The organism is Pseudomonas sp. GM55 (assembly GCF_000282395.1).
In the GTDB taxonomy this organism is placed as follows: domain Bacteria; phylum Pseudomonadota; class Gammaproteobacteria; order Pseudomonadales; family Pseudomonadaceae; genus Aquipseudomonas; species Aquipseudomonas fluorescens_CC.
Genome location: NZ_AKJJ01000051.1, coordinates 56,953 through 114,623, shown reverse-complemented (window position 1 = coordinate 114,623; position 57,671 = coordinate 56,953). Strand labels below are relative to the sequence as shown.

The following is a 57,671-nucleotide window of genomic DNA, read 5'->3' as shown; positions in this document are numbered from 1 at the left end:
TCGACCTTGGTGCGGCCCCCGGTGGGTGGTCCCAGGTGACCAGTCGTCTGATTGGTGGGCAGGGGACGCTGATCGCTTCTGACATTCTGGAAATGGACAGCATCCCGGACGTGACCTTCATTCAGGGCGACTTTACCGAGGATGCCGTGCTGGCTCAGATCCTCGAGGCCGTCGGAAATAAGGAAGTAGACCTTGTGATTTCCGACATGGCCCCCAATATGAGTGGATTACCAGCCGTAGACATGCCGCGAGCAATGTTCCTGTGCGAGTTGGCACTGGATCTCTCGACTCGGGTGCTCAAGCCCGGTGGTGATTTTTTGATCAAGATCTTCCAGGGCGAAGGCTTCGACGAGTTCCACAAGAGCGTTCGCCAGCAGTTCGAGAAGGTGCAGATGCGCAAGCCGACCTCGTCGCGCGACCGTTCTCGCGAGCAGTACCTGCTGGGCCGTGGTTTCCGCGGACGCAGTGAGGGTTGAGTGAGTTTTCGATCGGGGTGATAGGATTTTTGTATTACGCCTTGTCAGAATTAGCGAATATTGTGTAGGAAGTGTTTCACAAAGGGTTACAGACGGCGCCTGCCAAGTCGTAGGTAATGTAGTAAGTTAGGCCGGTGAATATCATGCGAAGCGCGCGCCAGTAGCGGAGCTTGCTTCAGAGGGTAGTTAATTGAACGATATGGCAAAGAATTTGATCCTGTGGTTGATCATCGCGGCTGTCCTGGTGACGGTGATGAACAACTTCTCCAGCCCTAACGAGCCGCAGACCCTCAACTATTCCGACTTCATCCAGCAGGTCAAGGATGGCAAGGTCGAGCGCGTGGCGGTTGATGGCTACGTGATTACCGGCAAACGCAACGATGGCGACAGCTTCAAGACCATTCGTCCTGCGATCCAGGACAACGGCCTGATCGGCGACCTGGTGGATAACCACGTCGTGGTTGAAGGCAAGCAGCCTGAACAGCAAAGCATCTGGACTCAGCTTCTGGTTGCCAGCTTCCCGATCCTCGTGATTATCGCCGTGTTCATGTTCTTCATGCGGCAGATGCAGGGCGGTGCGGGTGGCAAGGGCGGGCCGATGAGCTTCGGTAAAAGCAAGGCGCGCCTGCTCTCCGAAGATCAGGTGAAAACGACCCTGGCTGACGTTGCCGGTTGCGACGAAGCCAAGGAAGAAGTTGGTGAGCTGGTCGAGTTCCTGCGCGATCCGGGCAAATTCCAGCGCCTGGGCGGCCGCATTCCTCGCGGCGTGCTGATGGTTGGTCCTCCGGGTACCGGTAAAACCTTGCTGGCCAAGGCCATCGCTGGCGAAGCCAAAGTACCGTTCTTCACCATTTCCGGCTCCGACTTCGTCGAAATGTTCGTCGGTGTGGGTGCCAGCCGTGTTCGCGACATGTTCGAACAGGCCAAGAAACACGCTCCGTGCATCATCTTCATCGACGAAATCGATGCGGTCGGTCGCCATCGTGGTGCTGGCATGGGTGGTGGTCACGACGAGCGCGAACAGACTCTCAACCAATTGCTGGTCGAGATGGATGGCTTCGAAATGAATGACGGCATCATCGTGATTGCTGCAACCAACCGTCCCGATGTACTGGACCCTGCGTTGCTGCGTCCAGGCCGTTTCGACCGTCAGGTTGTGGTTGGTTTGCCAGACATTCGTGGTCGCGAACAGATTCTCAAGGTTCACATGCGCAAAGTGCCAATGGGCGACGACGTTGCTCCGGCCGTGATCGCTCGTGGTACTCCAGGCTTCTCCGGTGCTGACCTGGCCAACCTGGTCAACGAGGCGTCGTTGTTCGCTGCCCGTGCCGGCAAGCGCATCGTCGAGATGAAGGAATTCGAACTGGCGAAAGACAAGATCATGATGGGCGCCGAGCGCAAATCCATGGTCATGTCCGAGAAGGAAAAACAGAACACGGCTTATCACGAAGCGGGCCACGCCATTGTGGGTCGTGTCGTGCCTGAGCATGATCCGGTGTACAAGGTGTCGATCATCCCGCGCGGTCGTGCGCTGGGTGTAACCATGTTCCTGCCGGAAGAGGATCGTTACAGCCTGTCCAAGCGTGCATTGATCAGCCAGATCTGCTCGCTGTACGGCGGTCGTATCGCGGAAGAAATGACCCTGGGCTTCGATGGCGTGACCACTGGTGCTTCCAACGACATCATGCGTGCCAGCCAGATTGCGCGGAACATGGTGACCAAGTGGGGCCTTTCGGAAAAACTCGGTCCGTTGATGTACGCCGAAGAAGAGGGTGAAGTGTTCCTCGGTCGCGGTGGTGGCGGTCAGAATGCAAGCTTCTCTGGTGAGACAGCCAAGCTGATCGACTCCGAAGTGCGCAGCATCATCGATCAGTGCTATGGCACGGCGAAGCAGATTCTCACGGACAACCGTGACAAGCTCGATGCGATGGCCGATGCCTTGATGAAGTACGAAACGATCGATGCCGAGCAGATCGACGACATCATGGCGGGCCGTACACCTCGCGAGCCGCGCGACTGGTCGGGTGGCACGGGTACTTCCGGTACGCCTCCGGTGGTGCAGGATGAGCGTCCGGAAACACCGATCGGTGGTCCTGCTGCTGACGTATAAGGTTTGAAATGACTTCTGTTCAGTCCTCGACCCGGTTGCCTTGCGGCAACCGGGTTCTTGATTTGGCCCAGACGCACGTCATGGGTATTCTCAATGTCACTCCTGATTCTTTCTCCGATGGTGGCCAATACAGCCAGCTCGACGCGGCGATGCGCCATGCCGAAGCCATGGTGGCGGCTGGCGCGACGCTGATCGATGTCGGCGGCGAATCCACCCGCCCTGGTGCCAGGGCGGTGTCGCCGCTGGAGGAGCTGGAGCGCGTAGCGCCCATTGTCGAGCGCATCGGTCGCGAGCTTGACGTCATCATCTCGGTCGACACCTCCACGCCAGCCGTCATGCGTGAAACTGCGCGTCTGGGTGCCGGGTTGATCAATGATGTGCGTTCGTTGCGTCGCGACGGTGCACTGGATGCTGCAGCGGCCACTGGGCTCCCTGTTTGCCTGATGCATATGCTGGGAGAGCCCGGCGATATGCAGGACAATCCACAGTATCAGGACGTTACAAGGGAAGTCGGTGAGTTTCTCGCCGAGCGCATGGTCCAATGCTCATTGGCGGGTATTGCAGCTGAGCGGATCATTCTTGATCCCGGCTTTGGCTTCGCCAAAACCTTGCAGCACAATCTGAGTTTGTTCAAGCATATGGATGCCTTGCATGCCTTGGGGCGGCCCTTGTTGGTCGGGGTCTCGCGAAAGAGCATGATTGGTCAGGCGTTGAATCGACAGGTGGGAGACCGGCTGTATGGTGGTTTGGCACTCGCGGCACTGGCTTCGGCGAAAGGTGCGCGTATATTGCGCGTCCATGATGTAGCCGAGACAGTGGATGTGGTGCGGATGATCGCCGCAGTGGAATCAGCCGAATAAGAATGATGGAGCACCTATGAGCAAAAAATATTTTGGCACCGATGGTATTCGTGGGCGTGTCGGGGAATACCCGATTACTCCTGATTTCATGCTCAAGCTCGGCTGGGCTGCAGGTATGGCGTTCCGCAAGATGGGCGCCTGCAAGGTCCTGGTAGGCAAGGACACCCGGATCTCCGGCTACATGTTCGAGTCTGCGCTGGAGGCGGGGCTTACCTCCGCAGGTGCCGATGTAATGCTCCTTGGTCCGATGCCGACCCCGGCGATTGCCTATCTGACCCGCACCTTCCATGCCGAGGCTGGCATCGTGATCAGTGCGTCGCACAATCCGCATGATGACAACGGCATCAAGTTCTTCTCCGGCAAAGGCACCAAGCTTCCGGATGAAGTCGAGCTGATGATCGAAGAATTGCTCGATACGCCAATGACCGTGGTGGAATCGAGCAAGATCGGCAAGGTGTCGCGAATCAACGACGCGTCAGGGCGCTATATCGAATTCTGCAAGAGCAGCGTGCCGACCGGCACCAGCTTCACCGGCTTGAAAATCGTGCTCGATTGCGCTCACGGTGCGACTTACAAAGTCGCACCGAGTGTGTTCCGCGAGTTGGGTGCCGAAGTCGTTGTGCTGTCTGCGCAACCGAATGGATTGAACATCAACGACAATTGCGGTTCGACCCATATGGGGCCGCTGCAGGCTGCCGTCGTGGCTGAGCAGGCCGACCTGGGTATTGCCTTCGATGGTGATGGTGACCGCGTTCAGATGGTCGATCACACGGGAGCAGTGGTGGATGGCGACGAATTGCTGTTCATCATTGCCCGTGATCTGCATGAGCGCGGCAAGCTGCAGGGCGGCGTGGTCGGAACCCTGATGAGTAACCTGGGGCTGGAACTGGCCCTGGCCGATCTGGGCATTCCACTTGTGCGTGCCAATGTCGGTGACCGCTATGTCATTGCCGAGCTGTTGGAGCGCAACTGGATCGTGGGTGGTGAAAACTCCGGGCACATCGTGTGCTTCAGCCACACCACCACGGGTGATGCAATCATTGCCGCGCTGCAGGTGTTGATCGCGTTGCGCACGCGTGAGGAAAGCCTGGCGCAGACCCGGCAGGCGCTGCGCAAGTGCCCGCAAGTGCTGATCAATGTGCGTTTCGGTGGCGGCGCAAGCCCTCTCGAACATCCGTCGGTCAAGGAAGCCAGCGAGCGTGTGACCAAGGCCATGGCGGGTCGGGGGCGTGTGCTGTTGCGCAAGTCCGGGACCGAGCCGCTGGTGCGCGTGATGGTCGAGGGCGAAGACGAAGCACAGGTTCGTGGCTATGCCGAAGAGCTGGCAAAACTGGTTACTGAAGTTTCTGCCTGAATTCGGCTTGCCAGCCATGATTGTGTTGGGTAACATCTGCGCCCACTTTGACCGACGAGGTACAGCATGCGTCGCCCTATGGTAGCTGGTAACTGGAAGATGCACGGTACCCGCGCCAGCGTCGCTGAGCTGATCAACGGCCTTCGTGACCTGGCCTTGCCGGGCAGTGTTGATGTCGCGGTATTCCCGCCTTGCCTGCATATCAATCAAGTGATTGATGGCCTGGAAGGAAAGTCGATTTCGGTCGGCGCGCAGAATTCTGCGGTGGAATCCGGGCAAGGTGCGTTGACCGGTGAAGTTGCACCGAGTCAGTTGGTGGATGCAGGTTGTTCCCTGGTGCTTGTCGGGCACTCCGAACGCCGCCAGATCATGGGCGAGCAGGACGGAATGCTGATCCGCAAGTTCGCAGCGGCACAGGCATGTGGCTTGATTCCGGTGTTGTGCATAGGGGAAACCCTTGAGCAGCGTGAAGCCGGAAAGACTCTTGAGGTTGTCTCGCGTCAGCTGGGCAGTATCATTGAGGAGCTGGGTGTCGGTGCCTTTGCCAAGGCAGTGATCGCTTACGAGCCGGTCTGGGCCATTGGCACCGGGCTGACTGCAACGCCACAACAGGCGCAGGATGTGCATGCAGCCATTCGCGCCCAGTTGGCGGCAGAGAATTCTGAAGTCGCGCAAGGTGTGCGGCTTCTATACGGCGGCAGCGTGAAGGCGGCCAATGCGGTCGAACTGTTCGGCATGCCGGATATCGATGGGGGCCTCATTGGTGGGGCTTCCCTGAATGCAGATGAGTTCGGTGCGATTTGTCGCGCCGCGGGAAACTGAAAAAATGCTGGAAACAGTCGTAGTCGTTTTTCATCTGCTGGGTGCATTGGGCGTAGTAGCTCTGGTTTTGCTGCAGCAGGGTAAAGGTGCGGACGCTGGCGCGTCTTTCGGAGCAGGTGCATCAAATACTGTGTTCGGAAGCCAAGGTTCCTCTACCTTTCTTAGTAAGTTTACTGCTATACTTGCCGCAGGTTTTTTCATGACCAGCTTGGGGTTAGGTTACTTTGCTAAAGAGAAGGCTCACCAGCTGACTCAAGCAGGTCTGCCAAATCCAGCGGTACTGGAAGTTCCAAAGCAACAACCGGCTTCTGATGATGCCCCGGTGCTTCAAGAGCAAAAGTCGGCTACTCCAGCGACTGACGTGCCTCCAGCTCAAGAGCAGAAGTAAGAAGGGTTTCAAACGTAGTATTGCCGAGGTGGTGGAATTGGTAGACACGCAACCTTGAGGTGGTTGTGCCCATAGGGTGTAGGGGTTCGAGTCCCCTTCTCGGTACCAATTAGTCAGGAGAGCCCGCTGTTGCGGGCTTTCTTGCAGGTGGAAGGTTACATTGACCCTGTAGGGGATCGGTCGTATACTTCCGCCCCAGCTTTGTCGCGGGGTGGAGCAGTCTGGTAGCTCGTCGGGCTCATAACCCGAAGGTCGTCGGTTCAAATCCGGCCCCCGCAACCAGTTTAAGGAGCCCCTTTTAAGGGGCTTTTTGTTAGCTGGACACTTTCAACGCCGCTGTTCAACGGCGTTTCAAGGATGGGCGTTTAGCCCATTTTTTTATTTTGCATAGCATGCACATACATGCACTAGGGGGTTCAGGTGTCGAGCAAGCTAGAAGAGTTGCAGGCCTTGCTGGCCCCGGTGGTCGTGGCCCTAGGCTATGAATGCTGGGGTATTGAGTTTTCGGCCCAGGGTCGTCACTCGATGTTGCGCGTTTATATCGATAAAGAGGGCGGCGTGCTGGTGGACGATTGCGCCATCGTCAGCCGTCAGATCAGCGGTGTTCTGGATGTTGAAGATCCAATCTCCGTTGAATACACCCTTGAAGTTTCCTCGCCTGGCATGGAACGCCCGCTGTTCACTCTTGAGCAGTTTGCAAAATTTGCCGGTGAACAAGTGAAGATCAAGTTGCGCTCGCCTTTTGAAGGACGACGCAACTTTCAGGGCCTTCTGCGCGGCGTAGAAGAGCAGGATGTCGTGGTGCAGGTAGAAGACCATGAGTTCCTGTTGCCGATCGATATGATCGACAAGGCCAACATTATTCCCAGTTTTGACTGAGGCGTGCCAGATACTGCGGATCCCGCGGATCCAATGGCTTGCGAAAGGCGAGGCGTACGATGAGCAAAGAAGTACTGCTGGTTGTTGAGTCGGTATCCAACGAAAAAGGTGTACCGGCAAACGTTATTTTTGAAGCGCTGGAGCTGGCCTTGGCCACTGCAACCAAAAAGCGTTTCGAAGACGAAGTTGATCTGCGTGTGGAAATCAATCGCCACACGGGTGCATACGAGACATTCCGTCGCTGGACGGTCGTCGAAGAAGCAGACCTGGACGATCCGGCCATCGAAACCTGGCCGAGCAAGGTTGCTGAAACGCACCCTGGCGCCAAGGTCGGTGACGTCGTCGAAGAGAAAATCGAGTCCATCGAGTTCGGCCGCATTGCTGCACAGACTGCCAAGCAAGTCATCGTGCAGAAAGTTCGCGAAGCCGAGCGCGCTCAGGTTGTTGACGCTTACCGTGAGCGCCTGGGTGAAATCATCTCCGGCACCGTGAAAAAAGTCACCCGCGACAACGTGATCGTTGATCTGGGCAACAACGCTGAGGCGTTGCTGGCCCGTGAAGACATCATTTCTCGCGAAACTTTCCGGGTTGGCGTGCGCCTGCGTGCGCTGCTCAAGGAAATCCGCACCGAGAACCGCGGCCCGCAGCTGATCCTGTCGCGTACCGCGCCGGAAATGCTGATCGAGTTGTTCCGCATCGAAGTGCCGGAAATTGCCGAAGGCCTGATCGAAGTGATGGCTGCGTCCCGTGATCCGGGTTCGCGCGCCAAGATCGCCGTTCGCTCCAAGGACAAACGCATCGACCCGCAAGGCGCTTGCATCGGTATGCGCGGTTCGCGCGTCCAGGCAGTGTCGGGTGAGTTGGGTGGTGAGCGTGTTGACATCGTTCTGTGGGACGACAACCCGGCTCAGTTCGTGATCAACGCCATGTCCCCGGCCGAGGTTGCGGCAATTATCGTTGACGAAGATGCCCACGCAATGGACATCGCCGTTGGCGCAGACAATCTGGCTCAGGCCATCGGTCGCGGTGGTCAGAACGTGCGTCTGGCCAGCCAGTTGACTGGCTGGACCCTGAACGTGATGACCGAATCGGACATCCAGGCTAAGCAGCAAGCAGAAACCGGCGACATCCTGCGCAACTTCATCGACGAGCTGGAAGTCGACGAAGAACTGGCTCAGGTGCTGGTTGATGAAGGCTTCACCAGCCTGGAAGAGATTGCCTACGTACCGTTGGAAGAAATGCTCAACATCGACGGCTTTGACGAGGAAATCGTCAACGAGCTTCGCGCTCGTGCCAAGGATCGCTTGTTGACCAAAGCCATCGCTACTGAGGAAAAGCTGGCAGACGCCCATCCGGCCGAAGACCTGCTCTCGCTTGAGGGTATGGACAAGGATTTGGCGATGGAACTGGCGGTGCGCGGCGTAATTACCCGCGAAGACCTGGCCGAGCAGTCTATTGACGACCTGCTCGACATCGACGGCATTGACGATGATCGTGCCGGCAAGTTGATCATGGCCGCCCGAGCCCACTGGTTCGAGTAATTAGGCGCGGCCTGAGGAGAGAAGTGCATGACGCAAGTCACGGTGAAACAACTGGCCGATGAGGTCAAAACACCGGTAGAGCGCCTGTTGCAGCAGATGCGTGAGGCAGGTCTGCCGCACACCGCCGCCGAAGAAAGTGTGACTGACAGTGAGAAGCAATCGTTGCTGACTCACTTGAAAAGCAGTCACAAGGCGAAAGTGGAAGAACCACGCAAGATTACGCTGCAGCGTAAAACCACCAGCACCCTGCGTGTTGCTGGCAGCAAAAGCATCAGCGTTGAAGTACGCAAGAAGAAAGTCTTCGTACAGCGCAGCCCGGAAGAAATCGAAGCCGAGCGCAAGCGTGAACTGGATGAACGTCGCGCAGTAGAAAATGCTGCACGTCAGAAGGCTGAAGAAGAAGCCAAGCGCCGCGCCGAAGAAGAAGCGCGTCGCCAGCCTGCTGCTGCGTCGACCGCTCCTGTTGAAGCTGTTGCAGCGCCTGTTGCGGTTGCCGAGCCTGTGCGCGAAAGCGCTCCGGTTGTTGCGGCTGCCCCGGCTCCTGCAGCGGACACTCGCAAGCGCGACGAACAGCGTCGTCCGGACAAGCCACGTGCCGACGACAACAATCGTCGCGGTGGCGGCGATGGCGAGCGCAAAAACGCTCCGCATCGTGCTTCGGTCAAGGAAAAGGCGCCTGCGCCACGCGTTGCCCCACGTACTACCGACGAAGAAAGCGATGGCTTCCGTCGTGGTGGTCGCGGCAAGGCCAAGCTGAAGAAGCGCAACGCCCACGGTTTCCAGAGCCCAACCGGCCCTGTCGTGCGCGAAGTGAAGATCGGCGAGACCATCACTGTTGGCGATCTCGCTCAGCAGATGTCGGTCAAGGCTGCTGAAATCATCAAGTTCATGTTCAAGCTGGGTACCCCTGCGACCATCAACCAGGTACTGGATCAGGAAACTGCCCAGCTGGTTGCCGAAGAGCTGGGCCACAAAGTGACCCTGGTCAGCGACACCGCCCTGGAAGATTCCCTGGCCGAGTCCCTGAAGTTTGAAGGTGAAGCGGTTTCCCGTGCGCCGGTCGTGACCGTAATGGGCCACGTTGACCACGGTAAGACTTCCCTGCTCGACTACATCCGTCGTGCCAAGGTTGCTGCTGGCGAAGCCGGTGGTATCACCCAGCACATCGGTGCGTACCACGTTGAAACCGACCGTGGCATGGTGACGTTCCTCGACACCCCTGGTCACGCCGCGTTTACCGCGATGCGTGCCCGTGGTGCCAAGGCGACCGACATCGTGATCCTGGTGGTTGCAGCGGACGACGGCGTGATGCCGCAAACCATCGAAGCTGTTCAGCACGCTCAGGCTGCTGGCGTTCCGCTGGTTGTCGCTGTGAACAAGATCGACAAGCCAGGTGCTGACCTCGATCGCATCCGTAGCGAACTGTCGGTACACGGCGTGACGTCGGAAGAGTGGGGTGGTGACACGCCATTCGTACCGGTCTCGGCAAAAATGGGTACTGGCGTCGACGAGCTGCTCGAAGCGGTACTGCTGCAAGCCGAGGTCCTGGAACTGACTGCAACTCCGTCGGCTCCTGGCCGTGGTGTGGTAGTTGAATCCCGTCTCGACAAGGGCCGCGGCCCGGTGGCCACCGTTCTGGTTCAGGACGGTACCCTGCGTCAGGGCGACATGGTCCTGGTCGGTTCGAACTATGGCCGCGTTCGCGCCATGCTCGACGAGAACGGCAAGCCAATCAAGGAAGCCGGTCCGGCCATCCCTGTCGAGATCCTCGGCCTGGACGGTACCCCGGACGCTGGCGACGAGATGAGCGTGGTTGCCGACGAGAAGAAAGCCCGTGAAGTGGCTCTGTTCCGTCAAGGCAAGTTCCGCGAAGTCAAACTGGCTCGCGCTCACGCCGGCAAGCTGGAAAACATCTTCGAAAGCATGGGCCAGGAAGAGAAGAAGACGCTCAACATCGTCCTCAAATCCGACGTCCGTGGTTCGCTGGAAGCGTTGAACGGTGCCTTGAATGGCCTGGGTAACGACGAAGTGCAAGTGCGTGTGGTCGGTGGCGGCGTCGGTGGTATCACCGAGTCCGATGCCAACCTGGCACTGGCCTCCAACGCTGTACTGTTCGGCTTCAACGTGCGTGCCGATGCCGGCGCGCGCAAGATCGTCGAGCAGGAAGGCCTGGACATGCGTTACTACAACGTGATCTACGACATCATCGAAGACGTCAAGAAAGCCCTGACCGGTATGCTCGGCAGCGATGTTCGCGAGAACATTCTGGGTATCGCCGAAGTGCGTGACGTGTTCCGTTCGCCGAAGTTTGGCGCGATCGCAGGTTGCATGGTGATCGAGGGTGTCGTTCACCGTAACCGTCCAATCCGTGTACTGCGTGAAGACATCGTTATCTTCGAAGGCGAGCTGGAATCCCTGCGTCGCTTCAAGGATGACGCTTCCGAAGTACGTGCCGGCATGGAATGCGGTATCGGCGTGAAGAGCTACAACGACGTCAAGGTCGGTGACAAGATCGAAGTCTTCGAGAAGGTGCAGGTTGCTCGCAGCCTCTGACTCGCGCACTTCAAGAGCCGTGACGGGTAGCCGCATGCAAGTGCGCAGCTCGTCATCAGGACTCTAAACGCAACGCCCGGTCTGGCTTTTGTCAGGCCGGGCGTTTGCCGCTTTCAGACCTCACGGGTTTCACCGTGGGGCAGTAACAGGTAACAATACATGGCAAAAGAATACAGCCGTACCCAGCGTATCGGCGATCAGATGCAGCGTGAGCTGGCACAACTGATCCGTCGTGAAGTCAAAGACCCGCGCGTCGGCCTGGTCACCATTACCGCAGTGGAAGTCAGCCGTGACGTCGGTCACGCCAAGATCTTCATCACCGTGATGGGGCAGGACAGCGCCGAAGAAATCGCACAAAGCATCAAGGTGCTGAACTCTGCCGCCGGTTTCCTGCGCATGCAGCTGGCTCGCGAGATGAAGCTGCGCAGCGTTCCACAGCTGCACTTCCACTACGACGAAAGCGTCGTGCGTGGTGCGCATCTGTCGGCACTGATCGAGCGCGCAGTGGCTGAAGACAATCAGCATCCGGTTGCGGCAGAAGCCGAAGACACCAAGGAGTAATCGGTGGCTCAGGTCAAACGTATCCGTCGTAACGTCAGCGGCATTATCCTGCTCGACAAGCCGCTGGGGTTTACCTCCAACGCGGCCTTGCAGAAGGTTCGCTGGTTGCTGAACGCCGAAAAGGCAGGTCATACCGGCAGTCTCGATCCCCTGGCCTCCGGCGTTTTGCCGTTGTGCTTCGGCGAGGCGACCAAGTTCTCGCAGTACCTGCTCGATTCCGACAAGGGTTATGAAACCCTGGCGCAGCTGGGCAAGACGACCACCACGGCAGATGCCGAAGGTGAAGTTTTGCAGGAGCGCCCGGTGACCGTTGGTCGCGCCGACATCGAGGCTGTTCTGCCGAAATTTCGTGGGCAAATCAGTCAGATACCGCCGATGTACTCGGCACTCAAGCGTGATGGCCAGCCGCTGTACAAGCTGGCTCGTGCAGGCGAAGTAGTGGAGCGCGAACCGCGTTCTGTTACTATTACGCGCTTGGAATTGCTGGCCTTCGAAGGTGATACTGCGCGGCTGGCGGTGGATTGCAGCAAAGGCACCTATATCCGTACCCTGGTGGAGGATATCGGTGAGCAACTCGGTTGTGGCGCTTACGTTGCTGAACTACGACGTACCCAGGCCGGGCCATTCACCCTGGCGCAGACGGTTACCCTGGAAGAGCTGGAAGCGGTACATGCCGAAGGCGGCAACGAAGCGGTCGATCGCTTCCTGATGCCATCGGACAGCGGCCTGCTGGATTGGCCACTGTTGCAGTTCTCGGAAGCGAGCGCGTTCTACTGGCTCAACGGCCAGCCGGTACGTGCCCCGGATGCTCCGAAGTTCGGCATGGTGCGGGTACAGGATCACAATGGTCGCTTCATCGGTATCGGTGAAGTGAGCGAAGACGGGCGTATCGCGCCACGTCGACTGATTCGGTCAGAATGACCGGAAACCGGTCTGTGTAACAGCAGGCCGGCGAGTGTGGCTGTCAACAGGCACGGTCACTACTCATTTATAGATACAGGGATTTGTCCCTGGCCTGTTGAAACTGTTTTTCTGAAACAGTTTCCTGATAAAAGGATTGCCTCATGGCTCTCGACGTTCAAGAAAAAGCTCAAATCGTTGCTGACTACCAGCAAGCCGTTGGTGACACTGGTTCGCCAGAAGTGCAAGTTGCACTGCTGACCGCCAACATCAACAAACTGCAAGGTCACTTCAAGGCCAACGGTAAAGACCACCACTCCCGTCGTGGTCTGATCCGCATGGTTAACCAGCGTCGTAAGCTGCTGGACTACCTGAAAGGCAAGGACGTGAGCCGTTACAGCGCTCTGATCGCTCGCCTGGGTCTGCGTCGCTAATAAGCGATTGCGCTAGAGGTTGGTTGTCTGTCGTGCGTCAGCGGGTTTCCCGCCAGCGCATGGCAGGCTTCCAGCCTCAAGTTTTATCTGGATACCTGCTTTACCTGTGTGAGTGTACTCCGGACAACCGGTCGGGTCGATTCCCGGCGTTGCCCAAGAATTTCGCAAGAAACCAGTTCCCCCAAGAGCCACAAAGAAGGTAGGACACCGTGAACCCGGTAATCAAAAAATTCCAGTTCGGTCAGTCGACCGTTACCCTCGAGACTGGCCGTATCGCCCGTCAGGCCTCCGGCGCAGTATTGGTCACCGTTGACGACGACGTCAGCGTATTGGTGACCGTAGTCGGTGCCAAGCAAGCCGATCCAGGCAAGGGCTTCTTCCCTCTGTCTGTTCACTACCAGGAAAAGACTTACGCTGCCGGTAAGATCCCTGGCGGTTTCTTCAAGCGCGAAGGCCGTCCTTCCGAGAAAGAAACCCTGACTTCCCGACTGATCGACCGTCCGATCCGTCCGCTGTTCCCTGAAGGCTTCATGAACGAAGTGCAGGTTGTCTGCACCGTCGTTTCCACCAGCAAGAAGACCGATCCGGACATCGCTGCGATGATCGGTACCTCGGCTGCCCTGGCCATCTCCGGCATTCCTTTCGATGGCCCGATCGGCGCTGCCCGCGTTGCGTTCCACGAAAGCACCGGCTACCTGCTGAACCCGACTTACGAGCAACTGGCTGCTTCGAGCCTGGACATGGTCGTCGCTGGTACTTCGGAAGCCGTTCTGATGGTTGAATCGGAAGCCAAAGAGCTGACCGAAGACCAGATGCTGGGCGCCGTACTGTTCGCCCACGACGAGTTCCAGGCCGTGATCCAGGCCGTCAAGGAGCTGGCTGCAGAAGCTGCCAAGCCAACCTGGACCTGGGCTCCACAAGCCGAAGCCACCGAACTGCTGGGCGCCATCCGTGCCGAGTTCGGCGAAGCGATCTCCCAGGCTTACACCATCACCGTCAAGGCCGACCGTTACGCTCGCCTGGGTGAGCTGAAAGATCAGGTCGTTGCCAAGCTGTCCGGTGAAGAAGGCCAGCCTTCCGCTGCTGACGTCAAAGCGGCTTTCGGCGAAATCGAATACCGCACCGTTCGCGAAAACATCGTAAACGGCAAGCCACGTATCGACGGTCGCGACACTCGCACCGTGCGTCCGCTGAACATCGAAGTCGGCGTTCTGCCAAAAACCCACGGTTCGGCCCTGTTCACCCGTGGCGAAACCCAGGCTCTGGTAGTCGCGACGCTGGGCACTGCCCGTGACGCACAGCTGCTGGACACCCTGGAAGGCGAGAAAAAAGACCCGTTCATGCTGCACTACAACTTCCCTCCGTTCTCGGTGGGCGAGTGTGGTCGCATGGGTGGCGCTGGTCGTCGCGAAATCGGTCACGGCCGTCTGGCCCGTCGTTCGGTTCAGGCCATGCTGCCTGCCGCTGACGTGTTCCCGTACACCATCCGTGTTGTGTCGGAAATCACCGAATCCAACGGCTCGAGCTCGATGGCTTCCGTTTGCGGTGCTTCCCTGGCACTGATGGACGCTGGTGTGCCGATGAAGGCGCCGGTTGCCGGTATCGCCATGGGTCTGGTTAAAGAAGGCGAGAAATTCGCCGTCCTGACCGACATCCTGGGTGACGAAGACCACCTGGGCGACATGGACTTCAAGGTAGCCGGTACCGCCAAAGGCGTCACCGCGCTGCAGATGGACATCAAGATCAAGGGCATCACCGAAGAGATCATGGAAATCGCTCTGGGCCAAGCCCTGGAAGCGCGCCTGAACATCCTCGGCCAGATGAACCAGATCATTGGCCAGTCGCGTACCGAACTGTCGGCCAACGCTCCGACCATGATCGCGATGAAAATCGACACCGACAAAATCCGTGATGTCATCGGTAAAGGTGGCGCGACCATCCGTGCGATCTGCGAAGAAACCAAGGCTTCGATCGATATCGAAGACGACGGTTCGATCAAGATCTTCGGCGAAACCAAGGAAGCGGCTGAAGCAGCACGTCAGCGCGTTCTGGGTATCACCGCTGAAGCCGAAATCGGCAAGATCTACGTGGGCAAGGTTGAGCGCATCGTCGACTTCGGCGCATTCGTCAACATCCTGCCGGGCAAGGACGGTCTGGTTCACATCTCCATGCTGAGCGATGCTCGCGTTGAGAAAGTGACCGATATCCTCAAAGAAGGCCAGGAAGTGGAAGTGCTGGTACTGGACGTGGACAACCGCGGCCGTATCAAACTGTCCATCAAAGACGTAGCAGCGGCCAAGGCTTCGGGCGTTTAATCACGCCCCACGCCTGACTGCTTCAACGTTGTAAAAAAAGCCCTGCCGTGAAAACGGTGGGGTTTTTTTTGGGGTTCTTCACGCAATCCCGGGAAACTGTAGGAACGGCCGGTCGACGCTCGATTGCTGGCGATGCCCTCAAGCGCGCCGCGTTTATTCAGTCCGTACGCGTTATCGTTAACGACAATCGCTGGCAAGCCAGCTCCTACACGAGACCGCGTCCGAGTCGAAAATGAAGTGACCTCCAAACCATTGCGTAATAAAAAAGGGTCCCGGTAGAGGGACCTTTTTTGTGCCACTGTTAATTGCGGCAACTCATAAGCGATGCTAGGTTTAGCCCACAGCCCGTGTAGCTCAGCCGGTAGAGCAGCGCACTCGTAACGCGAAGGTCGCAGGTTCGATTCCTGTCTCGGGCACCAGATCCCCTCGGTTATTTCACCTTTCTGCTCAACTCCTCGACAGTACGCTTGAGGTTATCGAGTTCGCGGTCCTGATCGCTGACTTCCCGCTTCAGGCTGGAAATCTCGCTGCTGTTTGAACTGGAGCTGGAGCCGCTATTGCGTTTGAGTTCTTCAACCTGCTTGCCGAGGTTGTTGATGTCGCGCTCCTGTTCGGCCACCGTGCGCTTGAGTTCGTCGATTTCCTTGCTGCTGGAGCTTGAGCTGGAACCACTGCTGCGCTTGAGCTCTTCGATCTGCCGGGTCTGATTGTTGATCGTCTCCTGCATTTCTTTCAGATCGTCGACGCTGTATTCGCTTCTGATGAGTACCTCTTTGCCGTATTCATTGTGAATGACCGTGAACTTGTCGCCAGAGGACGTATAGCCGCTACTCAATTCAACACTGGCCAGTGCGGTTACCGGCAGCGCCAGGGCCCCCAGCAAGGTTGTCATCACCGTTGCGGACAGAACAGACGAAAACTTCGAAAAGCTGCGCATCACTGAGGTTCCTTGTGAAGTGCCGGTATGGCACATCGCTATGACTGGGGATTTGAATTTATGTTCCCGTCACCATCAGCACATCGTGTGCACAACTTTTTGTAGGTAGATGTAAAGAGTCGTGTAAATCGTCCGACAAACATCCTATATTCGGAGCCTGCATGAGCTTCGCCCAGCAGTTTTCAGATGATCCCGAATGGTTCTGAAGGCCAGACAGACCGGACTACAAGCGGTTCTTCTGCGTCAGAGAGATCCTTGATGATCCAGATCCATCTTCCATTCCCCAGATCAGCGAGAACAACATGACCGTTAAAGAGATGACCCAGGAAGCCCGACACGAAGAAGCACTGAAGAAGTACGTGCTGGATGCTCCCGAGCTGATGGACGAGATCAAGGACTTGAGTCCCGATGATCAGAAAGACCAGATCCAGTGGGCGTTCGAGGATGAGGCGGAAGCCCAGGGCCTACAGCCGTGGGAGTTGACGCTCAAGTACACCTCCACCCCGGAAGAGTACGAGGTTGAGCGCCTGAAGCTGCATAAAGAAGCGGCCGAAGTGCTGGGCGTCGAGTGGGAAGAGTACTGCGAGATGAACAATCTGGTGGTTTGAGCAACATACCTGCCAAGCCGCTTTTGTAGGAGCCCGGCTTGCCGGCGATGGCGATTTCAAGGACGCTTTCGCCGGCAAGCCGGGCTCCTACAGGATAGCTTTGCTTCTCAGATACTCAGGCGCATCGACAGATCGACCGCCTTCACATCCTTGGTCATTGCACCGATCGAAATGTAATCCACCCCGGTCTGTGCAATCGGCAGCAACGTACTTTCGTTGATCCCGCCGCTGGCTTCCAGTTTGGCTTTGCCGGCATTCAGGCGCACGGCTTCGCGCATGTCGTCCAGGCTCAGTTCGTCGAGCATGATGATGTCGGCACCGGCTGCCAGTGCTTCTTTCAGTTCATCCAGGCTTTCCACTTCAATCTCGACCGGTTTGCCCGGGGCGATCTTGTGCGCGGCGGCAATCGCCTGCGCGATGCCGCCGCTGGCGGCGATGTGGTTTTCCTTGATCAGGAAGGCGTCATACAGGCCAATGCGGTGGTTGTGGCAACCGCCGCAGGTCACTGCGTACTTTTGCGCCAGGCGCAGCCCCGGCAGCGTTTTGCGGGTGTCGAGCAGCTTGACCTGAGTCTCGGCCACGAAGTCTGCCAAGTATTGCGCACGGGTTGCCACGCCGGAGAGCAATTGCAGGAAGTTCAGGGCGCTGCGTTCGCCGGTCAGCAGTGAGCGCGCAGGGCCTTCGAGGTGGAACAGCACCTGATTGGGCGTCACCCGTTCACCGTCGGCAACTTGCCAGTGCACCGCCACCCGTGGGTCCAGCTGCCGAAACACGGCATCTACCCAGGCGGTGCCGCTGATGACGGCTGCGTCGCGGGTAATGATGGTGGCTTTGGCCAGGCGTTCGGCCGGGATCAACTGCGCGGTGATGTCGCCGCTGCCGATGTCTTCACGCAACGCACGGCGCACGTTGGCTTCGATTTCAGCGGTCAGATCGGCGAGACGTAGATTCGGCATAACGGACTCCACAAACAAAGTGGCTCGATTATAGGGCCATGTCAGCGACCAACCCAAGGCATCAGCACGTTACGTTGGCGCTGGTGCCTGCATTTGGTCGAATCCCTGACGTTGTCGGCGTTGGCCGTAGATTCCGAACAAACGCCTGTTTCAGATCGGCAACCTCAAGCGCCTTAAACGCGGCAAGTGATCGCGCCCTGATGGATTATCGCGGCATACTGTGCCAACACAGTCGACGTTGAAGGAGTCGGTATGAAGTTGGACCCCGCGAGTGGTTGGTGTCAGGGTGTGCGTTTATGCCCTTCACCCAACTTCAATGCGCGCCCGGAGGGCGAGATCTCCCTGCTGGTGATCCACAACATCAGTCTGCCGCCCGCGCAATTTCAGACCGGCAAGGTGCAGGAGTTTTTCCAGAATCGTCTGGATGTCACGGAACATCCCTACTTTGCAGGGATCGCCGACCTGCGGGTTTCAGCGCACTTTCTGGTTGAACGTGACGGCACCGTCACTCAGTTTGTCTCTTGTCTTGAGCGCGCCTGGCACGCCGGCGTCTCGTGTTTCGAGGGGCGGGAAACCTGTAACGATTTTTCCGTGGGCATCGAACTGGAAGGCACGGATGATCTACCGTTCACCGATGCCCAATATGAGACGTTGACGGCCCTGACCCGGCAGTTGCAAAGCGCCTTCACGGGCATCACCGCACAACGCATCTGCGGGCATAGCGACATTGCCCCCGGGCGCAAGACCGATCCGGGGCCTGCGTTCGACTGGGCACGTTATCGGGCCGCACTGGCACAAGAGGAAGGGCAATGAGTTTTCTGGTGTTGCTGTTGGCGGTATGGATCGAGAAGTTTTCGGCCTTGCGCCATCGCGTTCAGCGCGACAGTGGATGGACCCACAAGCTGAACAGGCTTGAGGCCAGCCCGCGACTTTCGGACCGGCCATGGCTGGTGTTGTCGGTGATGGTCTTGTTGCCGGTGGCGTTGCTGGGTTTGCTGCTGGTTGTCATCGAGCCGGTGGCCTACGGGTTGCTGGCGTTGCCGATCCATTTGCTGGTCGTGATCTACAGCCTGGGGCGCGGTGATCTGCTGGGCGATCTCGGGCCGTTCCGCGATGCCTGGCGTCGGGAGGACCTGCAAGCAGCGGCCCATGTCGCCAAGCGCGATCTGGATATTTGCGCAGACAGTGGCGAGCAACTGCTGGAACAGGTCGAAGGGCATTTGCTGTGGGAGGCGTACCACAGCTTTTTCGCGGTGATTTTCTGGTACTTCCTGCTGGGGCCCGTCGCGGCGCTGAGCTATCGGCTGCTGGCGCTGGCCGAAGAGCACGGGAAAACCCCTGCGGTGGTCGAACGCGCCGGGCAACTGCGTCATGCCTTCGACTGGGTGCCGGTGCGTCTGCTGGCGGCGAGCCTGGCGTTGGTCGGCAATTTTGTCGCGGTCAGTCGGGTCATGTTGCATGAGCTGCTGAACTGGAACATCAGCGCCGCGCAATTGATCGAGAAAGTCGGGCTGGTGGCCGGTGAAATTCCGGCACCGGTGGCCGGCGCAGAAGGTATCAACAACCTGGACCGTATCTGGGACCTGCTGCTGCGTGCCGCGGTGCTCTGGTATGCCGGGTTTGCGCTGTGGACGGTCCTGTCATAGGGCTGTAGTCAGAGCAGTTTCCCTCGCCACAGGGTGATCACTTGTCCGAAGTGCGTCGCCCTGTCGTTAACCTTAAGTTACAAAACCTCCTGCCGATTTAAGTTATACAGAGATAGCGCCGAATAGTGGCTATCTGCTCTCGGTCTGCGCCTGCCAATAAAAAAAATAAAAATTGAAGGGAGACATCCAGTGAAGAGCTTGCTCTATCCCGCTGTCGCACTGATGAACCGCCTGAGCTTCGGCATGAAGTTCAGCCTGATCAGCGTTCTGTTCCTGGTGCCGATGCTGGTGACCAACTTCTATCTGGTGCGTGACTCCTACCGCGAATTTCAGGGCACGCGCATCGAACTGCAAAGTCTCGACCTGTTGGGCAGCAGCCTGACGTTACGGCGCGATCTGGAAACCCTGAACAACCTGGTGCAGATCAATGTCAGCCTCGGCCAATCCGGCAAGGCCGGCAATGTCGAATCGAAAATCAGCGCCCTCGAGCAGGGTATTCTGACTCGCTTGCAAGGGCTGACGGCGATGACCAGCGATCCGGAGCAGGTCGCGGTGTTTGATGGCAAACGCGATGAAATGGTTGCCGCGTTCAAGGCCCAGCAATCGGAAACCTCCCTGCAAAGCAAAAGCGCCTTGATCGGCAAGCTGGTGGGTAGCGCGCAGATTTTCAGCCAGCTCATCACCAGCCAGGCGGGCCTGAGTCGTGACAACCAGAGCGACATGCGCCAGTTGAGCGAGCTCATCACCCTCGTCACGCCGCGTGTCACCCAGATCCTGGGCGAGGGGCGGGCAATGGGTTCTTACTCGTTGGGGCAGGGGTTCATCAACTCGGCTTCGAGTACCCGTTTCGATGAATTGCTGGCGCAGATTGAAAAGCTCCAGGCCGAATATGGCCTGAAGTTGCAGGATGCCTTGGGTTCCAGCAAAGCCGCGCGCGATACCTTGGCCGCTCAGGCCGATAGCAGCCGGGCATCCTTGAAGAAGGCCAGCGAGCTGTTCGAAGAACAAGTGGTCATGGCTGACACCCTCGATGCGCCGTGGCAAGGGTTTTACGATCAAGTCAGCGCCCTGATGGACCAGACTTACCAACTCAACGAAGCAACCCTGAAGTATCTGGGCCCGCAGTTGCAGCAACGCCTGGAACAGAACCGCACGCACATGGTCTTGCAGGCGGTGGCGTTATCGGTCGTGTTTGTGTTGATCTTTTATCTCTACGGCGCTTTCTATGCCTCGACCCGCACCACGCTCAAGCGCCTGGGGGCGGTGATGGACAAGGTGGCGGCGGGGGACATGACCGTGACCTTCAGCGCCCACAGCCGCGATGAGCTGGGCGAGTTGGGCGAGGTGTTCAACGGCACGGTGAAAAAAATCCATGACCTGATCGAGCGGGTGGGGCAGACCGTCAGCGAAGTCGAGCGTCAGGCCGGGCAAGTGGAAAACATTTCCGCGCAAAGCAACCAGGCCGTCGCCGGGCAGCGCACACAGATCGAACAGGTGGCCACGGCCATGAATCAGATGTCGGCCACCTCCCAGGAAGTGGCGCGCAGTGCTGCGGCGGCAGTGAGCAGTGCCCACAGTGTCAACGATGAGACCATCAGTGGTCGCGGTCTGGTGGAGTCGCAGCAAGGCAGCATTGCCGCGCTGGCCAGCGAGATCGATCAATCGGTGCTGGTGATCAATCAACTGGCCAGCGACAGTCAGTCCATCAGCCGCGTGCTCGAAGTGATCAAGAGCATCGCCGAGCAGACCAACCTGCTGGCGCTCAATGCCGCCATCGAGGCAGCAAGGGCCGGTGAGCAGGGGCGTGGTTTCGCCGTGGTGGCCGATGAAGTCCGGACCCTGGCCAAACGAACCCAGCAATCGACCGAAGAAATCGAGCAGATGATCGCCAAGCTCCATGGCGGTGTCGGCGCGGCGGTCAAGGCCATGGGCACCAGCCATGAAATGGCCAGCGGCACAGTGGGGCAGTCGGAGAAGGTCCAGCGGGCGCTGGAAAACATTCTGGGAGCGGTCGGCATGATCGTCGACCAGAACCAGCAGATTGCCGCCGCGGTGGAGCAGCAAACTGCCGTGGCCCACGACATCGACCAGAACATCGTCGAGATCAATCGCGCCGGTGAACGCACCGCTGAAGGTGCGCATCAGACCGAAGATGCCAGCCGGGCGTTGTCGGCCCAGGTCGTGGAGTTGAAACAGTTGATCAGTGCCTTCCGGGTCTGAAGGACTGCCCGGAAACCCTGTAGGGCCAAGCCCGCTCCCACAGGTTTTGTGTGCTGTCAGAATGTTTTGTAATACTTTTTCCCTTGCCGAGTGGGAGTCCTCCTGATTCTCTCCATGCGCTAGCTTCTGGATTTCAATCAAGGAAGATTTACGGGGCTTACCGCAAGGAGGAAAACCGGTTATGTCTGTTGCGACAACAGGAGTCCAGGGGCGCTGTGCGCATTGTCAGCGCACGTTGCGGCTTCAACCCTGGCAACTCAATGCCATTGCGATCAATGAAACGTTTGCCTGTGCCCACTGCCAGAAACACCTTCAGTTACGTTGCCCTGACCAGATCAGGCGCTTCAAGTCGCTCGACTCGTTTTCGCTGTTGCGCGCCAGCCTTCGGGTGATGATCTGCACCGCCTTGCTGGTGGCGTTGGTGATGGAGTGGGTAGGAATGCTCAGCGTCATCGAGCAGCTGAATGCGTCGCTGATTGCCATATTCGTGTATTTCGCGGCGGTCCGTTACTTCCGCCGACGTCAGCACCTGACGCTGATCCTGGAAGCCGCCAGGGCTCACGCCGACTGATTACCAGCCGAACACTTCGCAGCTGTTGGCGGTGCTGGCAGCCGCCAGTTGTTCCGGGCTGATTGCCATCCATTGCGCCAGTGCCGCACAGATCGCCGGCAAGTGTGCCGGGCTGTTGCGCTGGCCGGGGAACATGGCAGGCGCCATGTCCGGTGAGTCGGTTTCAAGCACTACTGAATCCAGTGGCAACTGCGCCAGCACACGGTGCATGCGCAGTGCCTGGGGCCAGGTCGGGGCGCCGCCAAGGCCGAGCTTGAAACCGAGCTTGATGTATTCGCGGGCCTCTTCCTGGCTGCCGGCGAAGGCGTGGATGATGCCGGCCCGTTTCAGTCGAAAACGTTTGAGCGTGGCAATCACTGCCGCATGGCTACGCCGCACATGGATCAATGCCGGCAGATCGAAATCCGCCGCCAGTTGCAATTGCGCCTCGAACAACGCCTGTTGACGGTCTCGATTCAGTGTTTCGATGAAGTAGTCCAGGCCGATCTCGCCCACCGCACACAGTTGCCGATGGCCGGACAGGCGTGTCAGCCAGTCACCGAGCTCGCTCAGGTGTTGCGGTCGATGATCGTCCAGGTACACCGGATGCAAACCGAACGCGGCGTGCAGGTCGGGGGCACTCTGCACCAGTGCCCAGACCCGCTGCCAATTGGCCTGATAAACCCCCAGCACCACGATCCGCCGCACCCCGAGGGCGCGGCTGTCGGCCAGCAGCGCCTGGCGGTCGGCGTCGAAGTCCGGAAAATCCAGATGGGTGTGGGTGTCGATCAGCTCCACGGTTCAATCCTGGCGAATACGCTGCTTGAACGTCCGCGCGATGGCTTGCACGCCGGGCCGGTAATCCGACTGCTCGATGGCCGCCAGGGCCAGCGCCAGGGCCTTGTCGGCGATCAGCTGATGTTGCTGGGCCATGGCATTGACCGGTAACGGCAGGAAGTCCAGCAACTGGGTGTCGCCGAACGTGCCGAGGCGCAGCGGACGGTTTTTCAGCGGGAAGTCGTGCAGCGCATCGAACACGCCCTGAAGCAGCACATAGGATGTGGTCACCAGGGCTTCGGGCAAATGACCAAGACGTTGCAGCAACTCTTCCATCAATTGTTTACCGCACTCGCGGCTGAAGGACTCACCTTCTTCGATCAGCACCTCACCGTTGAACCCGACGAGAGCCTCTTTGAAGCCTGCGGCGCGTTCCCGGCTGATGCTCAGCTCCGGGCGGGCGCCGATCAATGCGATCTGCCTGGGCAGCGGCTCCAGCAGGCTGCGGGTCAGTTGCAGGCTGGCCTCGCGGTCGTCGCTGATCACCGAACAGAAATGCTCGGGCTCCATGACCCGGTCGATGGCGATGATCGGGATGCCCTTGGCCTGCAATTGGCGATAGCTGTCGTCGCCGGCTGGCAGGCAGCTGGCAACGATCAGCGCGTCGCAACGCCGGGCGCGGAACAGTTGCAGCAATTGCCGTTCGCTGTCCGGTGCATCGTCGGAACTGGCGATCAGCAACTGATAACCCCGGGCTCGCGCACCTTGCTCCAGCAATTTGGCGATGCGCGCGTAACTGGGGTTTTCCAGATCCGGCAGAATGAACCCCAATGTGCGTGTGTGTCGGCTGCGCAAACCGGCGGCCTGTGGGTTAGGCGTGAAGCCATGTTGTTCAACGACCGCGCGCACGCGTTCAACGGTGGCGCTGCTGATGCGCTGTTGTTCGGCCTTGCCATTGATGACGTAGCTGGCGGTGGTGACGGACACACCGGCCAACTGGGCGATATCACTGAGTTTCAACCCGCTGTTTCCTTGTTTTTTCGAGATTGCCTCGACATTTTCGTCAATCCTAACCGATTAAGGCAGGTGACCATTGTCGCAACGCATCCGACAAGTTGAGCTTCAAGGATGGGACATTATCGAGTAACGTGCCATTCATTCTAGATTAAACGTTTCAGCAAGCGTATTTTCTACGTTATAGGTGCCTTTGGTCGGTTCTGCCGTGAAACCGTCAAAAGTGACGACCAGGCACCTGGGCTGGCTCAATCAAAACAATACCTGGCGCCCCAAGTCGCCAAAAAGGAGAAAGCATGCTCGAGCTCACTGTAGAGCAGATTTCCATGGGCCAGTCGGCCGTGGATAAATCCGCAGCGCTGCAATTGCTGGCCCGGCATCTGGTTGCCGACGGCCTGGTTGCCGAGGGGTATCTCGCCGGTTTGCAGGCGCGGGAAGCCCAGGGCTCGACCTTTCTCGGTCAAGGTATTGCCATCCCCCACGGTACGCCCGAAACCCGCGAACTGGTGTTCACCACCGGAGTGCGCCTGATGCAGTTCCCTGACGGAGTGGACTGGGGTGACGGTCATATCGTTTACCTGGCGATCGGTATCGCCGCCAAATCCGATGAGCATCTGCGCCTGTTGCAATTGCTGACCCGCGCGCTCGGCGAGACTGATCTGGGCCAGGCCCTGCGTCGCGCAGGTTCCGCCGAGGCATTGCTGAAGTTGCTGCAAGGCGCGCCGCAGGAGTTGGCGCTGGATGCGCAGATGATCGGCCTCGGTGTAGCGGCCGAAGATTTCGAAGAGCTGGTCTGGCGCGGCGCACGTTTGTTGCGCCAGGCCGACTGCGTGAGTAATGGTTTCTCCGCTGTGCTGCAACAGGTTGAAGCGCTGCCGTTGGGCGATGGCCTGTGGTGGCTGCACAGTGAGCAAACGGTGAAGCGCCCCGGCCTGGCCTTCGTCACCCCGGACAAACCGCTGCGCTATCTCGGTCAGCCGCTCAATGGCCTGTTTTGCCTGGCCAGCCTCGGTGAGGCCCATCAAGCCCTGCTTGAGCGCCTGTGCGCATTGCTGATCGAAGGGCGTGGCCATGAATTGGGGCGCGCCACCAGCAGTCGCAAAGTCCTCGAAGTACTCGGTGGTGAAGTGCCCGCCGACTGGCCCAGCGCGCGAATTGCGTTGGCCAACGCCCACGGTTTGCATGCGCGGCCGGCGAAAATCCTCGCGCAATTGGCAAAGAGTTTTGAAGGAGACATCCGCGTGCGGATCGTCGATGGCCACGACAGCGCGGTGTCGGTAAAGAGCTTGAGCAAGTTGCTCAGCCTCGGCGCCCGTCGAGGGCAGGTCCTGGAATTCATCGCCGAGCCAGGCATTGCCGCTGATGCGTTGCCGGCCTTGTTGGCTGCCATTGAAGAAGGCCTCGGTGAGGAAGTCGAACCGCTGCCGCCGGTAAGCCAGGTGCGCGAACTCGTTGCCGAGATGGACGAAGTGGTCCTCGCCCCGGTGTCGGGCAGCGTGGTTCAGGCGATTGCCGCCGCGCCGGGGATCGCCATCGGGCCGGCCCATATACATGTGCTGCAAACCATTGACTACCCGTTGCGCGGAGAGTCTGCCGCCATCGAGCGCGAACGTCTCCAGCACGCCTTGGCGCAGGTACGCCGTGACATCCAGGGTTTGATCGAGCGCAGCAAAAGCAAAGCCATTCGCGAAATCTTCATCACCCACCAAGAGATGCTCGACGACCCGGAACTGACCGATGAGGTCGATACGCGCCTCAAGCAGGGTGAAAGCGCCGAGGCGGCGTGGATGGCTGTGATTGAAGCGGCGGCCCGACAGCAGGAAGCGTTGCAGGATGCCTTGCTCGCCGAGCGCGCAGCCGACTTGCGCGACATCGGGCGTCGGGTGTTGATGCAGCTCAGCGGCATCGACACCCCGAGCGAACCGGATCAACCTTACATTCTGGTGATGGACGAGGTTGGCCCGTCCGATGTCGCGCGTCTCGATCCGGCTCGCGTGGCGGGGATTCTCACCGCCCGAGGGGGCGCTACGGCGCACAGTGCGATTGTTGCCCGGGCGCTGGGCATCCCGGCACTGGTCGGCGCCGGCCCCGGCGTGCTGCTACTGGCACCGGGTACGCCGTTGCTGCTCGATGGTCAGCGTGGTCGTCTGCATGTGGACGCTGACGCGGCGACCTTGCAGCGTGCCATGGCCGAACGCGATACCCGTGAGCAGCGCTTGAAGGCGGCTGCCGAGCAGCGTCACCAACCGGCATTGACCACCGATGGCCACGCCGTCGAAGTGTTCGCCAATCTCGGTGAAAGCGCCGGCGTGGCTGGCGCGGTGGAACAGGGCGCCGAAGGCGTTGGCCTGTTGCGCACCGAACTGATTTTCATGGCCCACCCGCAAGCGCCCGACGAGGCAACCCAGGAAGCCGAGTACCGCCGCGTCCTCGACGGTCTGGCCGGGCGGCCGCTGGTGGTGCGCACCCTTGATGTCGGCGGCGACAAACCGCTGCCGTACTGGCCGATCGCGAAAGAAGAAAACCCGTTTCTCGGCGTGCGCGGTATCCGTCTGACCTTGCAGCGCCCGCAAATCATGGAAGCGCAATTGCGCGCCTTGTTGCGGGCGGCCGACAACCGGCCGCTGCGGATCATGTTCCCGATGGTGGGCAGCGTTGACGAGTGGCGCCAGGCCCGTGACATGACCGAACGCCTGCGCCAGGAAATTCCGGTCGCCGACCTGCAACTGGGGATCATGATCGAAGTGCCGTCGGCGGCATTGCTGGCGCCGGTGCTGGCCAGGGAGGTCGACTTTTTCAGTGTCGGTACCAACGACCTGACGCAATACACCCTGGCCATCGACCGTGGCCATCCGACGCTTTCGGCCCAGGCCGACGGCTTGCATCCGGCGGTGCTGCAACTGATCGACATCACCGTGCGCGCGGCCCATGCTCACGGCAAATGGGTCGGTGTGTGCGGCGAGCTGGCGGCCGACCCGCTGGCGGTGCCGGTACTGGTCGGCCTTGGCGTGGACGAACTCAGCGTCGGGGCGCGCAGCATTGCCGAGGTCAAGGCGCGAATTCGCGAACTGGGCTTCACTCAGACTATAACCCTTGCCCGACAGGCCCTGGCCGTGGGCAGTGCCAATGAAGTGCGCGCATTAGTGGAGGCTCTGTAATGGCCCGGATTCTTACCTTGACCCTCAACCCGGCGCTGGACCTGACCGTCCAGTTGCCGCGCCTTGAAGCCGGCCAGGTCAACCGCAGCGATGTGATGCACACCCACGCCGCCGGCAAAGGCGTCAACGTGGCGCAAGTGTTGGCGGACCTCGGGCATCAGTTGACCGTCAGTGGCTTTCTCGGCGAGGACAATCTGCAAGCGTTTGAAACGCTGTTCGCCCGGCGCGGTTTTGTCGATGCCTTCATTCGTGTCCCGGGCGAGACCCGCAGCAACATCAAACTGGCGGAAAGCGACGGCCGCATCACCGACATCAATGGGCCGGGGCCGCAGGTCAGCGAGGCGGCGCAGCAAGCCTTGCTGGATCGACTGGAGCAGATCGCGCCAGGGCACGATGCGGTGGTGGTCGCCGGCAGTTTGCCGTTGGGCGTCAGCGCACAGTGGTTGCAGGCGTTGATTGTGCGCTTGAAGAACCTGGGGCTGAACGTCGCCCTCGATACCAGCGGCGAGGCGTTGCGTGCAGCACTGAAAGCGGGACCCTGGCTCATCAAACCCAACACTGAAGAGCTGGCCGAGGTGCTGGGCTGCGAGGTCGTGTCGGTCAGCGCTCAGGCCATAGCGGCAGAGCGTTTGCACGCCCAGGGCATCGAGCATGTAGTGATCTCCCACGGTGCCGAGGGCGTGAACTGGTTCAGCGTCGGCTCGGCATTGCATGCCACGCCACCCAAGGTCAGCGTCGCCAGCACGGTGGGCGCGGGTGATTCGTTACTGGCGGGGATGCTCCACGGCTTGCTCAGCGCCGATACGCCGGAGCAGACCTTGCGCACCGCCACGGCGATTGCCGCGATGGCAGTGACCCAGATCGGTTTCGGCATTGGCGATGCAGCGCAACTGGCGCAGCTTGAACAGGGTGTGCGCGTGCGTCCCCTGACAGAACAATAAGAGGGTTTGTCATGAAGTTAGCCATCGTTACGGCCTGCCCGAATGGCATGGTCACCAGTGTGCTGTGTGCCCGGCTGCTCGACGCCGCGGCCCAGCGTCAGGGCTGGAGCACCAGTGTCGAAATCACCGATGCCGCGCATCCTGAAAAGCAACTGTCGGCAGCCACCCTCGAAGCGGCCGAGTGGGTGCTGCTGGTAACCAGCGCACCCGTGGATATGTCGCGGTTTGTCGGCAAGCGGCTGTTCCAGAGCACCCCGGCCCAGGCCCTGCAAGACGTGGATAGCGTGCTGCGGCGTGGTGCGCAGGACGCTCAGGTTTACGCGGCTGAACAAACCGTCGTCGAACCTGTGGCGGTTGCCCAGGACACGCCACGACTGGTGGCTGTCACCGCGTGCCCGACGGGCGTAGCTCACACGTTCATGGCCGCCGAGGCCTTGCAGCAAGCGGCCGGGCGCCTGGGCTATGACCTGCAGGTAGAAACCCAGGGCTCGGTCGGCGCGCGCAATCCATTGAGCGCACAAGCGATAGCCGAGGCCGATGTGGTGCTGCTGGCGGCCGATATCGAAGTCGCCACCGAGCGTTTCGCCGGCAAGAAAATCTATCGTTGTGGCACCGGTATTGCCCTCAAGCAAGCGGAAGCGACCTTGAAAAAGGCCTTGGCCGAAGGCCAGCAGGAAAGCGCTGCGAGCAGTGCCAAGGGGCCGGCCAAATCAGAGAAAGCAGGCGTCTATAAACACCTGCTGACTGGTGTGTCGTTCATGTTGCCGATGGTGGTGGCCGGCGGCCTGATGATCGCCTTGTCGTTCGTGTTCGGCATCACCGCCTTCAAAGAGGAAGGCACACTGGCGGCGGCGTTGATGCAGATCGGTGGCGACAGCGCATTCAAGCTGATGGTGCCGCTGCTGGCAGGCTATATCGCCTATTCCATCGCCGACCGTCCGGGCCTCGCGCCGGGGATGATCGGCGGTCTGCTGGCGAGCACCCTGGGCGCCGGTTTCATCGGCGGAATCATTGCCGGTTTCCTCGCCGGTTATGCGGCCAAGGCGATCAACCATTATGCGCGTTTGCCGCAAAGTCTCGAGGCGCTGAAACCGATCCTGATCATCCCGCTGCTGGCGAGCCTGTTCACCGGTCTGGTGATGATCTACGTGGTCGGCAAACCGGTGGCCGGCTTGCTCGCCGGGCTCACGCATTTCCTCGACAGCATGGGCACCACCAACGCGATTCTGTTGGGTGTGTTGCTGGGTGGGATGATGTGCGTCGACCTCGGCGGGCCGATCAACAAGGCGGCCTATGCGTTCTCGGTCGGGCTGCTGGCGTCGCAGAGTTACGCGCCGATGGCGGCGACCATGGCCGCGGGCATGGTGCCGCCGATTGGCCTGGGTATCGCCACGTTCATTGCGCGGCGCAAGTTTGCGCAGACTGAGCGCGAAGCCGGCAAGGCAGCGCTGGTGCTGGGGCTGTGCTTCATCTCCGAAGGGGCGATTCCGTTTGCCGCGAAAGATCCGTTGCGGGTGATTCCGGCGAGCATCGCCGGCGGTGCGCTGACCGGTGCGCTGTCGATGTATTTCGGCTGCAAATTGATGGCGCCCCACGGAGGGTTGTTTGTGCTGGCGATCCCGAATGCGATCAACCATGCACTGCTTTATTTGCTGGCGATTGTGGCGGGGAGTCTGTTGACGGCGGTGGCGTATGCGCTGGTCAAGCGGCCGGAGACTGTCGAGTTGGCAGTCGAACCCGTCACCGCCTGACACCGATTCCTGTAGGAGCGAGCTCGCTCGCGATGGTCGCGAACGATAACGCGTCAAACCAGATGCCCAGCGGCGCCTATGGGTTTTTCGCGAGCGGGCTCGCTCCTGCAAGGTGGGGATGTCATGCCGGCTTCATCCGGCCATGCTTTAGTTTTTCCTTTTTCAGGGAGAACACCATGAGCGATATCAACCTCGGGCGCCGTCGTGTCATGCAAGCGGTCGGCGCCGGATTGCTGTTGCCAGGCCTGGCGCCGGCGGTGATCGCTTCGGTCAAGGACCGGCCGCAACTCACCGACGGCGTGCAGTCCGGTGACCTGCTGGGCGACCGGGCGATCATCTGGAGCCGCTGCGATCGTCCCGCACGGATGGTGGTGGAGTGGGACACCCGCAGCCTGTTTCCCAACCCTCGGCGATTCGTCTCGCCCCTGGCCGATGCACGCACCGATTTCACTGCCCGGATCGAGCTCACAGGGCTGCCCGCCGACCAGGCGATTTTCTATCGAGTGCAGTTTGAAGACGCCCAGAGTGGCGTTGCCAGCGAACCCTGGTTCGGTCACTTGCGCAGCGTGCCGCAGACCCGGCGCAACCTGCGTTTTGTCTGGAGTGGCGACACCGTTGGCCAGGGCTTCGGCATCAACCCGGACATTGGCGGCATGCGCATCTACGAGGCGATGCGTCGACGTCTGCCGGATTTCTTTATCCACAGCGGCGACACCATTTACGCCGACAGCCCGATCCCGGCGCAGCTCACCACGGAAGGTGGCCGGGTGTGGCGCAACATCACCACCGAAGCCAAGAGCAAAGTCGCCGAAACCCTCGATGAGTACCGCGGCAATTACCGCTACAACCTGATGGATGAAAACATCCGCCGTTTCAACGCCGAAGTACCGCAGATCTGGCAGTGGGACGATCACGAAGTGGTGAACAACTGGTCGCCCGGCAAGCAGCTGGATGCGCGCTACCAGAGCAAGGATATCCACAGCCTGGTGGATCGCGCACGCCAGGCCTGGCTCGAATACGCGCCGATGCGCTTGCAGAGCGCCGATGGCGGCGGGCGGATCTATCGCAAGCTCGGTTACGGGCTGCTGCTCGATGTGTTCGTGCTGGACATGCGCAGCTATCGCGGGGCCAATGACGATAATCTGGGCGAGGCCAAGCCGTTCCTCGGTCGTGAGCAACTGGACTGGCTCAAGCGCGAAATGCAGGCCTCGAACGCGCAATGGAAAGTGATCGCCGCCGACATGCCCATCGGCCTCGGTGTACCCGACGGTGAAGTCAGCCCCGGTGTCACGCGGTGGGAAGCGGTGGCCAACGGTGACCCCGGCCCGGCCCAGGGGCGCGAACTGGAAGTCGCCGAATTGCTCGGTTTTCTGCGGGCGCAGAAGGTGCGCAATTTCCTGTTCCTGACCGCGGATGTGCATTACTGCGCAGCCCATCATTACCACCCGGATCGAGCGGCGTTTCAGGATTTCGAACCGTTCTGGGAGTTCGTCGCCGGGCCTTTGAATGCCGGTAGCTTCGGGCCCAATCCGCTGGATAAAACCTTTGGTCCTGAGGTGGTGTTCGAGAAGGCACCGCCCGCGCAGAACATCTCGCCGTTTGCCGGGTTTCAGTTTTTTGGCGAGGTGAATATCGAGGGGCAAACGGGGGAGTTGAGCGTGGTGTTGCGTGATCTGGATGGGGTGTCTGTGTATGAGCAGAAGTTACAACCCGTTTGATTGCGTTGGGGTCCCTGTAGGAGCGAGCTTGCTCGCGATTGCGGTCCAACAGACAACAAATGTGTTGAATGTAAGTTCGCCATCGCGAGCAAGCTCGCTCCTACCGGGCAACAGGGGATATCAGTAAACGTCTCGGCGGTAGCGGCCCTGTTCGATCAGGCGCTCCACTTCAGCAGCGCCCAACACCTCGTTGAGCACCTGGTCCACGCCCGAAGCCATGCCTTGAAGGCTTCCGCAGATATAGATCACCGCACCATCGGCCAGCCACTGCTTGAGCTCGGCTGCAGATTCACGCAGGCGATCCTGTACGTAAATTTTTTCGGCCTGGTCACGGGAAAACGCCAGGTCGAGGCGCTCCAGATCACCATTGATCAGCCACTCCTCCAGCTCCTCTCTGCACAGGTAGTCGTGCTCGCGATTGCGCTCGCCAAACAGCAGCCAGTGACGTTGCTGACCCTCGGCAATCCGTGCCTTGAGCAGGCTGCGCAAGCCAGCCAGCCCCGTGCCATTACCCAGCAGGATCATCGGCACCGGTTGGGCCGGCAGGTGGAAACCACTGTTGCGTCGCACGCGCAGGCTGATGGAACTGCCCACCGACGCGTGTTCGGTCAACCAGCCGGAACCGACGCCGAGGTTGCCGTCGGCATGCACTTCCTGGCGCACGATCAGTTCGAGCATGCCATCGGCGGGGATCGACGCAATGGAGTACTCGCGCATGGCCAGCGGCACGAGGGCCTCTGCCAGCGCCTGCGCGTGCAGGCCGACCAGATGGGCGCGGTTTTCCGGGAGTTGGCGGCTGGCCAAGGCCTGTTCGAGGGTTTCCTCCAGGCCGTTGACCTGCACCTTGGTCGCACCGTGAATCCCCAGGCCATCGAGGAAATGCTCGATGACCCACGGGCAATTGCGCGGCAACACCTCCACCAGATCACCGGCCAGCCAACTGCTGGTGGTTGGCGCACTGAGGCCCAGCAAGTACACAGGAGATCCGCTGCTGTCCGGGTTCAGCAATTCACGACGGGCCAGGGTCCAGTTGTCGTAGCTGGGTGCTTGCCAGGTGTCGACGGGCGCGTGGCCGGTCAGCAGGCCCAGTTGCTGTTGCCAGTGGCGCAAGGCGTATGGATCACCGCTGTCGACTTCCACCGGTGCGAACAAGGTCTTGCCGCCGTGTTCGCCGAGCCAGGTGTGCAGGCGCTTGGCGAATCCGCAGAAGTGTTGATACTGCCGGTCGCCGAGGCCGAGGACCGCGTAGTTCAGGCACTCCAGGCTCGGCGTACGGCCCAGTACCTTGCGTTCGAAGCCCCTGGCGCTGTCCGGCGCTTCGCCGTCACCGAAAGTGCTGACAACGAACAGTGTGTTGTTCGAGCCCTGCAAGTCCTGCTCGCTGACGTCCGCCAGCGGTTGCACCTTCACGGGTAAGCCTGCGGCCTGCAATTGCCCGGCGGTCTGCCAGGCCAGCTGCTCGGCAAACCCGCTCTGGCTGGCGAAACCGATCAGCCAGGCAGACGCATCGTTGCCCGGTTGTACAAGGCCTTGGCGAGCATCCTTGATCTGGCGTTTCTTGCGGCGACGATCCAGGTACAGCAACCAGCCGGTGACGAAGAACAGCGGCATGCTCAGCGCGGTGAGGGTCAGGATGATGCGCCCGACGATGCCGAAGTAACTGCCGACGTGCAGCGCATAAATACTGGTCAGCAGTTGCGCCTTGAGGCTCTTGTCGCTGTAGCTGTCAACCCGTTTGACCACGCCCGTGGCCGGGTCGAGGGTGATCTGGTTCAGTGCACGGTCGTGGGGCGAGGTTTTCAACAGGAAGTAAACGGTCGCTGGTTGGCCGGCCACTGGCGGCATGCGCACGTTATAGGAACTGAGTTGCGGGCCGGCCGTGCTGTAGATGCTGCTCCACATGACCGCGTAATCGGCTGTCGGTGCCGGACCTGCCGGTGCCGGGCCACGTCCGCCACGAACGCGCTCGTTCTGTGCTGCATCGGAGAGCAACCGGGTCAGGCCCTTGTTGTACCACTCGTAGGACCAGGACAACCCGGTCAGCGCCGCCAGGAGGTAAAACACCAGGCACCAGGTCCCGGCCACCGAATGCAGGTCCCAGTTGAAGCTGCGGCCCTTTTTCTTCCAGTCCAGGGTCAGCCAGGCACGCCAGCTTTTCCACTGGCGAGGCCAGCGCAGGTACAGGCCGGACAGGCAGAAGAACACCAGGATCAGCGTGCATGCACCGGTGATCTGCCGACCCGTGTCGCCCATGGCGAGGAAACGGTGCAGTTGCAGCATCAGGCCGAAGAAGTCCTGGCCAGCGGCGTCGCCCAGGAACTCTCCTGTGTACGGATCGAAGTAGCGCATCTCGCCGCGGCGTTCACCCGGCGGCGGGGTGAACCACACTTTGGCGGCGTTGCCGCTGTCGGTTTCCACGGTGAGCATCGAGACTTTCTTGCCCGACGCGGCTTCGATTCGCTCCACCAGTTCGGCAGGCGGCAGCACGCCGGCGAGCTGTTTTTCGACTTGCAACACAGAAGGGTTGAGTGCGTTCAGGATTTCATCCTGGAACGACACCGTCGCCCCGGTGATGCCCATCAAGGCCAGGACGAGCCCGGCGCTGATGCCGAAAAACCAGTGCAACTGGAACAGGGTTTTCTTCAACACGTCGCTCGCCTTGTTCGTTCAATTTGATTCATCACGGCGCGCATTATGCCGTGGGGTTGTCGAGAAGCATTCTTTTTTACGCACGAAGGCCCCGTTCATGTGAATGAACGGGGCCGGGCCAACCGCCAATATCTGTAGGAGCCAGCTTGCTGGCGATGGTCGTCAACGATAACGCGGTAAGCCTGATTCACCGCGTCGTTCTCGAGTTTCTCGCGAGCAAGCTCGCTCCTACAGTAGGTTGTCGGTCACATTTCCATCAGAAGTGGAAGTTGGTGCTCAGCAACGCGGTACGACCGGCCGCCTGGTTGGCGAAGTGAGTCGAGAACGCCTTGTCGTAGTAGGTTTCGTCGGTCAGGTTCTGCACGTTCAGTTGCAGGTCGACGTTTTTGCTCAGCTTGTAGGCTGCCATCGCGTCGTAACGAACGTAGGAATCAACCATGGTGGTGTTGGCGACGTTGCCGAACACGTCATCGACATAGAACGCACCGCCACCGATGGTCAGCTTCGGCGTGACCTGATAGGTCGTCCACAGGCTGGCGCTGTTTTTCGGCGTGTTAGGCAGTTGGTTGCCGTTGTTGATCTTGTTTGCTGGCAGGTCGCCACCATCGATTTGCTCGCTGTCCATGTAGGCGTAACCGGCGAACACTTGCCATTTGTCGGTGAGTTTGCCGCTGGCCGACAATTCGATACCTTGAACGCGGGTTTTGCCGACGTTTTCAAACGTGGTGGTGTTGGTTTGCACACGAGCGTTTTCTTTCTCGGTGCGGAAGATGTCGGCGGTCAGGGACAGACGATCGTTCAGCAGATCCCACTTGGTACCGATTTCGTAGTTCTTGGTGGTTTCCGGCTCCATGTCGCTTTTGAGCAGGTTGCCGTTGCGATCCGGTGTGCCACCCAACGGGTTGCCTTCCGAACCGTCGCCCAGGGTGTTGCCCGGCGGAGTGGCAGACGTCGCGTAGGAGGCATAGATGCTGCCGTTTTCCGCTGGTTTGTACACCACACCGAACTGTCCGGTGACGAATTCGCTGGTGTCATCGCCCTTGGACGTGGTCACGCTGGAACCGTCGAAGGTTTTGTATTTGGTATCGAAATGGTCGTAACGCAGGCCCATGTTCACCAGCCACTGCTCGGACAATGTCAGGGTGTCGAACACATACAGTGCGTAGGTGTCGGCCTTGGTGTCAGTGCCTGCGTAGTTGCGCGAGATGGCGCCGCTCCATGGATCATTCGGGTTCGGGTTGGACAGCGAGGTGCAGTTGAAACCGCTTGGCGCGCCGATCAGTGCCGGTGAGCAGTTGGTGCCTGATGGATTCTTTGGTGTCGTTGGCGTCAGTGGCGTGGTGTCCGTATTGACGTTGTACGAGGACTTTTCGTTTTCCTCGTGGGTGTATTCGACACCGGTGGAGAAGCTGTTCTTGAACCCGGCGATGTAGACATCGCCAAACAGGTCGGTCTGGTTGGTGGTGGTCTCGGTGTTGCTCACGCGGGTGTTCGCGCGGCGCCAGACGCTGCCGTTGTTGACGTTGCCTTTACTGTCGTCCGGCTGGGTCAGGATGTAATCCTGCATGCTGGTGCCGTGACGCAGGGTGTTCTTGATGGTCAGCGAGTCGCTCAGGTCGTGCTCGATGGCGAAGGTCGCCGTGTCGGTACGGGTCTTGCGGAAGTCGCGGTTGTCCAGGCCATAGAAGTTGCTGCTGTCGCCACCGTCATTCGGCTTGTCCGGGTTGGCCTTGGTACGCGCCGCCGAGCCTGCGGTCGGGATGCTGTACGGAATACCCGAGTCCGGCAGGTCGTTGCTTTCGAGATGGTAGTAGTCGAGGTTGACGCGGGTTTCGGTGCCCAGGCCGAAGGCCAGGGACGGTGCAACACCCCAACGGTCGTAGTTGACGCTGTCACGCCCGGCGACGTTGCTCTCGTGGCTCAACAGGTTCAGACGGCCAGCGGCGGTGTCGGTGAACTGGTAGTTGCCGTCGAAGGTGTAGCGCTGGGTCTGGTCGGAACCCCAGGTGAAACCACCGTCGAGCGAGTTGCCCAGGTGTGCTTTCTTGCTGACCAGGTTGATGCTGCCGCCGGCAGCGCCACGGCCGCCGATCGCGGAGTTCGGGCCTTTGCTGACTTCGATCGATTCAACGGCGAAGATCTCGCGGCTCTGGGAACCGGTATCGCGCACGCCGTCCAGGTAGGTGTCGCCCTGGGCGTCGAAACCGCGGATGAACGGGCGGTCGCCCTGCGGGTTGCCACCTTCACCGGCACCGAAGGTGATGCCCGGAACGGTGCGCAGCGCATCCTGCAAGTTGAGTGAGCCGGTGTCTTTCAAGACTTGTTGCGGAACTACGGTCACCGAGCGTGGCGTGTCGATCAGTGGCGCGGTGTACTTGGGCGAGGAGGCTTTCTCGACGTTGTAGGTCGTCTCGTCATGGGCTTCGCCGGTGATGGCGGTGGCGCCCAGGGAAATCACATTGTCCGGTGCTTTTTCGTCGGCTTTTTCCGCCGCGAAAACCATGTGGCCCGCGGAGCCGGCGGTAATCGCCATGCCGATGGCGGATGCGAGCAGACGTGGTGAACTGACCGGTACTTGTGGTTGTTGACGTGACATTTGGATTCCCCTCCCCAAGGATTTGAGGTCGCGGAATATAGGGTAAACAGGTATTCGTAACAATTGCGAAACATTACTATTCGCACTGAATTTACATTCTTTACAATTTAACCTTACGGTTTTTGCTGACTCATTCGTCAGATGTGTTTTACACAGGCAATAAGAATCAATACCATTGGCACCCCTTTGTTTTCAGGTGCCTTTGTCATGCTGCTGCACATTCCCGGCCTGTTCGAAAAAGACGAGGTGCAGCGCATCCGCGAAGCTCTGGAACAAGCCGATTGGGCTGATGGCAAGATCACTGCCGGCTACCAGTCGGCCAAGGCCAAGCACAACTTGCAGCTGCCCGAAGGGCATCCGCTGGCCAAGGAGATCGGCGCAGCGATGCTGGAACGGCTGTGGAAAAACCCACTGTTCATGTCGGCTGCACTGCCGCACAAAGTCTTTCCACCGTTGGTGAACTGTTACACCGCCGGTGGCAGTTTCGACTTCCATATCGACAACGCGGTGCGTCAGCCCAAAGGCAGCATCGAGCGGGTGCGCACGGATTTGTCTGCCACGCTGTTCTTCAGCGAGCCCGAGGATTACGACGGCGGCGAGCTGGAAATCCAGGACACCTTCGGCACTCAGCGGGTGAAGCTGCCTGCCGGCGACATGGTGCTGTACCCGGGCACCAGCCTGCACAAGGTCAACGCAGTGACGCGCGGGACGCGACTCGCCGCGTTTTTCTGGACCCAAAGCCTGGTGCGTGAAGACAGCCAGCGCGCCCTGTTGTTCGAGATGGACGGGGCAATCCAGCAACTGACCCACGACATGCCGGATCATCCGTCGCTGATCCGTCTGACCGGCACTTACCACAACCTGTTGCGCCGCTGGGTCGAGGTGTAAGTGGCGGATTTTCGCTTGCGCCGCGAGGAAGTCCTCGACGGCGATAGCCTCAAATCGATGCTCCTCGGAAGCCCTGCACGGGCAGCACAGGCGATTCTGCTCGTCGCCCGCGAAGGTGATGTCGATGCTCAGGCCATGCTGGGGCAAATTCTGCTGGACGGGCAGGGTATCGAACAGGATCAGCCGCTGGCCGTGCGCTGGTTCGAGATTGCCGCCCGGCGTGGGCATCTGATGGCGCGCAACATGCTCGGTCGTTGTCATGAACATGGTTGGGGTTGTACCGCCAATGCGACGATTGCCGCGAGGCATTACCGTGTCGCCGCTGAAGCCGGACTGGATTGGGCGATGTACAACTACGCCAATCTGTTAGCTACCGGACGCGGGGTGATCGAGGATCAGGTGCAAGCGCTGAATCTCTATCGCCGTGCCGCTGAACTGGGCCACGCCAAATCGATGAACCTGCTAGGGCGGTGCCTGGAGGAGGGTTCGGGCTGTTCGGTCGATACCGTGGCCGCGCACGAGTGGTATCGCCGCTCCGCTGAAGCCGGGGATTTTCGTGGCCAGTTCAGTTACGCCGGTATCCTGGCTGAGCAGACTAGGATCGAGGAGTGTCTGGCATGGTATCGCCGCGCGATGCTTGGCGGAAATCTTGCGTTTCTGAAGGTGGCAGCCCAGACATTGATGAGTGCGACAGACCCGCGTGTTCAGGCGTTGGCCGAGGAATATCAACAAAGGTCACAGTTGTTAAAAACTCTTTAAGAGTTTGTGTTGCATAGTTTTAGCTTGGTTGGAAATATCGTTAAATTCGGCTCTTTATGGTTTGTAATGTTGACTCGCTATTTTTGATTAAGTGAATACATTTTGAATTAAGTTAACATTTTGAGATTTTTGTTTTCTTGAATAGTCTATGTTCGAGGTTTAAGGCTGTTCTGGTCTTTGCTTTTTTGAACTGTTATTTTTTGACTAATTAATGGAGTAATTATGTCTAATGATCTTTTGTGGGGCGATGCATTAAAAAATGCAACACCAGAAGAAGTGGTAAAGTTTGCCATTGACGCACCAAAACTGTTTTCTGACGGTTCTGCCGGAATGCTTGAAGGATCCACCCGTGACTCGGGGTTATTGCTGACTAAAAAACAAATAATCGATTTACGCAAATACGAGGCAGCAGGCCTGGCGTTGCCCTATACCCTGGAAGATGTCAGGGACTATCTGAACTTTGGTGCAGGTCAGGATGGTGGCCAGGGACTGAAGCCCGAAGACTTCCTGAAAACTTTTTTGATAACCCGAGAACATGCCAAACGCTGGTCGCCACTGCGTGAGCGGATCATGCTGACCGGGCGTGGTCTCAAGGATTTTGCCGGCAGTATGTTGATCTATGGCGCTTCGATGAAAGAAGTCTACCGCGAAGTAAAAGCCTACGAAATTTTGGAAAAGCGCAACATCAAGACGCTGGAAGAGTTGAAGCAACTTGAGCTTGAGCTGGGTGACAAATTCCCCGGTATTGAGCTTGAAGATGACACCATCAGTACACTTGGTTATTATCTGAAGCGTATTTTTGAAAAAATCGATTCCAACCTGAGAACAGTTGGAGAAATCAAGAAAGGCCTTGATCTGTTTGGTTATGATCTGCGTGCGCACATCTTGCCAGGTATAAAGCTGAGAGTCGGTCTGATTGAAAATAGCTCTTTGGCGGATGATATTAAGCAGCTAAAAGCCAAGATCGATGAGCGTGCAAAAGAAATCGACATCAAAAACACCGAATATAAGGCCGCTGTTCAAGAAGCCCTGAAAGCTGCTGCCGGAATGAATATTGTCGGATTGGCGATGGCCATTTACATGGGAGTGGAAGCGGAAAACATCCGCGCCCGGCGCAACGAACTGTACGCCAAACAAGAAGAGGACATTCGGACTCTTACAAACAAGAACCAGACCCTGGGATCGCTGGCGCGGGTCAAGCATGATCTGCAAAGTCTGGAGATTGTCGCGGTCGACGCCGATATCGCCACGCAGAACCTGATGCATGTCTGGAGCGTTCTGCATCTGTGCATCAAGAACTCTCAGAGCTCGGTAGGTCGTATCAATGACGCATTGAGTCTCAAGATTTTCATGACTGAGTTTGAAGAAGTGGTTAGTCCATGGGAGCAGATTAAATTGGATTCGGACAAGCTGATTGAGGTTTTCAAAGAGGCGGACGAAGAATACGAGCGCAATTACGGAAAAACATCGCGTGCGATGGCATACACCGCATCGCGTGAGCAAACCTATCCGGCACTCGACCTGGCTACCTTGAAGGATAGCCATTCACAAATGAGCGAGCACCGCACACAGGCGCACGTATGGCGGGTAAAACTGGATTACTTGCCCGCTCTGTTTGATCGCTTCAATCGACTCGTCCAAGGCGTCGGTCAGGGGGCCATGGACCTGCAGACGGCGGCGCTTCAAAGCAGTAATGAATTAGAGGTCAGTCTGCGACGTCTGGACAGACTCGAGAAAGCGCTCGAAGAGGAAAGCGATGCCCAAGAGATCGAAGATATCAAAGCAGAACGCCAACAGCTATTGAACCAGGTTGCAGACGCGATTGGCCAGCAAGCCACTCGGGTTCGCAAGTGCCTGAAAGAAATCAGTGATACGTTCGACATGCGTTTGACGCTGGGTTACATCACCGACTTTGAACGTGATGAAGTGCAAGCAAAAGCGGAAATCGTCGTTCTGAGGGGGAAATTGGAAGCTCTCAAGGAAGAGCGTAAGCCTGTTATCGAGGCTATCGAGACTCTGGAAAAGAACGGCATCGAGGAGCTTGGCAAAAATATCTCACTGACTGTCGATAAGGTGGTGGCGCTGGGCCTGACACCTCCGCAAGTCGCGTTGGTAATGTTCGCTATCGACCAGCTCAAAAAGACCATCGGTGATATCGGCAAAGGTATTCGTTTTCTGGATATGGTTCGTGAAAGCGACAAGCTGCAAGAAAGAATCGCGACACTCGACAACGAAATCAATCTTCAAGACGGCGTCGCCAGTGCCTCGGCCGGCAAGATCAAATACCTGCAAGCCATTCACAAGATTGAAGAACAACGCAAAATCTACGTAGCGAATTACAGCCCGGTGATTAGCGCTTTTGAACGGTACCTGGCCGCTACCGACAAGGATACCTTTACCGATGATGACGTTCGCAGCGCTACGTTCAAAGCGCAAGCGAATTTGTTCATTGCATTCATTGCTCCTGTTTCAGTCCCTAACATCTAGGTTGGGCTGAGCACGCCATTGATCCGTGTTAATCGAGGTGCCATGACACACCGGTTAACACGGTTAGCCAAACGATATCTGGCTGTTGGCCATTGATGGTTTGCCATGTTTGAGGAAACCACAGATGCTTGATTATTTATTGGCAGAAAAGAATTTTACTGCCTTAAAACAATACGTTGATTTTTTGAGAGAGTTGCCCAAGGCGCTGGAGGAAATCAACCGATTTTCCGATGGCATGGCTCGAGCCGGGCATACCCTGTTGTCTCCACCCAATGCTCCGGCATTGATTCAGGTCGCGCTCGCCAACGCACAATGCTGGGGCGCGATCGGCATCACCGTACCTTTGTTGGGCAACACATCCGCTCGGATACTGCACGACATGAGCAGTTTTATCAGCGAGTTTCAGGCCATTGTCTCCGTCGCTCAGAATCGACGATTGCCAATTTCCGTGATTGATCCGCAACAGTTCACAGTTGTGAGATCTGCCGATTGGGGGAGTGCCCCTTGTGCTGATGTGATTGATGTTCTGCGCGAACTCGATGCTCGGCTGGGTTATTGCCAACATGCTGTGTCGGATTTCAAAGCGCAAGTGACAAATCTCGCTGAATCGATCCATGGCATTTTTGTTCGCTTTATCGAATCGCTGACGATGCCACTGTGCAGTTGCGACGGTCCAATCCCCAAGATCGAGGCCTACTACGTTTTGGGTCGAGTTGGTCTACCGGGTATGGGCTATGATCCAGGCCAATGGTACTCGGAAGAACAACGACAGGCGTTCGCCCGAGCGCATGTCGGGCAGTTGTTCAATCTTCACCGGCGTGCCGGTGTGGCAGCGAGCAATCTCGGCGACTTCTGTTTCCGGTGGGTGTACATGCTGGATGAGGCGAGGCGAACGCTTCAAACCCATCACAGCAATCAGACGATGGCACGTGCCAAGGCTTCGCTGCCGTTGATCACGGACTCGCTCAGTGAAGTCGACGCCATGTCCAGGCAATTGGTGCAAATGGCCGAAGTGCTCTAAAAAAAAGCCCATGACATGTCATGGGCTTTTTGATTTGTGCGTGTGGTTTTACACGTAGAACGACTTTAGCGGCGGAAAGCCATTGAACTCAACAGCGCTATAGCTGGTTGTGTACGCACCGGTCGACAGCCAGTACAGGCGATCACCGATGGCCAGGTTCAGCGGCAGGCCGTACTTGTAGTTTTCGTACATGATGTCGGCGCTGTCACAAGTCGGGCCGGCGATGACCACTTCTTCCATCTCGCCCTTTTTCTCTGTCCAGATCGGGAACTTGATGGCTTCGTCCATGGTTTCGATCAGGCCGGAGAATTTGCCCACATCCGTGTACACCCAACGCTCTACCGCGGTACGGGATTTACGCGCGACCAGTACTACTTCACTGACCAGAATGCCGGCGTTGGCGATCAACGAACGGCCCGGTTCCAGGATGATTTCCGGCAAGTCATCACCGAAGTCTTCTTTCAGGAAGCGGATGATTTCCTCGGCGTAGGTTTCCAGGCTGTTGGTGCGGGTGATGTAGTTGGCCGGGAAGCCGCCGCCCATGTTGATCAGCTTGAGGTGAATGCCGTCTTCTTCCTTCAGGCGTTCGAAGATCACTTTGACCTTGGCGATGGCCGCGTCCCAGACGCTGATGTCGCGCTGCTGCGAGCCAACGTGGAACGAAATGCCGTAAGGCACCAGGCCCAGGTCACGGGCGAGGATCAGCAGGTCCATGGCCATGTCGGTCTGGCAGCCGAATTTGCGCGACAATGGCCAGTCGGCCGTGGTCGAGCCTTCGGTCAGGATACGTACGTAGACTTTTGCACCCGGTGCCGCCTTGGCGATGTTGCGCAGGTCGGCTTCGGAGTCGGTGGCGAACAGGCGCACGCCCTTCTCGTAGAAGTAGCGGATGTCCTTGGATTTCTTGATGGTGTTGCCGTAGCTGATGTGGTCGGCGCTGACGCCACGGCTCAGCACTTTGTCCAGCTCGTAGATCGAGGCGATATCGAAACTCGAGCCTTTTTCCTTGAGCAGGTCGATGATTTCCACGGCCGGGTTGGCCTTGACCGCGTAGTAGACCTTGGCGAATTCGAAACCGGCGCGCAGGTCGTCATAGGCCTGGGCAATCATCGCGGTGTCGATCACCACGAACGGGGTTTCCTGCTTGTCGGCGAACGCCTTCATTTTCTGAAAGGTTTCGCGCGCGAAATAGTCTTCGACCTGGATCGACATACGTTGGGACTCCTACTGGCAAACATCAGTAACAATGGGTGTAAGGGCAATCAGCCCTAGTGAACGTCCTCCGTATCCCCACTTTGGTTCGCCTACTTCCCAAGGCATGTCGCCGAAAGCAAAAAGGCCATGGGAGCGCTGCGCCCTTGGCCTTGCTGTCTCGTCGTCAGTACTTGAGCCGGATGGATCGTTTCCAGCATGGACGTTCGGCGCGAACTTTAGGGCGTGAGGGGCCTGAGATCAACTAAAAATGTCGCGTTTTCGCACTCTTCTGACGTGCGTTGCGGACATCACTCTTTGTAGCCGACCGAGATGACGGGAAGATGTTCCCCGATAATTTTCAAGTGTTAAAAATACCTGCACGTTCGACGCTTTTGTGTGCCAAGTTCTCGATAAGTACGATGGCGTCAATATGGGCGACGTTGGCGGCGAAAAGGTAGGTTGAGAGGGGTTTTGACTATTTCAGAGCGTGTTTCCGGATAGCTTTTGCAGACGCTACTGTTGATATTTTTTTCCGGCCTGTGAATTACTGGAAAATCGCACAGAACCTGTGGGAGCGAGCTTGCTCGTGATGATATTTTCACGGCCAGCATCGTAGTTGCCTGAAATGACGCCATCGCGAGCAAGCTCGCTCCCACAGGGTTTGTATTTTTACCGGGTAATGTCAGCTGTCAGGCGACCACCGCCTCGGCTGGCGAGACGATATTGGTCTTCATTCCACGGGAACGACCGGAGCTCAAATAAGCCGCTATCGACTCCTGCGTCACCTCGCCCAAAAATACCCGCTCGGCATCCATCACTGGCAACCACGCTCGATTGAACTCGTACATGCGCGACAGCAGGATGCGCAAGTGCTCGTCGTAGGCCGCCGTGGCGTTGAACTCGCGCAAGTACTGCGCGCAGGCACCGACCTGACGATGCAGGTCGCGGCGGCGTACGTAACCCAGGGCTTTATTCTCGGCGCAGGTGACCACCACATAACGCCGGTCATGCTCATCCATCAACTCCAGCGCTTCGGCGACAGAGGTCTGCGGGCTGACGGATGGCGCGTTGTCCGCCGCGTCTTCGGCTTTTACCAGCAGCAAGCGCTTGAGTGTGCTGTCCTGGCCGACGAAGTGGCTGACAAACTCATCCACCGGATGCGCGAGCAGCGTGTCCGGGTGATCGATCTGCAACAGCTTGCCGGCGCGGAAAATCGCGATCTTGTCGCCCAGCTTGATCGCCTCGTCGATGTCGTGGCTGACCATGATCACGGTCTTGTTCAGTGCCCGTTGCATTTCGAAGAACTCGTTCTGGATCATCTCACGGTTGATCGGGTCGACCGCACCGAACGGTTCGTCCATCAGCAGCAGCGGCGCATCCGCCGCCAGTGCGCGAATCACGCCGATCCGCTGTTGCTGACCACCGGACAATTCCCGTGGGTAACGATGCAGATACTGCTTGGGTTCGAGCTTGATCATGCTCATCAGCTCGCGGGCGCGGTCATGGCATCTCTGCTTGTCCCAGCCGAGCAGCTTCGGCACCACCACTATGTTCTCTTCGATGGTCATGTTCGGGAACAGGCCGATCTGCTGGATCACGTAGCCGATGTTGCGCCGCAGCGTCACTTCGTCGAGGCCGGTGGTGTCTTCGCCATTGATCAGGATCTTGCCCGAGGTGGGTTTGATCAGGCGGTTGATCATTTTCAGCGTGGTGCTTTTGCCGCAACCCGACGGCCCGAGGAACACGCAGATTTCGCCTTCATTGACGGTCAGGCTCACCGAGTCCACGGCTTTGACATCTTTGCCGTTGCTTTGGAAGGTCTTGCTGAGGTTTTGAAGTTCGATCATTTCAGGAGTCCTTTTGGAGTCAACGAGCGTTGCAGCCATTGCAAAAACAGGTCGGCGAAGATCGCCAGAAGACTGACCAGCAGCGCGCCGACGATCAGCATCGACATGTCGCTGCGGCTGATGGACGCGAGGATGAGTACGCCTAGGCCGCCGGCGCCGATAGTCGCGGCGATGGTCATCACGCCGATGTTCATCACCACGGCGGTGCGTACCCCGGCGAGGATTACCGGCACGGCGATGGGCAGTTCGACCATGCGCAGGCGCTGGCCGAAGGTCATGCCGATGCCGCGCGCGGCTTCGCGGATGCCCGGCTCTACGCCGGTCAGGGCCAGATAGGTGTTGCGCATGATTGGCAGCAGTGAATAAAGGAACACGGCGGTGATCGCCGGCATTGGCCCGAGGCCCTGGCCGAATTTCGAGTAGAACGGCAACAGCAGGCCGAACAGCGCAATCGACGGCACGGTCAGCAACACCGTGGCGCAGGCCTGCAATGGGCCGGCGAGACTCGGGAAACGCGTCATCAATATGCCCAGCGGCACACCGGTGAAGATCGCCAGGCTGACGGCAATACCGACCAGGGTGATGTGCTGCCAGGTCAGGTGCATCACCTGTTGCCAGTCGAGGTGGGAAAAGGCGTTCAGAAATTCCATGACTTTTCCTCCTTAATTGATGGGGTGCTGGCGCAGGAAATCAGCGGCCACGGCGGATGGGCTTTGGTGATCGACATCGACCCGGGCGTTGAGCTGGCGCATGGTTTCGTTGTCGAACAGTTCGGCCAGCGGCTTGAGTTGTTCGGCGAGTTTCGGATGTGCATCCAGGTACGCCTGACGCACCACCGGCGCGGCGGTGTAGTCCGGGAAGTAATGCATGTCGTCTTCCAGCAGCTTCAGGCCGAAAGCATTGAGGCGACCGTCGGTGGTGTAGACCAGGCCAGCGAACACTTGCCCGTTGCGCAGCGCTGTATAGACAAGCCCCGCGTCCATCTGCCGGATGTTCTTGCGGGTCAGGTTCATGTCGTAGAGCTTGACCATGCCGTCCAGACCGTCGGAGCGGTTGGCGAACTCGGTGTCCAGCGCCACCAGGTGATTGGTCCTGGCTTCGTCATGCAGCACTTTGTTCAGATCGCTGATGCTGTTGATCTGCGGGTATTCATCAACGACGTTTTTCGGCAGGGCCAGGGCGTAGGTGTTGCTGAATTTCGACGGAGTCAGCCAGACCAGGCCTTTTTTCGCGTCGAGTTCTTTGACCAGCGCGTAGGACTGTTCGCTGTCGAGTTTCTCGGTGACATGGTTGTAGGCCACCAGTGAGACCCCGGTGTATTCCCAGAGCATGTCCAGTTGCCCGCTTTCGTGGGCGCTGCGGGCGAGGTTGCTGCCCAGCCCGCCGGTGACCTGGGCGTCGTAACCCTTGCTGCGCAGGTATTGCGAAGTGATTTCCGCCAGCAGGGTCTGTTCGGTGAACACCCGGGCGCCGATGCGGATCAGTGGTTTTTCTGCGGCTTGGGCAATTCCTGCGAACAGCAGGACGCAGCCTAGTAAAAAGCTTGATGTCTTCATGAGAATTCCTTTGCCGAGGCGTTAAGACGGGCGCAAACCGCGTTCCAGCCAGAGACGGCTGGCGAGGGTGACCACGCCATCGAGCAGCAGGGCCAGCAGCGCGGTACACGCGGCGCCGAGCAGCAGTTGCGGCTGATTGTTCAGGGCAATGCCGGGGAAGATCAGGCTGCCGAGGCTGTTGGCGCCGATCAGGAACGCCAGTGGCGCGGTGCCGACATTGATCGCCAGCGCCACCCGCACGCCACCGACGATGATCGGCACGGCGTTGGGTAATTCGACTTTCCACAGCACCTGGCGCGGGGTCATGCCGATGCCGACAGCCGCTTCCTTGAGCGAGCCCTGGACGCTTTTCAGGCCTTCATAGGTGTTGCGCACAATCGGCAGCAATGAAGCGAGGAATAAAGCGAAGATCGCCGGCCCACTGCCGATGCCGAGGATGCCCAGGGCAATCGCGAGCACGGCCAGCGGTGGCACGGTGTTGCCGATGTTGAAGATCTGCATGAAGCGTTCGGCGCGGCCGACCATGGTCGGGCGGCTCAGGAAGATGCCGGCGGGGAGGCCCACGACAAGGGCGGCCAGCATTGAAGCGAGGACGAGAATCAGATGAGCTTGCAGGTAAAACAACAAATCGTCGCGGTAGTGTTCGATCGTGTTGATGCCGATCCAGTTGATCAGCAGGGCCAGGAGGGCGATTACCAGCGCGCCTCCCATCAGCCCTTTGCCATAGCGGATAGCCACAGGCGGACTCCTTTTTTTCAGTCGGCGAATACTTTTTCGTGTGGCAATGCCATTCCTGGCTGCCGAAAAAATGATCGCGATAAGCAGCTCGGCCGAACGTATTTCTCTGTAGGAGCGAGCTTGCTCGCGAAAAATGTCCTGACAACGTGTGCATTCAGATGCCCAGCGTTATCGTTGACGTTCATCGCGAGCGAGCTCGCTCCTACAGGGGGAACGCGTACGGCATTTCGAGCCATGAGCACAGCCTCGTCAGGCTGAATTGCAGGTGTTTAAAGCCCCCGACGAGTGGTCGTTACGGGGGAGTGGACGTCTCCGTGCTTCAAAAGGTTCCCATCCGGGGCAGCATTTGGCCACCCTTAATGTGCTCAACGGTTCGGTTCTTCGATCAACTTGGGCTATAATCTGCGCCCTTTTTTGAATCACCTGCCAGGCGATTTCCCATGACCAACCAGGCCGCCGAAGTCGCGAAACGCCGCACTTTCGCCATTATTTCCCACCCCGATGCCGGTAAAACCACGATCACTGAAAAGCTCCTGTTGATGGGCAAGGCGATTGCGGTGGCAGGCACGGTGAAATCCCGTAAATCCGACCGCCATGCGACGTCCGACTGGATGGAGATGGAGAAACAACGGGGTATTTCCATTACCACGTCGGTCATGCAGTTCCCGTATCGCGAACACATGATCAACCTGCTCGACACCCCGGGCCACGAAGACTTCTCCGAAGACACCTACCGCACCCTGACCGCGGTGGACTCGGCCTTGATGGTCCTCGACGGCGGTAAAGGCGTTGAGCCTCGTACCATCGCGCTGATGGACGTCTGCCGTCTGCGTGACACGCCGATCGTCAGCTTCATCAACAAACTCGACCGTGACATCCGCGATCCGATCGAACTGCTGGACGAGATCGAAGCCGTTCTGAAGATCAAGGCTGCGCCGATCACCTGGCCGATCGGTTGCTACCGCGATTTCAAAGGCGTGTATCACCTGGCCGATGACTACATCATCGTCTACACCGCCGGCCACGGTCATGAACGCACCGAAACCAAAATCATCGAGAAACTCGACTCCGACGAAGCCCGCGCGCACCTGGGTGACGAGTACGAGCGTTTCCTAGAACAGCTGGAACTGGTTCAAGGCGCTTGCCACGAGTTCAACCAGCAGGAGTTCCTCGATGGTCAACTGACCCCGGTATTCTTCGGTACGGCACTGGGCAACTTTGGTGTCGACCACGTTCTTGACGCTGTCGTCGATTGGGCGCCGCGCCCTCTGGCGCGGGTCGCCAACGAACGCACCGTGGAGCCGGTGGAAGAGAAGTTCTCGGGCTTCATCTTCAAGATCCAGGCGAACATGGACCCGAAACACCGCGACCGCATCGCCTTCATGCGCATTTGCTCCGGCAAGTACGAAAAAGGCATGAAGATGCGTCACGTGCGTACCGGCAAGGACGTGCGGATCGGCGACGCGCTGACCTTCTTCTCCTCCGAGCGTGAGCAACTGGAAGAAGCCTTCGCCGGCGACATCATCGGCCTGCACAACCACGGCACCATCCAGATCGGCGACACCTTCAGCGAAGGCGAAGTTCTGGGCTTCACCGGCATCCCGCACTTCGCCCCGGAATTGTTCCGTCGCGTACGCCTGCGCGATCCGCTGAAATCCAAGCAACTGCGCCAGGGCCTGCAACAACTGGCCGAAGAAGGCGCGACCCAGGTGTTTTTCCCGGAGCGCAGCAACGACATCATCCTCGGCGCCGTCGGTGTGCTGCAGTTCGATGTGGTCGCCAGCCGCCTGAAAGAGGAATACAAGGTCGAGTGCTCCTACGAGCCGATCACCGTTTATTCCGCGCGCTGGATCGAATGCAGCGACAAGAAGAAGCTTGAGGAATTCTCCAACAAGGCTGTGGAAAACCTGGCATTGGACGGCGGCGGTCACTTGACCTACCTCGCGCCGACGCGGGTCAACCTGGCGTTGATGGAAGAACGCTGGCCGGACGTGAAATTCCGCGCGACCCGTGAGCATCATTAAGCGCTGAATGGCGACACCGCAAAGCCCACTGTGAAAACAGTGGGCTTTTTTTGTGGGTTGAAATTGTGGTCGAGGTGATTGCGTAGGTCTTTTTCTGCGCACTTGTAGCTTGCCTCTGCTTTTGACCCATGGGGGATTTCGTCCGCGACAAGTCTGCCGTTGGCGTTTAGTGTCCAAAGGACATTTCGCAAACAGTGGCCTTTTGATGATCAAGGGAATGATGCGTCGGCTGACCCATCTGCTGCGGCTGGATGGCTATTTCTGCGTGATGGCCTGGGTGCTCGCGGCGCTGTTGTTCATCAATCGGCTCAGCAGCATGGTCAAGCTGTTCATGGCGCTGTACCTGCGTCAGGAGCTGGGGCTGGCGATTGAAACCGTCGGCTGGCTGCTGTCGGCCTACGGTGCCGGTCTGCTGGTCGGTTCAATGCTCGGCGGGTTGCTCAGCGATCATGTGCCCACGGCACGGCTGACCGCGGCGCTGTTCTTCGTTTCGGTGTGGGTGCTGATCTTGCTGGGGGTGGTCACGCAGGTGCCGCTGCTGGCCGGATTGCTCTTGCTCAGCGGGGCCGTCGATGGGGCGATCCGTACGCTGCATCAACGGCTGATCATGGAGTATTGCGACGTTGCGCAGCGTTCCCGGGCACAGGCCTTGAGCCGGGTGGCTCGCAACCTCGGGATGGCCGCTGCCGGGGTGGCGGGCGGCGTTTTGGCGCAGACGGATTTCCGTTGGGTTTTCCTCGGCAGCGCGGCGATGACGTTGCTGGCCTTGCTGTGGTTTGTCCACACCACGTGGCGTCGACCGGTGCTGATCCCTGACGAGAAACCCGATACCGCCTCAAGCTCAAGCCAGCCATATCACGACAAACCATTCCTCTGGTTGCTGGCGGCAACGGTTCTGCTGGGTATGGCGTTCGACACGATTTACAGCACGCTGGGCAACTATCTGCGTGATTACTACCGCTTGAGCACCGAGACGATTGGCTGGCAGTTCGGGCTCAATGCACTGCTGGTGGTGTCATTGCAGATTCCGTTGTCGCACTGGGGCGAACGCTGGGGAATGCGTCGGCAACTGGTGGCCGGCAGTCTGTTGCTGGCCTGTGGGCTCGGTATGTTGCCGTTGGGTTCCGGGCTGTTTTATGCCTGCCTGTCGACGGTGATCTGGACGCTGGGCGAGGCGCTGTTCATGCCACCGCTGAATATGTTGGTCATGCAGCATGCGCAAAGCGGAAAAAGCGGGCAGTACTTTGGCCTCTTCTTCATGAGCTGGAGCGCGAGCGCGCTGATGTCGCCAGTGGTTGGCGGTCAGTTATACGGTCATTTTGGCGGGCACAGTGTGTGGCTGGTCAGTGCGACGCTGGCGCTGATGTCCATACCGCTGATTTATCAGGCTACCCGTTCGCGTGAGCCGGACGCGATTTCCGGGCAAACGCGCAAAGCAGGTTCGCTTAGTTGATTCGGCGATTGGGTTTATTCGAAACCAGTCTTTCCATCCACGGCATTTCCAGCCGCTCGCTAGCGTCCTGTCTGGTGAACCCGGCTGATCGGAACTAGATTTCACTCAGCACCAGATAGGCACTCAACGAAAGGAGGAGTCGGCTATGAACAGGTTGCTACGCGTTTTACTGCTGTTGAAAGTGATGGTGATGCTGTCCCTCGGCACCGCGACGGCCTGGGCCGAATGTGAGAATCACGATACTCAGGCATTCAGCGGACAGGTGGGACATAGCGGATTGATGCTCGCCAAGTCCGAGTCCGAGCCGGGAGATAAGGGGCAGGGTGGTGCCGACAACGGCGACGACTCGACCACTGACGAACCGGACTCCGATGATGAAGAAGAAGGCGACAGCCAGACCTGATCGCTGAATGGCCCGCAAAAGAAAACCCCTTCTGCCTCGACTGATGCGCAATCGAAGTGGAAGGGGTTGGGTTAATCCGTGAATCCCGGCAGGAGCGAGCAAGCTCGCTCCTGCCGTTTTTTATGCCGCGCCGTCGAGGAATTGCTCGGCGTAGTGGCAAGCCACCTGGCGTCTGTCGAGCAGGCGCAGGGCCGGCTCTTCAGTGCTGCAACGCTCGGTGGCGTACGGGCAGCGCTTGTGGAAGGCGCAGCCGGACGGCGGGTTCAGTGGGTTGGGCAACTCGCCGACGATCTTGATTTTCGGCTTGTTCGGGTCCGGGTGAATCGTCGGCGTGGCCGACAGCAGTGCCTGGGTGTAAGGGTGCAGAGGACGTTCGTAGATGTCGTTCTTCGGACCCATTTCGACCGGGCGACCGAGGTACATCACCATCACGTCATCGGCAACGTGTTGCACCACCGCCAGGTTGTGGGAAATGAACACATAGGCGGTGTTGAACTCTTGCTGCAGATCCATGAACAGGTTGAGTACCTGTGCCTGGATCGACACGTCCAGTGCCGATGTCGGTTCGTCCGCCACCAGCACTTTCGGTTGCAGCATCATCGCGCGGGCCAGGGCGATCCGCTGGCGCTGACCGCCGGAGAACATGTGCGGATAACGCTGGTAGTGCTCGGGACGCAAACCCACCTGCTTCATCATCGCCTGGACTTTCTCACGGCGTTCCGCGGCGCTCAGGTTGGTGTTGATCAATAATGGCTCTGCAAGCTGATCACCGACTTTCTGCCGTGGGTTCAACGAGGCGTATGGACTCTGGAACACCATCTGCACGTCTTTGCGCAGTTGTTTGCGCTGGGCCTTGTCGGCACCGGCGACTTCCTGTCCAGCAATTTTCAGGGAGCCGGAGGACGGCTCCTCGATCAGGGTCAGGGCACGAGCCAGGGTGGATTTGCCGCAGCCCGATTCACCAACGACGGCGAGGGTCTTGCCGGCTTCCAGTTCGAACGATACGCCGTTGAGGGCGCGCACGGTGGCGTGCCCCTTGAACAGGCCTCGGGACACCTCGTAGTGACGGGTCAGGTCGCGGGCGGTAAGAACGACGGCCATTACGCCACCTCCTGGTTCAGCGGGTAGAAGCAGCGAGCGAGGCTGTTGCTTTTCGGGTCAAGGGCCGGACGTTGTTGACGGCAGTTGTCTTTCACGTAAGGGCAGCGTGGCGACAGCAGGCAACCCTGCGGACGGTCGTAGCGACCGGGAACGATACCCGGCAGGGTCGACAGGCGCGAGGCACCCAGGCTGTGTTCCGGAATCGCCTTGAGCAGCGCTTCGGTGTACGGGTGTGCCGGAATGTCGAACAGTTGCGGCACATGACCGACTTCGACCGCTTGACCTGCGTACATCACGCACACGCGCTGGGCGGTTTCGGCCACGACGGCGAGGTCGTGGGTGATCAGTACCAGGCCCATGTTCTGCTCTTTCTGCAACGCCAGCAGCAGGTCCATGATCTGTGCCTGAATCGTCACGTCCAGTGCCGTGGTCGGTTCGTCGGCGATCAGCAGTTTCGGCTCGCCGGCAATCGCCATGGCAATCGCGACACGCTGGCTCATGCCACCGGACAGTTGATGCGGGTAGGCGTCCATACGGCTGGCGGCACCCGGGATTTCAACTTTTTCCAGCAGTTCGATGGCACGCTTGCGCGCAGCCTTGCCGGACATTTTCAGGTGCAGGCGCAGTACTTCTTCGATCTGGAAACCGACGGTGTAGCTCGGGTTCAGCGCGGTCATCGGATCCTGAAAGACCATGGACAGGTCTTTACCGACGATCTGCCGACGCTGGCGATTGTTGAGCTTGAGCATGTCCTTGCCGTCAAAGCTGAGCGAGTCGGCGGTGACGATGCCTGGATGCTCGATCAGCCCCATCAGCGCCATCATGGTCACGGATTTGCCGGAACCGGACTCGCCGACGATGGCCAGCACTTCGCCCTTGTCCACTTTCAGGTCGAGGCCATCGACGACTGGCGTGGCGTTTTTGTCGCCGAAGCGAACGTTGAGATTCTTGATTTCTAACAGTGACATGGGAATCTCCTCAGGCGGCGTTCTTGAGTTTCGGGTCCAGCGCATCGCGCAAGCCGTCGCCCATCAAGTTGATTGCCAGCACGCTGAGCAAAATGGTCAAACCAGGCAGGCTCACCACCCACCAGGCGCGTTCGATGTAGTCGCGGGCCGAAGCCAGCATGGTGCCCCACTCAGGGGTTGGCGGTTGTACGCCAAGGCCGAGGAAGCCCAGTGCGGCGGCATCGAGGATCGCCGAAGAGAAGCTCAGGGTGGCCTGAACGATCAGCGGCGCCATGCAGTTCGGCAGCACGGTAACGAACATCAGGCGTGGCAGGCCGGCACCGGCCAGGCGCGCGGCGGTCACGTAGTCGCGGTTCAGTTCACCCATTACCGCAGCACGGGTCAGGCGAACATAGGACGGCAGGGACACCACGGCGATGGCGATCACGGTGTTGATCAGGCCAGGGCCGAGGATGGCGACGATCGCCACGGCCAGCAGCAGGGACGGCAGGGCCAGCATGATGTCCATCAGACGCATGATGGTCGGGCCGACCACGCGCGGGAAGAACCCGGCGAACAGACCCAGCAGGATCCCCGGGATCAGCGACATGACAACCGACGACAAACCGATCATCAAGGACAGGCGCGAGCCAGTGATCAGGCGCGACAGCAGGTCGCGACCCAGTTCGTCGGTGCCGAGCAGGAACTGGATCTGCCCACCTTCCAGCCAGGCTGGCGGGGTCAACAGGAAGTCACGGTATTGCTCGCTCGGGTTGTGGGGTGCAACCCACGGCGCAAAAATGGCGCAGAAAATCACCAGCAGCATGAACATCAGGCCGGCGACGGCACCTTTATTCTTGGAGAACGCTTGCCAGAATTCTTTGTAGGGCGATGGGTACAGCAGGCTTTGATCGACTGCTACCGATGGAATTGGAGTGGTCATGGTCATGATCTCAGCGCTGATGACGGATGCGTGGGTTGGCAAAGCCGTAGAGGATGTCCACTACGAAGTTGACCAGAATCACCAGGCAGGCGATTAACAGGATGCCGTTCTGCACCACTGGATAGTCTCGGGCGCCAATGGCTTCGATCAGCCATTTGCCGATGCCGGGCCACGAGAAGATGGTTTCGGTCAGGACCGCACCGGCCAACAGGGTGCCGACTTGCAGGCCGACTACCGTCAGTACCGGAATCAGCGCGTTACGCAGACCGTGCACAAACACCACGCGCGACGGCGACAGGCCCTTGGCCTTGGCGGTGCGAATGTAGTCTTCACGCAGCACTTCGAGCATCGAAGAACGGGTCATCCGCGCGATCACCGCCAGCGGGATGGTGCCCAGCACGATGGCCGGCAGGATCAGGTGGTGCAGGGCATCGACGAACGCACTGACGTCATCGGCCAGCAGTGTGTCGATCAGCATGAAGCCGGTGCGCGGCTCGATGTCGTAGAGCAGGTCGATCCGCCCGGACACCGGGGTCCAGCCCAGGCTTACCGAGAAGAACATGATCAGGATCAGGCCCCACCAGAAGATCGGCATCGAGTATCCCGCCAGGGAGACCCCCATCACTCCATGGTCGAACAGGGACCCTCGCTTGAGTGCCGCGATCACCCCGGCCAGAAGACCCAGGATGCCGGCGAACAACATGGCGGCCGTGGCCAGTTCCAGGGTCGCGGGGAATAGAGAGCTGAACTCGGACCAGACGCTTTCACGGGTTCGCAGGGATTCACCGAGGTCGCCGTGGGCCAGTTTGCCGATGTAATCCAGGTACTGGGCATACAGGGGTTTGTTCAGACCTAGGCGTTCCATTGCCTGAGCGTGCATTTCCGGGTCGACTCTGCGTTCGCCCATCATGACTTCCACAGGGTCGCCAGGGATCATGCGAATCAACGCGAATGTCAGCAAGGTGATGCCGAAAAACGTGGGGATCAGTAACCCCAGTCGGCGGGCAATAAAACTAAACATCGTAAGGTGTACCTCATCAGCCGGTTAGGCGTGCCCGGCATGCCTGGGTCAGGCATGCCGGGAGTTTTCTTATCTACTTCACCTGGGTGGTGGCGAAGTTATTCGTGGTGAGGGGGCTAATGTTATAGCCCTCTACGTTGTTGCGCATGGCGGTAAACATTCTAGTGTGCGCCATGCTGATCCATGGCTGGTCCTGGTTGAAAACAACCTGGGCCTGCTCGTAGAGCGCTGCACGCTCGGCCGGATCGGTTTTTTCCCGGGCCTGGTCGATCAGCGCCTGGAACTTGTCACTGCACCAGCGGGCGTAGTTTTCTCCGTTCTTGGCCGCTTCACAACTGAGCATAGGCGTAAGGAAGTTATCCGGGTCGCCGTTATCGCCCGCCCATCCGGCGGAAACCATGTCGTGCTCGCCGTTCTTCGCGCGTTTGAGCATTTCGCCCCATTCCATCACGCGAATGTCGATCTTGATCCCGACCTTGGCCAGGTCGGCTTGCATCATCTGCGCGCCGAGCATCGGGTTCGGGTTGGTCGGACCGCCACCGTTGCGGGTGAACAGAGTGAACGTGGTGCCTTCCGGTACGCCGGCTTCCTTGAGCAGGGCGCGAGCCTTGTCCAGGTCACGGGGCGGGTTCTTCAGGCTGTGGTTGTAGCCCAGCAGGGTGTCCGGGTACGGGTTGACCGCTGCTGTTGCATTGCCTTTGCCGAACAGGGCGTTGACGTAGGCTTCCTTGTCGAAGGCGATGTCGATGGCTTTGCGCACCCGCACATCACTCATGTATTTGTGCGTGGTGTTCATGGCGATGTAGGAAACGGTCATGGCGTTCAGTTCATCGACTTTCAGCTTGTCGTCTTTCTTGATGCTCGGAATGTCATCCGGCTTCGGATAGAGCGCGACCTGGCATTCGTTGGCCTTGAGCTTCTGCAGGCGCACGTTGTTGTCGGTCGCGATGGCCAGGATCAGCGAATCGGCCGGCGGTTTGCCGCGGAAGTAGTCCGGGTTGGCCTTGAAACGAACCTGAGCGTCCTTGGCGTAACGCTGGAAAACAAACGGGCCGGTGCCGATCGGTTTGCTGTTCAGGTCGCCAGTCTTGTTGGCCTTGAGCAACTGGTCGGCGTATTCGGCCGGGTAGATCGAGGAGAAGGCCATGGCGATGTCGGCCAGGAATGGCGCTTCGCGACGGGTCAGGGTGAACTTGACCGTGTTGTCGTCGACTTTCTCTACGCTCTTGAGCAGCTCTTTGAAGCCCATGCTTTCAAAGTACGGGAAGCCCACGCTCGACAGCTTGTGCCACGGATGATTCGGGTCCAGCTGACGCTGGAAGCTCCAGACCACGTCGTCGGCGTTCATGTCACGGGTCGGCTTGAAGTATTCGGTGGTGTGGAACTTGACGCCTTTACGCAGATGGAAGGTGTAGTTCAGGCCGTCTTCGCTGATGTCCCAGGACTCGGCCAGCGCCGGAATCACTTCGGTGGTACCGGGCTTGAAGTCCGCCAGGCGATTGAAGATGGTTTCGGCCACGGCATCGGCGGTGACTGCAGTCGTGTACTGGACCATGTCGAAGCCTTCGGGGCTGGCTTCGGTGCAAACCACCAGGGGTTTGGCCGAGACGCCGACAGCGACACTGAGCAAAGCAGCCGCGATGGCCGCACGTAGGGGAAGCATTTTCATCAAGAACCCTCTGCAATCAGTTAAAGGACAAAAGCCGAACGGCCGATTCATCGCTGAACCCACCGTTCGGCAGCGGTATTACAGGATGTTGAACGGAACCGTGGTCACGAGACGGAACTCGTTGATGCTGCCGTCAGCCTGGTTTTCGCTGGCACGGTGAGCGGTGTAGGTGCCGCGGATCGTGGTGGCCTTGAGCGGGCCGCTCTGCACGGCGTAGGTCGCGCCGATGCCATATTCATAATGGGTTTCGCCATCCTGGGCCTGGATGCCGTCGTAACCCTTGCCTGCCACGCCGCCGTTGCCGGTGTAGTGAGTACCGTCGATGCCCCAGCCGCGCGCCTGGTAGATGTTGAACTTCAGGCCTGGTACGCCGTATTCGGCCATGTTCAGACCGTAGGCAACCTGGAACGATTTTTCGTTCGGGCCGTTGAAGTCCGACAGCAGGGAGTTGGCCAGGTAGATACCGTTGGTTTCGTGCAGGTAGTCGAAGTACTCGTTACCGTTCACTTCCTGGTACGAGAAGGTCAGGGTGTGGGCCTGGTGGGTCAGGCCGAACGACAGCGAGTAGGTGTCGTTGTCGATATCGCCGATCAGGGCTTTACCGGTTTCTTTGGTTTTGTAGTAGTTCAGGCCGGTGGTCAGGCTCAGTACCTGGCTATCGCCCAGTACGTGAGAGGCGCCGAAGTAGTACTGGTTCCAGATGTCTTCAGCCTGGGTCGCCCAGAGGCTGGTGGTCAGGCTGGCGAGCGGGTTGTAGGTGATACCGCCGGTGTAGACGTGGTCGGTTTCGACGATGCCGTTGGCGTATTCGGTGCGGAATTTACGCTGACTTTCTTCGGTACGCGGTGAGTTGCGGTCGAAGGTGGCCAGGTCGAAGGCCAGGTTGTTCAGCTCTTCGCTGTGGAT

46 protein-coding genes and 3 tRNA genes (2 of these 49 only partly in view) are annotated in these 57,671 nt (G+C 59.0%); 32 read left to right on the top strand and 17 right to left on the bottom strand.

Annotated features, from left to right (window positions below):
• From rlmE to PMI31_RS14325, 16 genes are all read left to right on the top strand, one after another.
• Nucleotides 1-476: the 3' portion of a 23S rRNA (uridine(2552)-2'-O)-methyltransferase RlmE gene (gene rlmE / locus PMI31_RS14400; protein ID WP_008018785.1), read on the top strand. The gene continues 157 nt to the left of window position 1, outside the view; 476 of the gene's 633 nt are visible here — the last part of the coding sequence; its start codon lies beyond the left edge, outside the window; its stop codon occupies nucleotides 474-476.
• Nucleotides 477-675: 199 nt separating this feature from the next.
• A complete protein-coding gene (gene ftsH / locus PMI31_RS14395; protein WP_033047686.1) occupies nucleotides 676-2,586 on the top strand; it encodes an ATP-dependent zinc metalloprotease FtsH in 1,911 nt (636 codons plus the stop codon).
• An 8-nt stretch (nucleotides 2,587-2,594) separates the two neighbouring features.
• Nucleotides 2,595-3,446: a dihydropteroate synthase gene (gene folP / locus PMI31_RS14390; protein ID WP_008018784.1), complete on the top strand. Its 852-nt coding sequence runs from the start codon at nucleotides 2,595-2,597 to the stop codon at nucleotides 3,444-3,446.
• A gap of 16 nt (nucleotides 3,447-3,462) precedes the next feature.
• Complete coding sequence (gene glmM, locus PMI31_RS14385; protein WP_008018783.1) at nucleotides 3,463-4,800, top strand: phosphoglucosamine mutase; 1,338 nt, start codon at nucleotides 3,463-3,465, stop codon at nucleotides 4,798-4,800.
• Nucleotides 4,801-4,866: 66 nt separating this feature from the next.
• Nucleotides 4,867-5,622 carry a triose-phosphate isomerase gene (gene tpiA / locus PMI31_RS14380; RefSeq protein WP_008018782.1) on the top strand — a complete coding sequence of 252 codons (756 nt, stop codon included), beginning with the start codon at nucleotides 4,867-4,869 and terminating at the stop codon, nucleotides 5,620-5,622.
• Nucleotides 5,623-5,626: 4 nt separating this feature from the next.
• Nucleotides 5,627-6,010, top strand: a complete 384-nt coding sequence (gene secG / locus PMI31_RS14375) for a preprotein translocase subunit SecG (protein ID WP_043302381.1) — start codon at nucleotides 5,627-5,629, stop codon at nucleotides 6,008-6,010.
• Nucleotides 6,011-6,032: 22 nt separating this feature from the next.
• Nucleotides 6,033-6,118, top strand: a tRNA-Leu gene (locus PMI31_RS14370).
• A 97-nt stretch (nucleotides 6,119-6,215) separates the two neighbouring features.
• Nucleotides 6,216-6,292: transfer RNA gene (locus tag PMI31_RS14365), tRNA-Met, on the top strand.
• A gap of 138 nt (nucleotides 6,293-6,430) precedes the next feature.
• The gene (gene rimP / locus PMI31_RS14360; RefSeq protein WP_007973115.1) at nucleotides 6,431-6,889 is read left to right on the top strand and encodes a ribosome maturation factor RimP; all 459 of its coding nucleotides are present in this window, start codon (nucleotides 6,431-6,433) and stop codon (nucleotides 6,887-6,889) included.
• A 59-nt stretch (nucleotides 6,890-6,948) separates the two neighbouring features.
• Nucleotides 6,949-8,430 carry a transcription termination factor NusA gene (nusA, locus tag PMI31_RS14355; RefSeq protein ID WP_007988680.1) on the top strand — a complete coding sequence of 494 codons (1,482 nt, stop codon included), beginning with the start codon at nucleotides 6,949-6,951 and terminating at the stop codon, nucleotides 8,428-8,430.
• 27 nt (nucleotides 8,431-8,457) lie between these two features.
• On the top strand, nucleotides 8,458-10,983 hold the full coding sequence (gene infB / locus PMI31_RS14350) for a translation initiation factor IF-2 (RefSeq protein WP_008018781.1): 2,526 nt from the start codon (nucleotides 8,458-8,460) through the stop codon (nucleotides 10,981-10,983).
• A 159-nt stretch (nucleotides 10,984-11,142) separates the two neighbouring features.
• The gene (gene rbfA / locus PMI31_RS14345) at nucleotides 11,143-11,544 is read left to right on the top strand and encodes a 30S ribosome-binding factor RbfA (protein ID WP_007973108.1); all 402 of its coding nucleotides are present in this window, start codon (nucleotides 11,143-11,145) and stop codon (nucleotides 11,542-11,544) included.
• 3 nt (nucleotides 11,545-11,547) lie between these two features.
• The gene (truB, locus tag PMI31_RS14340) at nucleotides 11,548-12,465 is read left to right on the top strand and encodes a tRNA pseudouridine(55) synthase TruB (protein WP_008018780.1); all 918 of its coding nucleotides are present in this window, start codon (nucleotides 11,548-11,550) and stop codon (nucleotides 12,463-12,465) included.
• Nucleotides 12,466-12,608: 143 nt separating this feature from the next.
• Nucleotides 12,609-12,878 carry a 30S ribosomal protein S15 gene (gene rpsO / locus PMI31_RS14335; RefSeq protein ID WP_011332409.1) on the top strand — a complete coding sequence of 90 codons (270 nt, stop codon included), beginning with the start codon at nucleotides 12,609-12,611 and terminating at the stop codon, nucleotides 12,876-12,878.
• A gap of 209 nt (nucleotides 12,879-13,087) precedes the next feature.
• Complete coding sequence (gene pnp / locus PMI31_RS14330; RefSeq protein WP_008018779.1) at nucleotides 13,088-15,193, top strand: polyribonucleotide nucleotidyltransferase; 2,106 nt, start codon at nucleotides 13,088-13,090, stop codon at nucleotides 15,191-15,193.
• Nucleotides 15,194-15,536: 343 nt separating this feature from the next.
• Nucleotides 15,537-15,612 (top strand) — tRNA-Thr (locus tag PMI31_RS14325).
• Nucleotides 15,613-15,623: 11 nt separating this feature from the next.
• Here the strand turns inward: PMI31_RS14325 and PMI31_RS14320 are convergent.
• Entirely contained in the window at nucleotides 15,624-16,130 is a 507-nt protein-coding gene (locus PMI31_RS14320; protein WP_008018778.1) for a hypothetical protein, read from the bottom strand.
• A gap of 302 nt (nucleotides 16,131-16,432) precedes the next feature.
• On the opposite strand from PMI31_RS14320, the gene PMI31_RS14315 reads away from it, so the two are divergent.
• Nucleotides 16,433-16,738 (top strand): DUF6388 family protein, encoded by a 306-nt coding sequence (locus PMI31_RS14315; protein WP_008018777.1) that lies wholly within the window; start codon nucleotides 16,433-16,435, stop codon nucleotides 16,736-16,738.
• A gap of 107 nt (nucleotides 16,739-16,845) precedes the next feature.
• On the opposite strand, the gene nadC is transcribed toward PMI31_RS14315, so the two are convergent.
• Nucleotides 16,846-17,694 (bottom strand): carboxylating nicotinate-nucleotide diphosphorylase, encoded by an 849-nt coding sequence (nadC, locus tag PMI31_RS14310; protein ID WP_008018776.1) that lies wholly within the window; start codon nucleotides 17,692-17,694, stop codon nucleotides 16,846-16,848.
• A 252-nt stretch (nucleotides 17,695-17,946) separates the two neighbouring features.
• On the opposite strand from nadC, the gene ampD reads away from it, so the two are divergent.
• From ampD to PMI31_RS14290, 4 genes are all read left to right on the top strand, one after another.
• On the top strand, nucleotides 17,947-18,507 hold the full coding sequence (gene ampD, locus PMI31_RS14305; protein ID WP_008018775.1) for a 1,6-anhydro-N-acetylmuramyl-L-alanine amidase AmpD: 561 nt from the start codon (nucleotides 17,947-17,949) through the stop codon (nucleotides 18,505-18,507).
• Nucleotides 18,504-19,340 carry a regulatory signaling modulator protein AmpE gene (gene ampE, locus PMI31_RS14300; protein ID WP_008018774.1) on the top strand — a complete coding sequence of 279 codons (837 nt, stop codon included), beginning with the start codon at nucleotides 18,504-18,506 and terminating at the stop codon, nucleotides 19,338-19,340. Before ampD ends, ampE begins: the two co-directional genes overlap by 4 nt.
• Nucleotides 19,341-19,529: 189 nt before the next feature.
• The gene (locus PMI31_RS14295; protein ID WP_008018773.1) at nucleotides 19,530-21,560 is read left to right on the top strand and encodes a methyl-accepting chemotaxis protein; all 2,031 of its coding nucleotides are present in this window, start codon (nucleotides 19,530-19,532) and stop codon (nucleotides 21,558-21,560) included.
• 181 nt (nucleotides 21,561-21,741) lie between these two features.
• Nucleotides 21,742-22,131, top strand: coding sequence for a hypothetical protein (locus PMI31_RS14290; RefSeq protein WP_008018772.1), 390 nt, complete (start codon nucleotides 21,742-21,744; stop codon nucleotides 22,129-22,131).
• On the opposite strand, the gene PMI31_RS14285 is transcribed toward PMI31_RS14290, so the two are convergent.
• Together PMI31_RS14285 and cra are read right to left on the bottom strand one after the other, a co-directional pair.
• Complete coding sequence (locus tag PMI31_RS14285; protein WP_008018771.1) at nucleotides 22,132-22,908, bottom strand: TatD family hydrolase; 777 nt, start codon at nucleotides 22,906-22,908, stop codon at nucleotides 22,132-22,134.
• A 3-nt stretch (nucleotides 22,909-22,911) separates the two neighbouring features.
• A complete protein-coding gene (gene cra / locus PMI31_RS14280; RefSeq protein WP_008018770.1) occupies nucleotides 22,912-23,907 on the bottom strand; it encodes a catabolite repressor/activator in 996 nt (331 codons plus the stop codon).
• A gap of 290 nt (nucleotides 23,908-24,197) precedes the next feature.
• On the opposite strand from cra, the gene ptsP reads away from it, so the two are divergent.
• From ptsP to PMI31_RS14260, 4 genes are all read left to right on the top strand, one after another.
• Entirely contained in the window at nucleotides 24,198-27,059 is a 2,862-nt protein-coding gene (gene ptsP / locus PMI31_RS14275) for a phosphoenolpyruvate--protein phosphotransferase (protein ID WP_008018769.1), read from the top strand.
• A complete protein-coding gene (gene pfkB / locus PMI31_RS14270; RefSeq protein ID WP_008018768.1) occupies nucleotides 27,059-28,000 on the top strand; it encodes a 1-phosphofructokinase in 942 nt (313 codons plus the stop codon). Before ptsP ends, pfkB begins: the two co-directional genes overlap by 1 nt.
• An 11-nt stretch (nucleotides 28,001-28,011) precedes the next feature.
• On the top strand, nucleotides 28,012-29,751 hold the full coding sequence (locus tag PMI31_RS14265) for a PTS fructose-like transporter subunit IIB (RefSeq protein WP_008018767.1): 1,740 nt from the start codon (nucleotides 28,012-28,014) through the stop codon (nucleotides 29,749-29,751).
• Nucleotides 29,752-29,927: 176 nt separating this feature from the next.
• Complete coding sequence (locus tag PMI31_RS14260) at nucleotides 29,928-31,469, top strand: alkaline phosphatase D family protein (protein ID WP_008018766.1); 1,542 nt, start codon at nucleotides 29,928-29,930, stop codon at nucleotides 31,467-31,469.
• 120 nt (nucleotides 31,470-31,589) lie between these two features.
• Here PMI31_RS14260 and PMI31_RS14255 read toward each other — a convergent pair whose 3' ends face one another.
• On the bottom strand, nucleotides 31,590-34,118 hold the full coding sequence (locus PMI31_RS14255; RefSeq protein WP_008018765.1) for a PepSY domain-containing protein: 2,529 nt from the start codon (nucleotides 34,116-34,118) through the stop codon (nucleotides 31,590-31,592).
• A 256-nt stretch (nucleotides 34,119-34,374) separates the two neighbouring features.
• Nucleotides 34,375-36,714 (bottom strand): TonB-dependent receptor, encoded by a 2,340-nt coding sequence (locus tag PMI31_RS14250; RefSeq protein WP_008018764.1) that lies wholly within the window; start codon nucleotides 36,712-36,714, stop codon nucleotides 34,375-34,377.
• A gap of 207 nt (nucleotides 36,715-36,921) precedes the next feature.
• On the opposite strand from PMI31_RS14250, the gene PMI31_RS14245 reads away from it, so the two are divergent.
• The 4 genes from PMI31_RS14245 (at nucleotide 36,922) to PMI31_RS14230 (ending at nucleotide 41,869) form a co-directional block, all read left to right on the top strand.
• The gene (locus PMI31_RS14245; RefSeq protein ID WP_008018763.1) at nucleotides 36,922-37,602 is read left to right on the top strand and encodes a Fe2+-dependent dioxygenase; all 681 of its coding nucleotides are present in this window, start codon (nucleotides 36,922-36,924) and stop codon (nucleotides 37,600-37,602) included.
• Nucleotides 37,603-38,361, top strand: coding sequence for a tetratricopeptide repeat protein (locus tag PMI31_RS14240; protein ID WP_008018762.1), 759 nt, complete (start codon nucleotides 37,603-37,605; stop codon nucleotides 38,359-38,361). It abuts the gene before it with no gap.
• Nucleotides 38,362-38,583: 222 nt separating this feature from the next.
• Nucleotides 38,584-40,848 carry an alpha-xenorhabdolysin family binary toxin subunit A gene (locus tag PMI31_RS14235; RefSeq protein WP_008018761.1) on the top strand — a complete coding sequence of 755 codons (2,265 nt, stop codon included), beginning with the start codon at nucleotides 38,584-38,586 and terminating at the stop codon, nucleotides 40,846-40,848.
• Nucleotides 40,849-40,972: 124 nt separating this feature from the next.
• Nucleotides 40,973-41,869: a hypothetical protein gene (locus PMI31_RS14230; RefSeq protein ID WP_008018760.1), complete on the top strand. Its 897-nt coding sequence runs from the start codon at nucleotides 40,973-40,975 to the stop codon at nucleotides 41,867-41,869.
• 48 nt (nucleotides 41,870-41,917) lie between these two features.
• Here the strand turns inward: PMI31_RS14230 and PMI31_RS14225 are convergent, their stop codons facing one another.
• From PMI31_RS14225 to PMI31_RS14205, 5 genes are all read right to left on the bottom strand, one after another.
• Nucleotides 41,918-43,081: a type III PLP-dependent enzyme gene (locus PMI31_RS14225; protein ID WP_008018759.1), complete on the bottom strand. Its 1,164-nt coding sequence runs from the start codon at nucleotides 43,079-43,081 to the stop codon at nucleotides 41,918-41,920.
• A gap of 671 nt (nucleotides 43,082-43,752) precedes the next feature.
• Nucleotides 43,753-44,910, bottom strand: coding sequence for an osmoprotectant ABC transporter ATP-binding protein OsmV (locus PMI31_RS14220; protein ID WP_008018758.1), 1,158 nt, complete (start codon nucleotides 44,908-44,910; stop codon nucleotides 43,753-43,755).
• Nucleotides 44,907-45,560, bottom strand: coding sequence for an ABC transporter permease (locus PMI31_RS14215; protein ID WP_008018757.1), 654 nt, complete (start codon nucleotides 45,558-45,560; stop codon nucleotides 44,907-44,909). Before PMI31_RS14215 ends, PMI31_RS14220 begins: the two co-directional genes overlap by 4 nt.
• 12 nt (nucleotides 45,561-45,572) lie before the next feature.
• Nucleotides 45,573-46,466: a glycine betaine ABC transporter substrate-binding protein gene (locus tag PMI31_RS14210; RefSeq protein ID WP_008018756.1), complete on the bottom strand. Its 894-nt coding sequence runs from the start codon at nucleotides 46,464-46,466 to the stop codon at nucleotides 45,573-45,575.
• A 21-nt stretch (nucleotides 46,467-46,487) separates the two neighbouring features.
• On the bottom strand, nucleotides 46,488-47,177 hold the full coding sequence (locus PMI31_RS14205; protein WP_177323567.1) for an ABC transporter permease: 690 nt from the start codon (nucleotides 47,175-47,177) through the stop codon (nucleotides 46,488-46,490).
• 467 nt (nucleotides 47,178-47,644) lie between these two features.
• On the opposite strand from PMI31_RS14205, the gene PMI31_RS14200 reads away from it, so the two are divergent.
• The 3 genes from PMI31_RS14200 (at nucleotide 47,645) to PMI31_RS14190 (ending at nucleotide 51,084) form a co-directional block, all read left to right on the top strand.
• Nucleotides 47,645-49,228, top strand: coding sequence for a peptide chain release factor 3 (locus tag PMI31_RS14200; protein ID WP_008018754.1), 1,584 nt, complete (start codon nucleotides 47,645-47,647; stop codon nucleotides 49,226-49,228).
• A 217-nt stretch (nucleotides 49,229-49,445) separates the two neighbouring features.
• Nucleotides 49,446-50,681, top strand: a complete 1,236-nt coding sequence (locus PMI31_RS14195; RefSeq protein WP_043302387.1) for an MFS transporter — start codon at nucleotides 49,446-49,448, stop codon at nucleotides 50,679-50,681.
• A 145-nt stretch (nucleotides 50,682-50,826) separates the two neighbouring features.
• Complete coding sequence (locus PMI31_RS14190; protein ID WP_008018752.1) at nucleotides 50,827-51,084, top strand: hypothetical protein; 258 nt, start codon at nucleotides 50,827-50,829, stop codon at nucleotides 51,082-51,084.
• 120 nt (nucleotides 51,085-51,204) lie between these two features.
• On the opposite strand, the gene PMI31_RS14185 is transcribed toward PMI31_RS14190, so the two are convergent.
• From PMI31_RS14185 to PMI31_RS14160, 6 genes are all read right to left on the bottom strand, one after another.
• Nucleotides 51,205-52,185 carry a peptide ABC transporter ATP-binding protein gene (locus PMI31_RS14185; RefSeq protein ID WP_008018751.1) on the bottom strand — a complete coding sequence of 327 codons (981 nt, stop codon included), beginning with the start codon at nucleotides 52,183-52,185 and terminating at the stop codon, nucleotides 51,205-51,207.
• Complete coding sequence (locus tag PMI31_RS14180) at nucleotides 52,185-53,153, bottom strand: ABC transporter ATP-binding protein (RefSeq protein ID WP_008018750.1); 969 nt, start codon at nucleotides 53,151-53,153, stop codon at nucleotides 52,185-52,187. The genes PMI31_RS14185 and PMI31_RS14180 overlap by 1 nt, the downstream gene beginning before the upstream one ends.
• A 10-nt stretch (nucleotides 53,154-53,163) precedes the next feature.
• Nucleotides 53,164-54,075 (bottom strand): ABC transporter permease subunit, encoded by a 912-nt coding sequence (locus PMI31_RS14175; protein WP_008018749.1) that lies wholly within the window; start codon nucleotides 54,073-54,075, stop codon nucleotides 53,164-53,166.
• Between the two features lie 10 nt (nucleotides 54,076-54,085).
• Complete coding sequence (locus PMI31_RS14170; protein WP_008018748.1) at nucleotides 54,086-55,096, bottom strand: ABC transporter permease subunit; 1,011 nt, start codon at nucleotides 55,094-55,096, stop codon at nucleotides 54,086-54,088.
• A 73-nt stretch (nucleotides 55,097-55,169) separates the two neighbouring features.
• Entirely contained in the window at nucleotides 55,170-56,765 is a 1,596-nt protein-coding gene (locus tag PMI31_RS14165; RefSeq protein ID WP_008018747.1) for an ABC transporter substrate-binding protein, read from the bottom strand.
• A 78-nt stretch (nucleotides 56,766-56,843) separates the two neighbouring features.
• A protein-coding gene (locus PMI31_RS14160; RefSeq protein ID WP_008018746.1) for an OprD family porin crosses the window boundary here: on the bottom strand, nucleotides 56,844-57,671 show its 3' portion. The gene runs 606 nt beyond the window's last position; only the last 828 of its 1,434 coding nucleotides appear in the window; its start codon lies beyond the right edge, outside the window; its stop codon occupies nucleotides 56,844-56,846.

Excerpts from the sequence above, each read along its gene's own strand:
- PMI31_RS14290 (WP_008018772.1), top strand. The coding sequence starts at position 21,742 with ATGTCTGTTGCGACAACAGGAGTCCAGGGGCGCTGTGCGCATTGTCAG.
- secG (WP_043302381.1), top strand. The coding sequence starts at position 5,627 with ATGCTGGAAACAGTCGTAGTCGTTTTTCATCTGCTGGGTGCATTGGGC.
- ftsH (WP_033047686.1), top strand. The coding sequence starts at position 676 with ATGGCAAAGAATTTGATCCTGTGGTTGATCATCGCGGCTGTCCTGGTG.
- infB (WP_008018781.1), top strand. The coding sequence starts at position 8,458 with ATGACGCAAGTCACGGTGAAACAACTGGCCGATGAGGTCAAAACACCG.
- PMI31_RS14230 (WP_008018760.1), top strand. The coding sequence starts at position 40,973 with ATGCTTGATTATTTATTGGCAGAAAAGAATTTTACTGCCTTAAAACAA.
- PMI31_RS14170 (WP_008018748.1), bottom strand. The coding sequence starts at position 55,096 with ATGTTTAGTTTTATTGCCCGCCGACTGGGGTTACTGATCCCCACGTTT.
- rbfA (WP_007973108.1), top strand. The coding sequence starts at position 11,143 with ATGGCAAAAGAATACAGCCGTACCCAGCGTATCGGCGATCAGATGCAG.
- PMI31_RS14165 (WP_008018747.1), bottom strand. The coding sequence starts at position 56,765 with ATGAAAATGCTTCCCCTACGTGCGGCCATCGCGGCTGCTTTGCTCAGT.
- pfkB (WP_008018768.1), top strand. The coding sequence starts at position 27,059 with ATGGCCCGGATTCTTACCTTGACCCTCAACCCGGCGCTGGACCTGACC.
- glmM (WP_008018783.1), top strand. The coding sequence starts at position 3,463 with ATGAGCAAAAAATATTTTGGCACCGATGGTATTCGTGGGCGTGTCGGG.
- PMI31_RS14180 (WP_008018750.1), bottom strand. The coding sequence starts at position 53,153 with ATGTCACTGTTAGAAATCAAGAATCTCAACGTTCGCTTCGGCGACAAA.
- PMI31_RS14200 (WP_008018754.1), top strand. The coding sequence starts at position 47,645 with ATGACCAACCAGGCCGCCGAAGTCGCGAAACGCCGCACTTTCGCCATT.
- PMI31_RS14250 (WP_008018764.1), bottom strand. The coding sequence starts at position 36,714 with ATGTCACGTCAACAACCACAAGTACCGGTCAGTTCACCACGTCTGCTC.
- ptsP (WP_008018769.1), top strand. The coding sequence starts at position 24,198 with ATGCTCGAGCTCACTGTAGAGCAGATTTCCATGGGCCAGTCGGCCGTG.
- folP (WP_008018784.1), top strand. The coding sequence starts at position 2,595 with ATGACTTCTGTTCAGTCCTCGACCCGGTTGCCTTGCGGCAACCGGGTT.
- ampD (WP_008018775.1), top strand. The coding sequence starts at position 17,947 with ATGAAGTTGGACCCCGCGAGTGGTTGGTGTCAGGGTGTGCGTTTATGC.
- PMI31_RS14190 (WP_008018752.1), top strand. The coding sequence starts at position 50,827 with ATGAACAGGTTGCTACGCGTTTTACTGCTGTTGAAAGTGATGGTGATG.
- PMI31_RS14265 (WP_008018767.1), top strand. The coding sequence starts at position 28,012 with ATGAAGTTAGCCATCGTTACGGCCTGCCCGAATGGCATGGTCACCAGT.
- PMI31_RS14220 (WP_008018758.1), bottom strand. The coding sequence starts at position 44,910 with ATGATCGAACTTCAAAACCTCAGCAAGACCTTCCAAAGCAACGGCAAA.
- rpsO (WP_011332409.1), top strand. The coding sequence starts at position 12,609 with ATGGCTCTCGACGTTCAAGAAAAAGCTCAAATCGTTGCTGACTACCAG.
- PMI31_RS14215 (WP_008018757.1), bottom strand. The coding sequence starts at position 45,560 with ATGGAATTTCTGAACGCCTTTTCCCACCTCGACTGGCAACAGGTGATG.
- tpiA (WP_008018782.1), top strand. The coding sequence starts at position 4,867 with ATGCGTCGCCCTATGGTAGCTGGTAACTGGAAGATGCACGGTACCCGC.
- PMI31_RS14235 (WP_008018761.1), top strand. The coding sequence starts at position 38,584 with ATGTCTAATGATCTTTTGTGGGGCGATGCATTAAAAAATGCAACACCA.
- ampE (WP_008018774.1), top strand. The coding sequence starts at position 18,504 with ATGAGTTTTCTGGTGTTGCTGTTGGCGGTATGGATCGAGAAGTTTTCG.
- PMI31_RS14195 (WP_043302387.1), top strand. The coding sequence starts at position 49,446 with ATGATGCGTCGGCTGACCCATCTGCTGCGGCTGGATGGCTATTTCTGC.
- PMI31_RS14185 (WP_008018751.1), bottom strand. The coding sequence starts at position 52,185 with ATGGCCGTCGTTCTTACCGCCCGCGACCTGACCCGTCACTACGAGGTG.
- PMI31_RS14175 (WP_008018749.1), bottom strand. The coding sequence starts at position 54,075 with ATGACCACTCCAATTCCATCGGTAGCAGTCGATCAAAGCCTGCTGTAC.
- PMI31_RS14320 (WP_008018778.1), bottom strand. The coding sequence starts at position 16,130 with ATGCGCAGCTTTTCGAAGTTTTCGTCTGTTCTGTCCGCAACGGTGATG.
- PMI31_RS14260 (WP_008018766.1), top strand. The coding sequence starts at position 29,928 with ATGAGCGATATCAACCTCGGGCGCCGTCGTGTCATGCAAGCGGTCGGC.
- PMI31_RS14315 (WP_008018777.1), top strand. The coding sequence starts at position 16,433 with ATGACCGTTAAAGAGATGACCCAGGAAGCCCGACACGAAGAAGCACTG.
- PMI31_RS14205 (WP_177323567.1), bottom strand. The coding sequence starts at position 47,177 with ATGGGAGGCGCGCTGGTAATCGCCCTCCTGGCCCTGCTGATCAACTGG.
- PMI31_RS14210 (WP_008018756.1), bottom strand. The coding sequence starts at position 46,466 with ATGAAGACATCAAGCTTTTTACTAGGCTGCGTCCTGCTGTTCGCAGGA.
- PMI31_RS14225 (WP_008018759.1), bottom strand. The coding sequence starts at position 43,081 with ATGTCGATCCAGGTCGAAGACTATTTCGCGCGCGAAACCTTTCAGAAA.
- nusA (WP_007988680.1), top strand. The coding sequence starts at position 6,949 with ATGAGCAAAGAAGTACTGCTGGTTGTTGAGTCGGTATCCAACGAAAAA.
- PMI31_RS14245 (WP_008018763.1), top strand. The coding sequence starts at position 36,922 with ATGCTGCTGCACATTCCCGGCCTGTTCGAAAAAGACGAGGTGCAGCGC.
- nadC (WP_008018776.1), bottom strand. The coding sequence starts at position 17,694 with ATGCCGAATCTACGTCTCGCCGATCTGACCGCTGAAATCGAAGCCAAC.